This window comes from Streptomyces sp. NPDC054786 (assembly GCF_053611685.1).
On sequence record NZ_JBSHAW010000047.1, the window covers coordinates 1 to 57,671 of the forward strand.

General features: G+C 71.3%; 45 protein-coding genes (1 of these 45 running past the window's edge). 29 read left to right on the forward strand and 16 right to left on the reverse strand.

Translation table 11 applies throughout. The annotated features are described in order from the left end of the window. Positions 1-204: 204 nt before the first annotated feature. Complete coding sequence (locus ACWGI6_RS31680) at positions 205-420, reverse strand: hypothetical protein (protein WP_030990821.1); 216 nt, start codon at positions 418-420, stop codon at positions 205-207. Positions 421-580: 160 nt separating this feature from the next. Here ACWGI6_RS31680 and ACWGI6_RS31685 point away from each other — a divergent pair, with 160 nt between their 5' ends. The 5 genes from ACWGI6_RS31685 to ACWGI6_RS31705 all read left to right on the forward strand — a co-directional run bounded on the left by ACWGI6_RS31685 (position 581) and on the right by ACWGI6_RS31705 (position 6,402). Then, positions 581-1,861: a bifunctional adenosylcobinamide kinase/adenosylcobinamide-phosphate guanylyltransferase gene (locus tag ACWGI6_RS31685; RefSeq protein WP_453270694.1), complete on the forward strand. Its 1,281-nt coding sequence runs from the start codon at positions 581-583 to the stop codon at positions 1,859-1,861. A gap of 140 nt (positions 1,862-2,001) precedes the next feature. Continuing rightward, on the forward strand, positions 2,002-2,679 hold the full coding sequence (locus ACWGI6_RS31690; protein WP_453270695.1) for a class I SAM-dependent methyltransferase: 678 nt from the start codon (positions 2,002-2,004) through the stop codon (positions 2,677-2,679). 16 nt (positions 2,680-2,695) lie between these two features. Beyond that, positions 2,696-3,742 carry a nicotinate-nucleotide--dimethylbenzimidazole phosphoribosyltransferase gene (gene cobT / locus ACWGI6_RS31695; RefSeq protein ID WP_453270696.1) on the forward strand — a complete coding sequence of 349 codons (1,047 nt, stop codon included), beginning with the start codon at positions 2,696-2,698 and terminating at the stop codon, positions 3,740-3,742. A gap of 144 nt (positions 3,743-3,886) precedes the next feature. Continuing rightward, positions 3,887-5,656: a phosphatidylglycerol lysyltransferase domain-containing protein gene (locus ACWGI6_RS31700; RefSeq protein ID WP_453270697.1), complete on the forward strand. Its 1,770-nt coding sequence runs from the start codon at positions 3,887-3,889 to the stop codon at positions 5,654-5,656. Further along, a complete protein-coding gene (locus tag ACWGI6_RS31705) occupies positions 5,653-6,402 on the forward strand; it encodes a hypothetical protein (protein WP_453270698.1) in 750 nt (249 codons plus the stop codon). The genes ACWGI6_RS31700 and ACWGI6_RS31705 overlap by 4 nt, the downstream gene beginning before the upstream one ends. Here the strand turns inward: ACWGI6_RS31705 and ACWGI6_RS31710 are convergent. Continuing rightward, on the reverse strand, positions 6,377-7,114 hold the full coding sequence (locus ACWGI6_RS31710; protein ID WP_393910026.1) for a hypothetical protein: 738 nt from the start codon (positions 7,112-7,114) through the stop codon (positions 6,377-6,379). The genes ACWGI6_RS31705 and ACWGI6_RS31710 overlap by 26 nt on opposite strands. Positions 7,115-7,222: 108 nt before the next feature. Here ACWGI6_RS31710 and ACWGI6_RS31715 point away from each other — a divergent pair, with 108 nt between their 5' ends. From ACWGI6_RS31715 to ACWGI6_RS31745, 7 genes are all read left to right on the forward strand, one after another. Next, positions 7,223-8,017, forward strand: coding sequence for an adenosylcobinamide-GDP ribazoletransferase (locus tag ACWGI6_RS31715; RefSeq protein WP_453270699.1), 795 nt, complete (start codon positions 7,223-7,225; stop codon positions 8,015-8,017). Between the two features lie 199 nt (positions 8,018-8,216). After that, complete coding sequence (locus ACWGI6_RS31720; RefSeq protein WP_453270700.1) at positions 8,217-9,761, forward strand: leucyl aminopeptidase; 1,545 nt, start codon at positions 8,217-8,219, stop codon at positions 9,759-9,761. Positions 9,762-10,085: 324 nt separating this feature from the next. Continuing rightward, complete coding sequence (gene lpdA / locus ACWGI6_RS31725; RefSeq protein WP_453270701.1) at positions 10,086-11,474, forward strand: dihydrolipoyl dehydrogenase; 1,389 nt, start codon at positions 10,086-10,088, stop codon at positions 11,472-11,474. A gap of 56 nt (positions 11,475-11,530) precedes the next feature. Continuing rightward, entirely contained in the window at positions 11,531-13,273 is a 1,743-nt protein-coding gene (gene sucB, locus ACWGI6_RS31730; protein ID WP_453270702.1) for a 2-oxoglutarate dehydrogenase, E2 component, dihydrolipoamide succinyltransferase, read from the forward strand. A 162-nt stretch (positions 13,274-13,435) separates the two neighbouring features. Beyond that, entirely contained in the window at positions 13,436-14,059 is a 624-nt protein-coding gene (locus tag ACWGI6_RS31735; RefSeq protein WP_453270703.1) for a GntR family transcriptional regulator, read from the forward strand. 264 nt (positions 14,060-14,323) lie between these two features. Beyond that, positions 14,324-17,023 carry a pyruvate dehydrogenase (acetyl-transferring), homodimeric type gene (gene aceE / locus ACWGI6_RS31740; RefSeq protein ID WP_453270704.1) on the forward strand — a complete coding sequence of 900 codons (2,700 nt, stop codon included), beginning with the start codon at positions 14,324-14,326 and terminating at the stop codon, positions 17,021-17,023. Between the two features lie 269 nt (positions 17,024-17,292). Then, positions 17,293-18,300 (forward strand): helix-turn-helix transcriptional regulator, encoded by a 1,008-nt coding sequence (locus ACWGI6_RS31745; protein ID WP_453270705.1) that lies wholly within the window; start codon positions 17,293-17,295, stop codon positions 18,298-18,300. Between the two features lie 64 nt (positions 18,301-18,364). Here the strand turns inward: ACWGI6_RS31745 and ACWGI6_RS31750 are convergent, their stop codons facing one another. Together ACWGI6_RS31750 and ACWGI6_RS31755 are read right to left on the reverse strand one after the other, a co-directional pair. Continuing rightward, complete coding sequence (locus tag ACWGI6_RS31750) at positions 18,365-19,285, reverse strand: SDR family oxidoreductase (protein WP_453270706.1); 921 nt, start codon at positions 19,283-19,285, stop codon at positions 18,365-18,367. Positions 19,286-19,399: 114 nt separating this feature from the next. Beyond that, complete coding sequence (locus tag ACWGI6_RS31755) at positions 19,400-21,304, reverse strand: hypothetical protein (protein ID WP_453270707.1); 1,905 nt, start codon at positions 21,302-21,304, stop codon at positions 19,400-19,402. Between the two features lie 241 nt (positions 21,305-21,545). On the opposite strand from ACWGI6_RS31755, the gene ACWGI6_RS31760 reads away from it, so the two are divergent. From ACWGI6_RS31760 to ACWGI6_RS31770, 3 genes are all read left to right on the forward strand, one after another. Beyond that, positions 21,546-22,064, forward strand: a complete 519-nt coding sequence (locus tag ACWGI6_RS31760) for a DUF4240 domain-containing protein (protein WP_393910035.1) — start codon at positions 21,546-21,548, stop codon at positions 22,062-22,064. Between the two features lie 103 nt (positions 22,065-22,167). Then, positions 22,168-23,052, forward strand: coding sequence for a TIGR01777 family oxidoreductase (locus ACWGI6_RS31765; protein ID WP_453270708.1), 885 nt, complete (start codon positions 22,168-22,170; stop codon positions 23,050-23,052). 226 nt (positions 23,053-23,278) lie between these two features. Further along, on the forward strand, positions 23,279-24,679 hold the full coding sequence (locus ACWGI6_RS31770; RefSeq protein ID WP_453270709.1) for an FAD-dependent oxidoreductase: 1,401 nt from the start codon (positions 23,279-23,281) through the stop codon (positions 24,677-24,679). A 21-nt stretch (positions 24,680-24,700) separates the two neighbouring features. Here the strand turns inward: ACWGI6_RS31770 and ACWGI6_RS31775 are convergent, their stop codons facing one another. Continuing rightward, on the reverse strand, positions 24,701-26,155 hold the full coding sequence (locus tag ACWGI6_RS31775) for a regulator (RefSeq protein WP_453270710.1): 1,455 nt from the start codon (positions 26,153-26,155) through the stop codon (positions 24,701-24,703). A 273-nt stretch (positions 26,156-26,428) separates the two neighbouring features. Between ACWGI6_RS31775 and lipB the strand changes: the two genes are divergently transcribed. The 4 genes from lipB (at position 26,429) to ACWGI6_RS31795 (ending at position 29,540) form a co-directional block, all read left to right on the forward strand. Continuing rightward, complete coding sequence (gene lipB, locus ACWGI6_RS31780) at positions 26,429-27,253, forward strand: lipoyl(octanoyl) transferase LipB (protein ID WP_453270711.1); 825 nt, start codon at positions 26,429-26,431, stop codon at positions 27,251-27,253. Positions 27,254-27,439: 186 nt separating this feature from the next. Beyond that, positions 27,440-28,390 carry a lipoyl synthase gene (gene lipA / locus ACWGI6_RS31785; protein ID WP_453270712.1) on the forward strand — a complete coding sequence of 317 codons (951 nt, stop codon included), beginning with the start codon at positions 27,440-27,442 and terminating at the stop codon, positions 28,388-28,390. Between the two features lie 210 nt (positions 28,391-28,600). Further along, entirely contained in the window at positions 28,601-28,819 is a 219-nt protein-coding gene (locus ACWGI6_RS31790) for an SCO2195 family GlnR-regulated protein (protein ID WP_244415229.1), read from the forward strand. 10 nt (positions 28,820-28,829) lie between these two features. Beyond that, complete coding sequence (locus ACWGI6_RS31795; protein ID WP_453270713.1) at positions 28,830-29,540, forward strand: DUF4191 domain-containing protein; 711 nt, start codon at positions 28,830-28,832, stop codon at positions 29,538-29,540. Positions 29,541-29,731: 191 nt separating this feature from the next. Here the strand turns inward: ACWGI6_RS31795 and ACWGI6_RS31800 are convergent, their stop codons facing one another. After that, positions 29,732-30,199, reverse strand: a complete 468-nt coding sequence (locus ACWGI6_RS31800) for an RDD family protein (RefSeq protein ID WP_453270714.1) — start codon at positions 30,197-30,199, stop codon at positions 29,732-29,734. 338 nt (positions 30,200-30,537) lie between these two features. Here ACWGI6_RS31800 and glnA point away from each other — a divergent pair, with 338 nt between their 5' ends. Beyond that, positions 30,538-31,947, forward strand: coding sequence for a type I glutamate--ammonia ligase (glnA, locus tag ACWGI6_RS31805; RefSeq protein ID WP_453270715.1), 1,410 nt, complete (start codon positions 30,538-30,540; stop codon positions 31,945-31,947). A gap of 264 nt (positions 31,948-32,211) precedes the next feature. On the opposite strand, the gene ACWGI6_RS31810 is transcribed toward glnA, so the two are convergent. Further along, on the reverse strand, positions 32,212-32,649 hold the full coding sequence (locus ACWGI6_RS31810) for an NUDIX hydrolase (protein ID WP_453270716.1): 438 nt from the start codon (positions 32,647-32,649) through the stop codon (positions 32,212-32,214). Positions 32,650-32,710: 61 nt separating this feature from the next. Further along, positions 32,711-33,733: a DegT/DnrJ/EryC1/StrS family aminotransferase gene (locus tag ACWGI6_RS31815; protein WP_453270717.1), complete on the reverse strand. Its 1,023-nt coding sequence runs from the start codon at positions 33,731-33,733 to the stop codon at positions 32,711-32,713. A 306-nt stretch (positions 33,734-34,039) separates the two neighbouring features. On the opposite strand from ACWGI6_RS31815, the gene ACWGI6_RS31820 reads away from it, so the two are divergent. Continuing rightward, positions 34,040-34,939, forward strand: a complete 900-nt coding sequence (locus ACWGI6_RS31820; protein WP_453270718.1) for a hypothetical protein — start codon at positions 34,040-34,042, stop codon at positions 34,937-34,939. A gap of 475 nt (positions 34,940-35,414) precedes the next feature. Here the strand turns inward: ACWGI6_RS31820 and ACWGI6_RS31825 are convergent, their stop codons facing one another. The 3 genes from ACWGI6_RS31825 to ACWGI6_RS31835 all read right to left on the reverse strand — a co-directional run bounded on the left by ACWGI6_RS31825 (position 35,415) and on the right by ACWGI6_RS31835 (position 41,816). Beyond that, positions 35,415-36,215, reverse strand: a complete 801-nt coding sequence (locus tag ACWGI6_RS31825) for a hypothetical protein (protein WP_453270719.1) — start codon at positions 36,213-36,215, stop codon at positions 35,415-35,417. Continuing rightward, complete coding sequence (locus ACWGI6_RS31830; protein WP_453270720.1) at positions 36,212-41,002, reverse strand: DUF6531 domain-containing protein; 4,791 nt, start codon at positions 41,000-41,002, stop codon at positions 36,212-36,214. Before ACWGI6_RS31830 ends, ACWGI6_RS31825 begins: the two co-directional genes overlap by 4 nt. A gap of 460 nt (positions 41,003-41,462) precedes the next feature. Then, positions 41,463-41,816: a putative quinol monooxygenase gene (locus ACWGI6_RS31835; protein WP_453270721.1), complete on the reverse strand. Its 354-nt coding sequence runs from the start codon at positions 41,814-41,816 to the stop codon at positions 41,463-41,465. A gap of 145 nt (positions 41,817-41,961) precedes the next feature. Here ACWGI6_RS31835 and ACWGI6_RS31840 point away from each other — a divergent pair, with 145 nt between their 5' ends. Continuing rightward, positions 41,962-42,828 carry an Fpg/Nei family DNA glycosylase gene (locus ACWGI6_RS31840; RefSeq protein WP_393910046.1) on the forward strand — a complete coding sequence of 289 codons (867 nt, stop codon included), beginning with the start codon at positions 41,962-41,964 and terminating at the stop codon, positions 42,826-42,828. A gap of 73 nt (positions 42,829-42,901) precedes the next feature. On the opposite strand, the gene ACWGI6_RS31845 is transcribed toward ACWGI6_RS31840, so the two are convergent. Continuing rightward, positions 42,902-44,716 (reverse strand): choline/carnitine O-acyltransferase, encoded by a 1,815-nt coding sequence (locus ACWGI6_RS31845; protein ID WP_453270722.1) that lies wholly within the window; start codon positions 44,714-44,716, stop codon positions 42,902-42,904. 161 nt (positions 44,717-44,877) lie between these two features. After that, a complete protein-coding gene (locus ACWGI6_RS31850) occupies positions 44,878-45,747 on the reverse strand; it encodes a HalD/BesD family halogenase (protein WP_453270723.1) in 870 nt (289 codons plus the stop codon). Between the two features lie 357 nt (positions 45,748-46,104). On the opposite strand from ACWGI6_RS31850, the gene ACWGI6_RS31855 reads away from it, so the two are divergent. Both ACWGI6_RS31855 and ACWGI6_RS31860 read left to right on the forward strand, forming a co-directional pair. Next, positions 46,105-48,120 (forward strand): FAD-dependent oxidoreductase, encoded by a 2,016-nt coding sequence (locus tag ACWGI6_RS31855; protein ID WP_453270724.1) that lies wholly within the window; start codon positions 46,105-46,107, stop codon positions 48,118-48,120. Positions 48,121-48,148: 28 nt separating this feature from the next. Next, positions 48,149-48,730, forward strand: a complete 582-nt coding sequence (locus tag ACWGI6_RS31860) for a PadR family transcriptional regulator (protein ID WP_453270725.1) — start codon at positions 48,149-48,151, stop codon at positions 48,728-48,730. Positions 48,731-48,809: 79 nt separating this feature from the next. Here the strand turns inward: ACWGI6_RS31860 and ACWGI6_RS31865 are convergent, their stop codons facing one another. The 3 genes from ACWGI6_RS31865 to ACWGI6_RS31875 form a co-directional block, all read right to left on the reverse strand. Then, a complete protein-coding gene (locus ACWGI6_RS31865; RefSeq protein ID WP_453270726.1) occupies positions 48,810-49,082 on the reverse strand; it encodes a hypothetical protein in 273 nt (90 codons plus the stop codon). Positions 49,083-49,208: 126 nt separating this feature from the next. Then, complete coding sequence (locus ACWGI6_RS31870) at positions 49,209-50,771, reverse strand: AMP-binding protein (protein ID WP_453270741.1); 1,563 nt, start codon at positions 50,769-50,771, stop codon at positions 49,209-49,211. Positions 50,772-50,878: 107 nt separating this feature from the next. Continuing rightward, positions 50,879-51,787, reverse strand: coding sequence for a Gfo/Idh/MocA family protein (locus tag ACWGI6_RS31875; RefSeq protein WP_453270727.1), 909 nt, complete (start codon positions 51,785-51,787; stop codon positions 50,879-50,881). 274 nt (positions 51,788-52,061) lie between these two features. On the opposite strand from ACWGI6_RS31875, the gene ACWGI6_RS31880 reads away from it, so the two are divergent. From ACWGI6_RS31880 to ACWGI6_RS31900, 5 genes are all read left to right on the forward strand, one after another. Continuing rightward, the gene (locus tag ACWGI6_RS31880) at positions 52,062-53,573 is read left to right on the forward strand and encodes a hypothetical protein (RefSeq protein WP_453270728.1); all 1,512 of its coding nucleotides are present in this window, start codon (positions 52,062-52,064) and stop codon (positions 53,571-53,573) included. Then, positions 53,570-54,703, forward strand: a complete 1,134-nt coding sequence (locus ACWGI6_RS31885; protein WP_453270729.1) for an ARPP-2 domain-containing protein — start codon at positions 53,570-53,572, stop codon at positions 54,701-54,703. Before ACWGI6_RS31880 ends, ACWGI6_RS31885 begins: the two co-directional genes overlap by 4 nt. Before the next feature lie 204 nt (positions 54,704-54,907). Further along, positions 54,908-55,930, forward strand: coding sequence for a glutamine synthetase (gene glnII, locus ACWGI6_RS31890; protein ID WP_453270730.1), 1,023 nt, complete (start codon positions 54,908-54,910; stop codon positions 55,928-55,930). Positions 55,931-56,050: 120 nt separating this feature from the next. Then, on the forward strand, positions 56,051-56,968 hold the full coding sequence (locus ACWGI6_RS31895; RefSeq protein WP_453270731.1) for a DUF6891 domain-containing protein: 918 nt from the start codon (positions 56,051-56,053) through the stop codon (positions 56,966-56,968). 1 nt (position 56,969) lies between these two features. Further along, on the forward strand, positions 56,970-57,671 hold the 5' portion of the coding sequence (locus ACWGI6_RS31900) for a rhomboid-like protein (RefSeq protein WP_453270732.1). Its footprint extends 93 nt past the window's final position; the window shows 702 of its 795 coding nt (coding positions 1-702); it begins with the start codon at positions 56,970-56,972; its stop codon lies off the right edge, out of view.

The following is a 57,671-nucleotide window of genomic DNA, read 5'->3' on the forward strand; positions in this document are numbered from 1 at the left end:
GGGGGGGGGGGGGGGGGGGGCCCGCGGGCCCCCCGCGGGGGGGGGGCCGCCCGGGCGGGGGGGTTTTTGTTGGCCCGCCGGCCGGGCCGGGGGGGGCCCGGCCGGACGTCGTTCGGCATCGCCGGGCGCCCTTCGGCACCGCCCTGCCTCGTGCGGCACCGGTCCGGGCGTCATGCGGGAGCGCCCGGACCGGTGCCGTCGGGCTCAGGCCTCCGCGTCCGCGTGCAGGCTCATGGGGCCGGTGTAGATTTCGGTGCTGTCCTCGAAGAGCCTGACCTGGTCGACGCCGCCCTCGAGGAGAGCCTTCCACTCCTCGCCGATCCAGGACTCCGCGTCGCCCTGCGTGGTGAACTCCTCCGGTTGCACGGCCGGCGCCGTCTCCGAACCGTCGGCCTTCTCGAACCGCCACGTCCACGCCATGTGCGCCTCCTGGATCCCACCGAGTACGAATCTGTGCCACCGCGGGGCGCGTCCTGCGCACTCCGCCGTGCCGTGCTTCCGTGCTGATCGGCAGCCTAACGGCCGTGTCGAGTCCGCCCCCGCCGCGCCCGCCCGGCGCGGACGCGAGAAACTCTGCGGTGTGGATGTGACTCTCCTCGGCACCGGAGCCCCGCAGGGGCTGCCGCGCCCCGGCTGCCCGTGTGCCGCCTGTGCGACCGCCGTCGGCGACGAGGCGCGGGCGGCGACCGCGCTGCTCGTCGACGGCGCGTTGATGATCGATCTGACGCCGGGCCCGGCCTTTGCTGCCGCCCGTGCCGGGCAGTCGCTGGCGGGCGTGCGGCAGGTGCTGCTCTCGCATCCGCACGACGGTCCGGTGATGGAGGTGCCGGCCGGGCTGCCGCAGCCGGGCCGGGTCGCGGACGGGAGGGAGCTGGCGCTGCTCGACGGGCACCGGGTGCGCGCCGTCGCGGTGGACATCCCGGGTACCGGCTATGAGATCTCCGGCGCCGACGGCGAGCGGCTGCTGTACCTGCCGCCGGGCGCGGCGCCGGCCGGGCTGGGCGACGGGAACGGCCGGTCGGCGGGCGGCGGATACGAGGGCACGGGCGGCACCGGTCCGTACGACCTGGTGCTGCTCGACGTACTGGAGCGGCCCGATGCGCTGGCCAGGCTACGGGCGAGCGGCGCGGTCGACGCGGCGACGGACGTGGTCGCGGTGCACATCGACCACGGCGTGCCGCCGGGGCCCGAACTGCATCGCCGGCTGGCGGCGGTGGGGGCCCGCGCGGTGGCGGACGGCAGCACGCTGATGGTCGGCGAGTTCCACGCGGTGCCGGATCTGCCGCGGCGGACCCTGGTGCTGGGCGGGGCGCGCAGCGGGAAGTCGGTGGAGGCGGAGCGGCGGCTCGCGGCCTTCCCTGGCGTGGTGTACGTGGCCACCGGGGGCACCCGGGACGGCGACCAGGACTGGGCGCAGCGGGTCTCGCTGCACCGCGAGCGGCGGCCCAGCAGCTGGCGCACCGTCGAGACCTGCGATCTGGTGCCGCTGCTGGCGGCGAGCGGGCCCGGCGCGGACCCCGGCACCGGCCGCCCGGCCGAGGCGTCGCCGCTGCTCATCGACTGTCTGGCGCTGTGGCTGACGCATGTCATGGACGAGGTCGGGGCGTGGGACGACGCGACCTGGGAGGCCGGTGGCCGCAAGGCGCTGCGGGAGCGCACCGATGCGCTGGTGGCGGCGGTACGGGAGACGCACCGGCAGGTGGTGGCGGTGAGCAACGAGGTCGGCTCCGGCGTCGTCCCGGCGAGCGCGGCGGGCCGTCGGTTCCGTGACGAACTGGGGCGGCTGAACGCGGCGTTCGGCGCGGAGTGCGAGCAGGTGCTGCTGGTGGTCGCGGGCCAGGCGCTTGCGCTGCGTGGATGACGGACGGCCGGTGGGGCCCGTGTCCGCTTGCCCGGGGGCGCGGCGCCGGGTGCTCTTGACCCGTGACCGAATCCGAGCGGACCGAATCCGAAGCGCCGGCCGGGTGGGGAGCGGGGGCCGCCCGGGAGCCGGGAGGGCGCTTGCGGCGTTTCGACGCGGCCGTACGTGCCTATCTGCAACGGCATCCGGAGGCGACGGTGGTCGCGCTCGGCGAGGGGCTCGGCACCGGGTTCTGGCGGCTGGACAACGGGCGGCTCACCTGGCTGACGGTGGTGCCGCCGGAGACCGCGGCGGTGCGCCGGATGCTGCTTCCGGACGGCGCCCGGCGGCGTACCGTCGCCCGCGCGGTGACCGATCTCGGCTGGCTGGACGCGGTGCGGGAGCCGTGGCGCGGGGTCATCATCACGGCTCCCGGGGTGCTGATGCGGCTGCCGCCGGCCGCGGTGCACGCACTGCTGGCGGCGTGTGCGGAGCGGTTTCCCGGTGGTGTGCTGGTCTTTGACGCGCTGCCACGGCGGGCGGCCGCGCTGGTCCGGCTGGCCTCCGGAGCGGGCGGCCGGTGGCCGGTTCCGGTGCGTTGGGGGCTGGAGCGTGCCCAACTGCCGCGGCTGGCCGGTGCCCACCCGGGCATCGCCGCGGTGCGTGAACTCGGCCCGGTGCCGGCTTCGCCGGAACGTCCGGTGACGGGCGGCCTGCCGGCGCGGCTGGTGTGGCCGGTGCGCCGCGTCCCGGTACTGCGCGCACTGACGCCGCTGGTGTGCGAGGTCCGGTTCGCACCGGCCCGATCCCCCCGGCGCGCCTCGTCAGCGGTGAGTTGACGGTAATCTGCGCCCAATGAGCGCCTTGAACCTCGACGACTTCGCCCATCTGATCGAGCGCCCCGATGGCGGGGTGCGCCGTGACGCCGAGGAGCGGCGGGCACAGCTGGCCGTGCCGCCGGGTGCGCTCGGCCGCCTCGACGAGCTGGGTGAGTGGCTGGCCGCGGCGCAGCAACAGGTGCCGGTGCGGCCCGTCGAGCGGCCGCGCGCGCTGCTGTTCGCGGGCGATCACGGGGTGGCCGAGCTCGGGGTGTCGGCCCGGCCGGCCGGCGGCACCAAGGAACTCGTACGGGCCGTGCTGGACGGGGCGAGCCCGGCCGCGGTGCTGGCCCGTGGCGCCGGGGCGCAGCTGCGTGTGGTGGATCTGTCGGTGGACTGCGACCCGGAGGAGCTGCCCGAGGACGTCACCCGGCACCGGGTGCGGCGCGGTTCCGGGCGCATCGATATCGAGGACGCGCTGACGGCGGAGGAGGCCGAGGCGGCGTTCCGGGCCGGGATGGCCGTCGCGGACGAGGAGGCGGACGCCGGTACCGATCTGGTGGTGCTGGGCGATCTGAGCGTCGGCGGGACGACCGCCGCGAGCACCCTGATCGCCGCGCTGTGCGGCACGGATGCCTCGGTGGTCACCGGACGGGGCGGGGCCCCCATCGACGATCTGGCCTGGATGCGCAAGTGCGCGGCGATCCGCGACGCACTGCGGCGGGCCCGTCCGGTGCTCGGCGACCAGCTGGAGCTGCTGGCCACGGTCGGCGGCGCGGATCTGACCGCGATGACCGGCTTTCTCCTGCAGAGCGCGGTGCGCCGTACGCCGGTGATCCTGGACGGGGTGGTCTCGGCGGCCTGTGCGCTGGTGGCGCAGCGGGTGGCGTTCCGGGCTCCGGACTGGTGGGTGGCCGGTCAGGCGAGCGGGGAGCCGGCGCAGGCGAAGGCGCTGGACCGGATCGCACTCAACCCTCTGCTCGACCACGGCGTCACTGCTGGAGAGGGGACGGGGGCGCTGCTGGCCCTGCCATTGGTGCAGGCGGCCGCGGCCCTGGCGGCAGAACTGCCCGTACGCGACTGACCCGGCACCGGCCTACCCTGGCCGGCCACCGTACGAAGCGATCGGACGAGCGCCCGGCCAGGGCGCTCATCACTTCACGCCCGTACCGGACCACCGGCGGCGCCCCATAAGATCACGGTTTACACGTTTTCTGGGAGACATCGCTTGAGTCCGGACGAAGACCGCCCCCCTCGCGGCACGTGGTCACAGCGTGGTGCCGCATTCGGCATCTGGTATCTGCGCACGGTCACCTTCATCAATTTGCTGAGCGCGGTATGGGTGTCGTTCGGCAATGACATCCGCCGGCACAACATTGCGGAATTCTTCACTCCGTATCTGCTGACGGCGGGGTTCGCCTCCGGCGCCTTCTCGCTCTTCCTGTCGGTGACCCTGCGCCGCCGCAAGCGGGCGGCATGGATTTTGAATCTGGTGCTGTCCGGGCTGCTGGCGCTGCTCTTCGGATTCGGGATGGCGGTGGCCCCGGAGTTCCGCGGACATGTGCAGAACTGGGTGTCACTGGCATTGACCGTGCTGTTCGCCGTCGCGCTGGTGGCCGGGCGCCGCGAGTTCTCCGCGAAGGGCGACCGCGCGAACCCGAAGCTGGCGGCGACGGTCGCGGCCGTCGGTCTGCTGGCCGCCTCGCTGCTCGCGGCGCTGCTGGTGACCGTCACCAACACCGCCGGGGACGGTGCCTCGACGTTTGTGCAGCGCTGGCGCTACGGCCTGATGCGGCTGGTGTCGCTGGCCGCCGACGACCGGGCATTCCCGGAGATCGCCACCCCGAACTGGGTCAATGTCACGATCAATGTGCTCAGCACGCTGCTGCTGGTCGCGGTCCTGTGGGCGGCGTTCCGGTCCGTGCGCAGCACCGACCCGATCACCGAGGACGACGAGGAGCGGCTGCGCGCCCTCCTGGCACGGCACGGCGCCCGTGATTCGCTGGGCTACTTCGCGCTGCGCCGCGACAAGAGCGTGCTGTTCTCCCCCAGCGGCAAGGCGGCGGTCACCTACCGCGTCGTGGGCGGGGTGTCGCTGGCCTCCGGCGATCCGCTGGGTGACCCCGAGGCCTGGCCCGGGGCGATCGAGGTGTGGCTGGCCGAGGCACGGGAGCACGGCTGGGCGCCCGCGGTGATGGGCGCGAGCGAGGAGGGCGGCACGATCTACGCCCGGCACGGTCTGGATGCGCTGGAGCTCGGCGACGAAGCGATCGTGGACACCGCGGAGTTCACGCTCGGCGGCCGCGCGATGCGCACCGTACGGCAGGCCTACCACCGCGTCGAGCGGGCCGGCTACACCGTCCGTATCCGGCGCCACGAGGACATCCCGGCACCGGAGATGGCGCACCTGCTGCGGCTGGCCGACGACTGGCGCGACGGGGAGACCGAGCGCGGTTTCTCGATGGCGCTGGGCCGGCTCGGCGACCCGGGCGACGGGCGCTGCGTGATGCTCGAATGCCGGGACGGCGGCACGGGAGAGGAAGAGGGCGAACTGCGGGCGCTGCTCAGCTTCGTGCCCTGGGGCGAGAAGGGCCTTTCGCTGGACCTGATGCGCCGGGACCGGAACTCCGAGAACGGGCTGATGGAGTTCGTGGTGCTGGAGTTGATCCAGCGGGCGAAAGAGGTGGAGATCACTCAACTCTCGCTCAACTTCGCGATGTTCCGTTCCGTCTTCGAACGTGGATCGCGACTCGGCGCGGGCCCGGTGCTGCGCCTGTGGCGCTCACTGCTCAGCTTCTTCTCCCGGTGGTGGCAGATCGAATCGCTCTATCGCGCCAATGCGAAATACCGGCCGATCTGGGAGCCGCGGTACATGCTCTTCGAAAAGAGCACCGATTTGCTGCGGATCGGAATCGCCGCCGGCCGTGCGGAAGGCTTTTTGGAAGCACCTGGTCTGCCCAAGTGGCTGAACCGCAAGCATCTGGAGAATGCGAGATGAGCGAGGCGGGGGCGAGGGGGGAGGTAGCCGCGCCGGTGCCCCGGCAGGTGCCCGCCCTGCGCCGCGCCGCGCGTGCCGAATGGGGCCCACTGCTGCGGACGGTGCGGTCCTCGCTGGTCACGACGAAGCTGCGGGCGATCCCGGTGACGCTCACCGCGGTGTGTCTGACCCTGGTCCTCCAGTTCGTGCAGAACCAGGCCTGGGGCTACCGGACGGTCCAGAACATCGGCTCCGTACAGGCCTACGAGCATCTGTGGGTGGCCTTGCTGCGCACCCCCCTGTCGCTGTTCATGCCCGCGCTGGACCTTCCGGTGTGGGGGGCGCTGGCGCAGATCCTGGTGGTCTTCGGGATCGCGGAGATCTGTGTGGGCTGGCGGCAGACGCTGCTGGTCGCCTACGTCGCCACGCTCGCCGGGACGATGTACGCGCGGATCGGCATCTGGATCGGCCCGGTGAGCCCCGTCGGGCTGCCCGACTCGGACAAGTACGTCATCGACACCGGGCCGTCGGCGGCCGTGGTGGGGCTGGCGGTGTTCGTGTGCTGGCGCTATCGCGCGTGGTTCACCTGTGGCGTGGTCGCCATGGCGATGGTCGTCGAGGTGGTGTCCATCAAGAACAACCTGGCCGGCAAGGAGCATGTCGCGGCGGTGCTGGCGGTGCTGGCGGTGTGTGCGCTGTGGGAGGTGCGGCGGCCGCGCAAGCCGGGGGACGCACAGCGGGTCAGCGGCTGGGAGCGCCCCCGATGACATGCTCGACCTTGCGGCGCAGCGCCGACCAGCGGAGGTCGTGACGGTAGGCGCGGACCCTGGCACGGGCCCGCGCCTTCGGGCGTCTGCGGTAGAAGCGCCTGGCCCAGGGCGAGTTGGGGCGGGCCAGCCGGATCGCGCCGAAGAGCGCGACGAACGGCACGAAGACCCCGATGACCGCGATCCGGCCCTTCCCCTTGGTGAGCGCGACGAGCGCGAAGAGGAAGTTGACGGCCACGGTCCGGACGACCGTGAAGCGGTCGGTCGACTCCTCCGGACTGAGTTCATTGACGCCGAACGGCAGGAAACCGCCGAGGATCAGGGCGACCAGGGCGACGGTGAGGATGACGATCTCGACGCTCTTGGCCCCCTCCTCGGTCCAGTACACGTCGTCGAGGTGGAGGATCAGCGCGAACTCGTCCAGGACGAGGCCCACGCCCATACCGAAGAGCACCGCCGCGACACCGGCACCGAAGCCGCGCCGGCCGCCCGCAAGGGCGATGAAGCCGCCGATGACCATCAGGATCACTCCGGGCACGACGTGGTGGACGTGCACACCGCCGGGAGTGACATTGCGGAACGGCCCCTTGCCCGCGCGGATGAGCCGGGTGATGGCCCGGGTCACGAGGAAGGTCAGCACGAACGAGGCGAGGGCGAGCAGCAGCGGCAGCTTCCCCGGCTCGACGATGTTGCGGTACCACCAGTGGCCCATCCCACACGCTCCCCATTTGTCGGGTAAGGCACCTCGTCACCATTAGGCCCTGTTTTGCTGGTCAGGACCGGCAGCCAAACGCGGCGGACGCCCGGATAGCCTGCCGCGGTGACCGACACCCCCACTCCTCCGGCTCCCTCCGACGCCCTGCGCTTCGCCTTCGGGACGCTGACCGTGCTGCCGGTACGCGTCACCCGCTGGGACCGGGAGGCGGCGCGCGGCGGCATGCTCTGTGCGCCGCTGGCCGGGCTGGTCGTCGGGCTGTGCGCGGCCGCGCTCGGCGCGGCGCTGCTGCTGCTCGGCGGCGGTCCGCTGCTCGCCGCGGTCGCCACCGCCGCGGTCCCCGCCCAGCTCACCCGCGGACTGCATCTGGACGGGCTCGCCGACACCGCCGACGGTCTGGGCAGCGGCAAGCCCGCCGAGGACGCGCTGCGCATCATGAAGCAGTCCGACATCGGCCCGTTCGGGGTCATCACGCTGTTGTTCGCCCTGCTGGCCCAGGTCGCCGCGCTGGACGCGTTGTACGCGGACGGCTGGGCACGCGGCGCCGTCGCGGCGGCCGTTGCGGCGGTCACCGCACGCTGCGCCCTGACGCTCGCCTCCCGCGCGGGGGTGCCGGCCGCCCGTCCGGAGGGACTCGGCGCGGCGGTCGCGGGCACCGTCCCGGTGCGGGCGGCGCTGCTGTGCACGGGGGTGACGGCCGCCGGATGCGCGGTCGCCGGCGCCGCCTTCGGCCCGTACGGCGCGCTGCACGCCGGGGCGGCGGTGCTGCTCGGCCTCGGGCTGGGCGAGTTGCTGCTGCGGCACTGCCGGCGGCGCTTCGGCGGGGTGACCGGCGATGTGTTCGGGGCACTCGCGGAGAGCGCGGGGCTCACGGCGCTGGTGGCGTTGACGCTCGGATAGCGCCCGGGCGCGCCCTCGGGGTTCGGTCAACTCGCTTACCAGGAAGGTCAGTTCGCCCTGCATTCCGGTAACTGCCGGGGCCCCGTTATGTGGCGGTGTGGTATCGGACGGGCCTTGTGGCGCCGCCGAGCGTAGGCTCGGCCGCAGCAGCGCGCTGCGCGCAGACGGATTCCCCGGACGGAACAGGACCTTCATCACCGTGACTGCACTGACCCTCAGTACTTCTTCCGCCGCAACGGTGCGCGCGGATGCCGTCGTCGTCGGCGTGGCCAAGGGCGCCAAGGGCGTCGTTGTCGCCCCCGGCGCGGAAGCCGTGGACAAGGCCTTCGGCGGCAAGCTCGCCGCCGTGCTGGAGACCCTCGGCGCGAGTGGTGCCGAGGGCGAGGTGACCAAGCTGCCCGCCGCGGACGGCCTCAAGGCACCTGTCGTGGTGGCGGTCGGCCTCGGCGAGGCGCCGGGCAAGGACGACGGCTACGACAACGAGGCGCTCCGGCGCGCCGCGGGCAGCGCCGCCCGCGCGCTGACCGGCACCAAGAAGGCCGGCTTCGCACTGCCCGTCGAGGACGCCGAGGCGGCCGCCGCGGTGAGCGAGGGCGCACTGCTCGGCGCGTACTCCTTCACCGCGTACCGCAGCAACGGCAACGGGCAGAACGCCAAGGGCAGCAAGAAGAACGACGCCAAGTCGGCGCCGCTCGCGGAGGCCGCGATCCTCGGCGGCAAGCCGCGCGACAAGGAGTTCAAGGCCGCCGCCGAGCGCGCCCAGGCCCTGGCCGCGGAGATCAACCGCGCCCGCGACCTGATCAACATGCCGCCCAACGACCTCCACCCGAAGTCCTTCGCCGCCGAGGCGCAGGCCGCGGCCAAGGAGTTCGGCCTCAAGGTCGAGGTGCTCGACGAGAAGGCGCTCAAGAAGGGCGGCTACGGCGGTCTCCTGGGCGTCGGACAGGGTGCGGAAGCCCCGCCGCGGCTGGTGCGGATCGCGCACACGCACGCCAAGGCCACCAAGACCCTGGCGCTGGTCGGCAAGGGCATCACCTACGACTCGGGCGGCATCTCGCTCAAGCCGGCCGGTCACAACGAGACCATGAAGTGCGACATGAGCGGCGCCGCCGCGGTGTTCGCCACGGTCGTGGCCGCCGCCAAACTGGGCCTGGAGGTGAATGTCACCGGCTGGCTGGCGCTCGCCGAGAACATGCCGTCCGGCTCCGCCACCCGTCCCGGTGACGTGCTGACCATGTACAGCGGCAAGACCGTCGAGGTGCTCAACACCGACGCCGAGGGCCGCCTGGTCCTGGCCGACGCGCTGACCCGCGCCTCGGAGGAGTCCCCGGACGCGATCGTGGACGTCGCGACGCTGACCGGTGCGATGGTGCTGGCGCTGGGCCACCGCCACTTCGGGATCATGGCCAACGACGACGCCTTCCGCACCTCGGTCCACGAGATCGCGGAGGAGGTCGGCGAGCAGTCCTGGCCGATGCCGATGCCCGGCCACCTGCGCAAGGGCATGGACTCCCCGGTCGCCGACCTCGCCAACATGGGCGAGCGGATGGGCGGCGGCCTGGTGGCCGGGCTCTTCCTGAAGGAGTTCGTCGGCGAGGGCATCCCGTGGGCGCACCTGGACATCGCGGGCCCGGCCTTCCACGAAGGAGCTCCCTGGGGCTACACCCCCAAGGGCGGCACGGGATCCGCGGTGCGCACCCTGGTGCGGCTGGCGGAGCGTACCGCCGCGGGCGACCTGGGCTGACGGTCAACTCGGGGAGCTTTCTTCCTCTTGCCCGTTATATCCGTACGGCCCCGGGCATACCGCCCGGGGCCGTAGGTGCGTATACGCCCGTGTTCGCCCTCAACGAAATCCGTACGCAAGTACGCGCCAGTAACCCATACGGGGCAGCTGATCGTCCGCCCCGAGCCCGGCCCGCCGTCCCGGCTTCGTGGAACAAGTGCGAAGATGGGTTCTCGGCAGGACAGGGCCCCCCTTACCCAGGGCCGAAGTAAATGCGGCCGAACCACAGCCGCCGCCCGGTCATCGGAGACCGGCTCCGGCGTACCCATGCATGGAGGACGTGACGTGGCGAACGACGCCAGCACCGTTTTCGACCTAGTGATCCTCGGAGGCGGTAGCGGTGGTTACGCCGCTGCCCTGCGCGGGGCGCAGCTGGGCCTGGACGTCGCCCTGATCGAGAAGGGCAAGGTCGGCGGTACCTGCCTGCACAACGGCTGCATCCCCACCAAGGCTCTGCTGCACGCCGGTGAGATCGCCGACCAGGCCCGCGAGAGCGAGCAGTTCGGTGTCAAGGCCACCTTCGAGGGCATCGACATCGAGGCGGTCCACAAGTACAAGGACGAGGTCGTCTCGGGCCTGTACAAGGGCCTGCAGGGCCTGATCGCCTCCCGCAAGGTGACGTACATCGAGGGCGAGGGCCGGCTGTCCTCCCCGACCTCCGTCGATGTGAACGGCCAGCGTGTCCAGGGCCGCCACGTCCTGCTGGCGACCGGCTCGGTGCCGAAGTCGCTGCCGGGCCTGGAGATCGACGGCAACCGCATCATCTCCTCGGACCACGCGCTGACGCTGGACCGCGTGCCGAAGTCCGCGATCGTGCTGGGCGGCGGCGTCATCGGCGTCGAGTTCGCCTCCGCGTGGAAGTCCTTCGGCACCGACGTGACCATCATCGAGGGCCTCAAGCACCTCGTGCCGGTCGAGGACGAGAACAGCTCCAAGCTGCTGGAGCGGGCCTTCCGCAAGCGGGGCATCAAGTTCAACCTCGGCACCTTCTTCGACAAGGCCGAGTACACCGCCGACGGCGTGAAGGTCACCCTCGCCGACGGCAAGACCTTCGAGGCCGAGGTGCTCCTGGTCGCGATCGGCCGCGGGCCGGTCTCGGCGGGCCTGGGCTACGAGGAGCAGGGCGTCGCGATGGACCGCGGCTACGTCCTGGCCGACGAGTACATGCAGACCAACGTGCCGACCATCTCGGCCGTCGGTGACCTCGTTCCCACCCTCCAGCTCGCCCACGTCGGCTTCGCCGAGGGCATGCTGGTGGCGGAGCGGCTGGCCGGTCAGAAGACCGTGCCGATCGACTACGACGGCGTGCCGCGCGTCACGTACTGCCACCCCGAGGTCGCTTCGGTGGGTATCACCGAGGCCAAGGCCAAGGAGCTGTACGGCGCCGACAAGGTCGTCGCTCTCAAGTACAACCTCGCGGGCAACGGCAAGAGCAAGATCCTCAAGACCACGGGCGAGATCAAGCTCGTCCAGGTCAAGGATGGTGCCGTGGTAGGCGTCCACATGGTCGGTGACCGTATGGGCGAGCAGGTCGGTGAGGCCCAGCTGGTCTACAACTGGGAGGCCCTGCCGGCCGAGGTTGCGCAGCTCGTGCACGCGCACCCGACGCAGAATGAGGCCCTCGGCGAGGCCCACCTGGCCCTGGCCGGAAAGCCTCTCCACTCCCACGACTGACCCCAGTCCCGGGCGCGACCACATCCGCACCACACTTGTAAGGAGCAACTGAAACCATGGCGGTTTCCGTAACCCTGCCGGCGCTCGGCGAGAGCGTCACCGAGGGCACCGTCACTCGCTGGCTCAAGGCCGAGGGTGAGCGCGTCGAGGCCGACGAGCCCCTGCTCGAGGTGTCGACCGACAAGGTCGACACCGAGATCCCGGCCCCGGCCGCCGGCATCCTGTCCGCCATCAAGGTGGCCGAGGACGAGACCGTGGAGGTCGGCGCCGAGCTGGCCCTCATCGACGACGGCAGCGGTGCGCCCGCGGCCGAGGCGGCCCCGGCCGCCGCCGAGGCGCCCGCGGCCGAGCCGCAGCCCGAGCCTTCCCCGGCTCCGGCCCCCGAGGCCCCCGCCCCCGCCGCTGCCCCCGCGGGCGGCGCCGAGGGCACTGACGTCGTCCTCCCCGCGCTCGGCGAGAGCGTCACGGAGGGCACCGTCACCCGCTGGCTGAAGGAGGTCGGCGAGGAGGTCCAGGCCGACGAGCCGCTGCTGGAGGTCTCCACCGACAAGGTCGACACCGAGATCCCCGCGCCGGCTTCCGGCACCCTGCTGGAGATCGTCGTCGGTGAGGACGAGACCGCCGAGGTCGGCGCCAAGCTCGCCGTCATCGGTGTGGCCGGTGCCGCCCCGGCCGCCGCCCCGGCTCCGGCCGCTCCGGCCCCGGCCGCCGCTCCGGAGCCCGCCCCGGCTCCTGCTCCGGCCCCCGCTCCGGCGCCGGCCGCCGCTGCCCCGGCGCCCGCCCCGGCTCCGGCCGCTCCGGCTCCGGCCCCGGCCGCTCCGGCCCCCCAGCCGGCCGCCACCCCCGCCCCGGCTCCGGCCGCCGGTGAGGGCGACGGCGCCTACGTGACCCCGCTGGTGCGCAAGCTCGCCGCGGAGAACGGCGTCGACCTGTCCACGGTCAAGGGCACCGGTGTCGGTGGCCGGGTCCGCAAGCAGGACGTCATCGCCGCCGCCGAGGCCGCCAAGGCCGCCGCGCCGGCTCCGGCCGCCGCCCCGGCCGCCGCCTCCAAGGCCCCGGTCATCGAGGCGTCCCCGCTGCGTGGCCAGACCGTCAAGATGCCGCGGATGCGCAAGGTCATCGGCGACAACATGATGAAGGCCCTGCACGGCCAGGCGCAGCTGACCACCGTGGTCGAGGTGGACATCACCGCGATCATGCGGATGCGCAACAAGGCCAAGGACGGGTTCGCGCAGCGTGAGGGCGTCAAGCTCTCCCCGATGCCGTTCTTCGTCAAGGCCGCGGTCCAGGCGCTGAAGGCCCACCCGGTCGTCAACGCCCGGATCAACGAGGACGAGGGCACCATCACCTACTTCGACGCCGAGAACATCGGTATCGCGGTGGACGCGGAGAAGGGCCTGATGACCCCGGTCATCAAGGACGCCGGCGACCTCAACATCGCCGGTATCGCCCGCAAGACGGCGGACCTGGCGGGCAAGGTCCGGGCGAACAAGATCACGCCGGACGAGCTGTCCGGTGCGACCTTCACCATCTCCAACACCGGTTCGCGCGGCGCCCTGTTCGACACCGTCATCGTGCCCCCGAACCAGGTCGGCATCCTGGGCATCGGTGCGACCGTCAAGCGTCCGGTGGTCATCAACCACCCGGACCTCGGCGAGACCATCGCGGTGCGCGACATGACCTACCTGGCGCTCTCCTACGACCACCGTCTGGTGGACGGCGCGGACGCCGCCCGCTACCTGACCACGGTCAAGCAGATCCTGGAGGCCGCCGAGTTCGAGACCGAGATCGGTCTCTGAGTCCGGCCGTCACGCCATAGGTGTGCAGCAGGGGTCGGCCCCGGTTCGTACGAGCCGGGGCCGGCCCCTTTGCGCGTTCCCGATCCCCTGCGCCGCCCCGGGCCCGTCCGCGCGTCCCGGATAATGGCCCTCTCGTCACCACCCGCTCTGAAGGAGCACCTCATGACCCCGCCCGTCGTCCATTCGCTGCGCGAGCAGATCCGCGAGCACATCCTCGAGGGGATCGTCAGCGGCCGCTGGCAGCCGGGCGAGCGGATCGTGGAGCGGCGGATCGCGGTGGAGCTGGAGGTCAGCCAGACGCCCGTACGGGAGGCGTTGCGGGAGCTGGAGTCGCTGCAGCTGATCGAGTCGGCGCCGAACAAGGGCGTACGGGTACGGAATCTGACCGCGGACGACCTCAAGGAGAGCTACCCGGTACGGGCCGGGCTGGAGCAGGTGGCCGCCGAACTGGCCGCCGGGCGACTGGCCGAGGACACCGTGGCGCTGGAGCGCGAGGTGGCGGCGCTGCGCGAGGCGGACCTGGCCGGTGACGGGGAGGCGCAGGTGCGGCACACGGTGGCCTTCCACCGGGAGATCGTGCGGGCCGCCGGGAACGCCGTACTGCTGCACACCTGGGAGTCGCTGGGCATCGAGGTCTGGACGACGCTGTCGATCCGCTGGTTCAGCCCGGAGCCGCGCTCGCACGCCCAGGACCACCAGGAGATCGTGGACGCGTTCCGGCGGCGTGACCCGAAGATCGGCGCCTTGCTCAAGTCACACGTGCTGAGCTGCGCACCTCGGGTCTGACGGGGCGTCCGGGAGGGGGCGACCGACCCCCGAATCGACTGGCACGCCGTGCCCGATATTGCGGCACCCCGTGCCGACCTGCGGTTATTCGTCCGCGGAGCGTTGATCGATCATCGATCAGAGGCGTATCGTCTTCCGTCGGGGCGCGACAACCCTGCCTGCCGAACTCGTAGGGGGTGTCGTCAAGGCCCGCCGTCCACCCTGAGGACGCGGCCGACAGCGACGGCACCCCGAGCTACCCTCCCGTCCGGAAAGGGGCCACCCATGCCCGATCCCGTGCGCCTGCCGTACAGCCAGCTCGACCAGCTCCCGGACCGCGACCCCGAGGAGACCGCCGAGTGGCGCGAGTCGCTTGACGCCGTCACCAAGGCAGCGGGCCCGCATCGCGCCTCGTACCTGATGCGCCGCGCCCTGGAGCACACCGCGCGCACCGAAGGCACCGCCCTGCCGTCCCTCCTGGAGACGGAGTACGTCAACACCATCCCGACCTCCGCCGAGCCCGAATTCCCGGGCGACGAGGCGATGGAGGCCAGGATCACGGCCTGGAACCGCTGGAACGCCGCCGCGATGGTCACCCGCGGCTCCAAGCTGGGACTGGGCGGCCACATCGCCACCTTCGCCTCCGCCGCCTGGCTCTACGAGACCGGCTTCCAGCACTTCTTCCGCGGCAAGGACGGGCTGGGGGCACCCCTGGCGGTAGCTGGGGGAGGCAGCGGCGACCAGCTCTACATCCAGGGCCACGCCTCCCCCGGCATCTACGCCCGCGCCTTCCTCGAAGGCCGCCTCACCGAGGACCACCTCGACCACTTCCGCCAGGAGGCCGGCGGCGAGGGCCTGCCGTCCTACCCGCACCCGCGGCGGCTGCCCTGGCTGTGGGAGTTCCCCACCGTCTCCATGGGCCTGGGCCCGCTCTCCGCGATCTACCAGGCGCGCTTCAACCGCTACCTGGAGCACCGCGGCATCAAGGACACCAGCGAATCCCACGTCTGGGCGTTCCTGGGCGACGGCGAGATGGACGAGCCCGAGTCGACCGCCGCCCTGGCGCTGGCCGGCCGTGAGGGCCTGGACAACCTGACCTTCGTCATCAACTGCAATCTGCAGCGCCTCGACGGCCCGGTCCGCCCCAACTTCAAGATCGTGCAGGAGCTGGAGGCCCAGTTCCGCGCGGCCGGCTGGAACGTCGTCAAGTCGCTGTGGGGCCAGGCCTGGGACGAGATCTTCGCGCTCGACACCGACGGCGCCCTGATCCGCCGCCTCGGCGAGACGCCCGACGCACAGTTCCAGACGTACGCCACCCGCGACGCCGCCTACCTGCGCGAGCACTTCTTCGGCGCGAACGAGTCGCTGCAGGCGCTGGCCAACCGCCTGACCGACGCCAAGCTGCTGGAGCTGTTCCAGACCTCCCGGGCCGGCCACGAGCCGCGCAAGGTGTACGCCGCCTACCGGGCCGCCGTCGAGCACAAGGGCGCGCCGACCGTCATCCTGGCGCAGACCGTCAAGGGCTACACCCTCGGCGCGGGCTTCGAGTCCCGCAACGCCAACCACCAGATGAAGAAGCTCACCATGGCGGAGTTCCGCACCATGCGTGACGTGCTCGAACTCCCCGTCCCGGACAGCGCGCTGGAGGGCGACCAGGTGCCGTACTGGCGCCCTGCCGAGGACTCCCCCGAGATGGTCTACCTGCGCGAGCGGCGCGCCGCCCTCAACGGCCCGGCCCCCGCCCGCAAGGTCGTCGCCAAACCGCTGCCGATGCCCGCCGACAAGGTCTTCGACTCCCTCAAGAAGGGCTCCGGCAGCCAGGAGATCGCCACCACCATGGCGTTCGTCCGGCTGATCAAGGACCTGATGCGGGACAAGGAGACCGGCAAGCGCTGGGTCCCGATCGTCCCCGACGAGGCCCGTACCTTCGGCATGGAGTCGCTCTTCCCGACCGCCGGCCTCTACTCCCCCAAGGGCGCGACGTACGACCCGGTCGACCGCGACCAGCTCCTTTGGTACAAGGAGGCCAAGGACGGCCAGATCCTCAACGAGGGCATCACCGAGGCCGGTTCGCTCGCCGACTTCACCGCCGCCGCGACGTCGTACGCGACGCACGGCGAGCCGATGATCCCCTTCTACATCTTCTACTCGATGTTCGGCTGGCAGCGCACCGCCGACCAGTTCTGGGCGCTGGCCGACCAGTTGGGCCGCGGCTTCGTCATCGGCGCCACCGCCGGCCGGACGACGATGACCGGCGAGGGCCTCCAGCACGCCGACGGCCACTCGCACCTGATCGCCTCCACCAACCCGGCGGCGCTCTCCTACGACCCGGCCTTCGCCTACGAGGTCGCGGTCATCGTCAAGGAGGGCCTGCGCCGCATGTACGGCCCGGACGCCGAGGACGTCTTCTACTACCTCACGGTCTACAACGAGACCAAGGTCCAGCCGGCCATGCCGGAGGGCGTCGAGGAGGGCATCCTCAAGGGCCTGTACCGCTTCAACGAGGGCACCAGGCCCGAGGCCGACAGCCCGCAGCTGCAGCTGCTCGCGTCCGGCACCGCCATCCACTGGGCCCTGGAGGCACAGCAGCTGCTGGCCGCCGACTGGGGCGTGGCGGCGGACGTGTGGTCCGCACCGTCCTGGACGGAGCTGCGGCGGGACGCCCTGGAGTGCGACGCCGCCCGGCTGGAGGGCGAGGACCGGATCCCGTACGTCACCCGTGCGCTGGCCGGGGCACCCGGCCCGGTCGTCGCGGTCAGCGACTGGATGCGGGCGGTGCCGGACCAGATCGCGCCGTGGGTCGAGCAGGACTGGACCTCCATCGGCACCGACGGCTTCGGACTGTCCGACACCCGCGAGGCGGCCCGCCGCCACTTCGGCGTCGACCCGCAGTCGGTGGTCGTCCAGGCGCTTGCCGCCCTCGCCCGCCGCGGCCAGGTCAAGCCGGAGACCGTCAAGGAGGCCAGGGAGCGTTACGGCCTGTGAGTCATGGGCCGCACCGCGGCCCGTGCCTCCTGGGCGGCCCCGGCCCGCACCGGGCGCCGCCCGCCCCTCAGGGGCACCCCAACTCCCGTGCGGAGGCCACCTTCCCGCGCCCGGGGCCTTCGCACGGGATTCCACCACCGGCCCGGCCGGGCCATGCCCTGACTACGGCCGGGCCGGGCTTTCTTCCGCCCCGGGGCGGCGGGTCCCCACCGGCGGCGCACCGCCCCGCCGCCCCGGGCGTTGTCAGTGGCCCGCGGCATGATGGACACATGCGTGCTGCCCGGCTGATCAGGATGGTGCTGCTGCTCCAGGCGCGCCCGTCGATGACGGGCGCCGAGCTGGCGCGCGAGCTGGAGGTTTCCGAGCGTACGGTCGCCCGGGACGTCCTCTCCCTCTCCGAGTCCGGGGTGCCCGTCTACGCGGACCGCGGCCGGGCCGGCGGCTACCGCCTCATAGGCGGTTACCGCACCCGCCTCACCGGCCTCGGCCGCAGCGAGGCGGAGGCGCTCTTCCTGTCCGGGGTGCCGTCCGCGCTGCGCGAGATGGGCCTGGCCGACGCCGCCTCCGCCGCGCGGCTGAAGGTCTCCGCCGCCCTGCTGCCCGAATTGCGGGATGCCGCGACGGGCGCCGCCCAGCGCTTCCACCTCGACGCGCCCGGCTGGTATCAGGAGCCCGGGACGCCCGCCCTGCTGCCGGTGATCGCCGAGGCGGTCTGGGACGACCGCCGGATCGCCGCCCGCTACCTCCGCAAGGACACCGAGGTGGAGCGGGAGTTGGAGCCGTACGGCCTCGTGCTGAAGGCGGGAGTCTGGTATCTGGCGGCGCGTACGGAGGGGGACCACCGCGTCTACCGGGTCGACCGGTTCACCGCCGTGGAGCTCGCCGGGAGCGGCCGGACCTCCGGCGCCGACGACGACGGGGGGCGGTTCACCCGTGACGTTTCCTTCGACCTCCCGGCGTTCTGGGCGGAGCGGGCGGCCCAGTTCGCCCGGTCGATCCTGCGCGAGGAGGTGGTGCTGCGGCTCTCCCCGAGCGGCGTCCGGCAGCTGCCGTACGTCACCGAACGCGCCGCGGCCCGCGAGGCCATCGCACGGGCACGGAGCGCGGACGGTCCCGATGAGCTGGGCCGGCTGACCGTGACACTCGCCGTGGAGTCCGCCGAGGTCGCCTACGCGCAGCTGCTGACGCTCGGCCCGGAGGGCGAGATACTCGCGCCCCCCGGGCTGCGTGAGCGCTTCGCATCGGCCGCCCGCCGGACAGCCGCGCTGTACGCGTAGGCAGGGCGCGGGCCGGCCCGGGGCCGTCCGGCCGTGAACCGCCGGACGCCCCTGAGCGGCCCCCTCAGCGGTAGTCGTCCGCGCTCGCGTCCTTCCCGCCGAAGACGACGTCCTCGAAGTAGCCGAAGCAGTCGGGCCGGGAGCCGTCCGTGTCGGTGAAGCCGTAGTCCTTCGCCAGCTGCCCGCTGGAGAGCGACCGGCCGCTCCAGCGCTCCCTGGCCGGGTCGGCGGCCAGCGCCCGTACGCCGCGGGCGATCAGCGCCGGCGATTCGGCGATGGCGAAGTGCGGCTCCTCGGCCACCGCCTCGCGCCAGGTCTCCTCCGTCACCCCGAAGTGGTCGAGCATCTCCTCGGACCGCAGGAAGCCGGGGGTGAGCGAGACCGCCGTGCCGCCGTGTTCCTTCAGTTCGGCGGCGAGACCGAAGGCGATGCGGTGCGGGGCGTTCTTGGTGAGGTCGAAGCAGAGGTTGCCCCGGTAGGTGCGGTTGAAGGCGGCGGTGCCGTCGGTGATCTCGACCACCAGCCCGCCGGGCCGCCTGATCAGCAGGGGCAGGGCGTAATGGCTGGTGATGATGTGGGTGTCGATGCCGAGGCGGAACATCCGCAGCCCGTTCTCCAGGTCGAGGTCCCACAGCTTGGTGTCGAACTCGATCAGCCGGTCACCGCCCCAGATGCTGTTGACCAGCACATCCAGCCGGCCGTGCTCGCGGTCGATGCGCTCGGTCAGGGCCTTGACCTGCGCCGGGTCCAGATGGTCGGCCGGTACGGCGATGCCGGTGCCGCCCGCCTCGGACACCAGCTCCGCGGTCTGCTCGATCGTCTCCGTGGCCCGGCCGACCTCGCTGACCCGTTCCCGGGTCGTCCGTCCCGTCACATACACCAGGGCGCCGGCCCGCCCCAGCTCGACCGCCATCGCCCGGCCGGCGCCGCGGGTCGCCCCGGCGACCAGCGCCACCCGTCCCGCCAGTTCCTGCTGTCCCGTCACGTACGCCACTCCTCGCTGTCAGGTGCCTCGCATCCGTACACGGCGACCGTGACAGTGAATCCCGACATCTCCTGTCCGGATTCACCGGCCGCCGTACAGCGATCCGCCCGGCGTCTACGGACGGAGCGCGCGCACGCTCCCCCCGCTCCGCAGCCGTCCGACGACCTGTGCCCCGGCGTGCTGCCCGGCCGGCGCGGCGAGCGCGCTCCCGCTGCCGGTGGCCCGTACACCGCCGGTGGCGTCGATACCGGCGACCTCCTGGCTGCCGGCCGCCAGCAGATACCACTTGCCGGACTTCGCCTGCCAGTGGACGTCACCCACCACAGGGGTTCCGAAGCGGCTGCAGGCGGCGGTGTTCGTGGCCCGTCCGGCGATCCGCCCGGGGTCGGCCGGGCGCGCGGCGGGCGGCAGGAACTGCAGTGTCACGCTGCCGGGCCCGCGCCAGGTGTCGGCACGGCTGCACACCCAGGTCGCGCTGCCGCCGCCCTCCGGGAGGCGCTGCCCGGCGAACGCCCAGTTGTTGACGGACCGTACGCCGGCGCCCCGCAGCGACCCGAGCGAGCAGGCCGTGCGGGCCCAGCTCTGCAGGGCCGGGGCGCCGGTCGCCGCATCCGGTCCGCCACCCGGCACGCCGCCGGGCGGCAGCGAGGTCAGGTGGACGGGGACGAGGTCGTCGAGGTCGGTCACCAGGAAGGGAGGGTTCACGCCGGTCCCCCCGATCCGGGTCGAGGGCCGGAACTGGGCCGCCGGCCAGTGCCCGCAGCCGGCGTTCCCCTCGGGCGGTGTCGGGATCCGGTCGGTGACCCCGTCCGGGGCGACATGCAGCCCGTGCACCGGGGCGGCCGGTGCCAGCAGGTCGCGGACGGTCACATCGGAGGCCCACGGCGCGAGCAGATACCGCATCCAGCCGTGGCCGCGCCCGATCACCAGCGCGGCGCCGGTCGTCAGATCCGCGTCGTCGACCCGCGCGAAGTGCAGTGTGGGCGTGGCGTCTTCGGGCTCGGCGTAGCGCACCAGCCGCTCGCCGTCGTGGAGGACCACGACCATCACGTTGTCGATCAGACCCGCGTACAGCAGCTGCGGCGGATGGTCGGGCGGCCGGGTGGAGGTACCCGCCGACGTCATGATCCGGGTGTCGGCGGGCGGCGCCGCCCAGACCTGCAGCGCCCGCGCCAGCAGCTCCTGGTCGCCGGCCTGCCGCCCGCGGGCGGGCCAGGCGGTGAAGTCCACCCGGGACGTGTCCGCCCACTGATCGTTGGGGGTGCGCAGCAGCCGGCCCGGGTCCAGCGCCTGCTCCGCGGTGGTCGGGGTGTGTCCCGCCCGCTCCCCGCCACCGCGCGACACCCCGGCGGCCACCGCGCCGGCCGCCAGTACGGCCGTCAGCGCCACCGCCACCCGGACCCGCTGCCGGCGGCGCAGCAGGTCCGTCGGCCGGGTCTGCACCGTGCACGGGTCGAACTCCCCCGAGTTCAGCAGTGCCGCGGCACCGTCCCCGGTCTCCCGGTCCACCTGCGACGCCGCCCGCTGTGCCGCGTCCGGGTCCTCGACCCCGGCCCGCGCCAGCACGCTGCGCGCGGCGTCCTCGTCCAGGCCCTCCAGCTGCCACAGCCCGAGGGCGGCCCGTGCCGACGCCGGGACGGTGGACAGCGCCTGGTCCAGGGCGAGTTCCTCGGCGCCGCCGGCCCGCGGGAAGAGCCGCAGTCCCCAGACCTGGGGCATGGCGGCCGGTCCCCGGACCGGCCGTCCCTCGTGTGCGAGCGCCAGCCGCAGGGCCCGCAGCCGCACCACGTCGTAGCCCGACTCGGCCGCCGGGCCGCGCTGCGCCGGCAGTCCGCCGTCCGGCCTGCGCAGCCGGGCCCGCGGCAGCGCCCGCTGGACCAGGCCGTGCGCGGCCAGGACCCGGCGGTGGCGGCCGATCGACGGGGGCAGGACGAGGTAGGTGAGGCGGACGAGCCGTGGATAGTGCTCGACGATGGCCGCCTCGGCCCGCTCGACATCGGCCCGGGTGCGTTCGTCCATGGGCATGGCCTGGAACAGCCCTTCGCGAAATGGTGGATATGCCGTCGTTCGGTCGTTGCACGCCGTCCAACGAGTGATTCTTGGGACGGTCACACGACGGCGCAGGGGCCGGGGTGAGCGAACGGATCCGAACACCCCGTCACCTGTTTGAACACCACGTCACCGATCCGGATAACGACCCTGTCGCATCCGGGGTACTCCGCATGCGGCGGGCGCCGGCAGGGCAGATGCTGGAGCGGTGATGGACGAGACGGAGTTCTGGGAACTGATCGACGGTTCCCGTGAGGCCGCTGAGGGCGACCCCGAGGAGCAGGCCGACGCGCTGGTCGAGCGGCTCCTCGGGCTCGACCCGGATGCCGTCGTGGACTTCGCCCGCCACTTCGAGGCCCGCTACAACCGGGCGTACTCCTGGGACCTGTGGGCCGCGGCCTCCGTGATGCTGGGCGGCGCCAGCGACGACGCCTTCGACTACTTCCGCTGCTGGCTGATCGGCCAGGGCCGCGAGGTCTTCGAGGGCGCGCTGCACGACCCGGACCAGCTCGCCGAGCTGGTGGACGACTTCGACGAGGCGGTGGACGGCGACGCCGAGGAGCTGGGCTATGCGGCCGACGAGGCGTACGAGCAGATGACCGGCGGGGTGATGCCGGATCTGGGACTGCCGCCGCCGCCCCGCGAACCGCTCGGCACCTACCTCGACTTCGACGACGACCAGTCCATGGCGGAGCGCTTCCCCACCCTCTGGGACCGTTTCAAGCCGTAAGACAGGCCCCGGCGTCCTGACCCGGTGTCGGTCCGGGCCGGGGAACGCGGCGGGCGGGCCCCCGATGTCACCACCGACCCGTCGCTGCGGGCAGGATGGCCCCATGCGGATCGCGATCACCGGCTCGACCGGACTCATCGGCACGGCGCTCGTACGGTCCCTCCGCTCGGACGGCCATGACGTCGTCCGGCTCGTACGGCGCGCGCCCACGGCCGCCGACGAGGTGCGCTGGGACCCCAAGCAGCAAGAGGTCGACACCGCCGGGCTGGCCGGCTGCGGGGCGGTCGTCCATCTGGCCGGCGCCGGCGTCGGGGACCACCGCTGGACCGCCGCCTACAAGCAGGAGATCCGCGACAGCCGGGTCCTGGGCACCCGGGCCCTCGCCTCGGCCCTCGCCGCCATGGACGACCCGCCGGGAGTCTTTGTCTGCGGCAGCGCGATCGGCTACTACGGCGACACCGGCGACCGGCGGACGGACGAGAGCGCACCGGCCGGCCGCGGATTCCTGCCGGAGCTCTGTGTGGCCTGGGAGGACGCCGCGAAGCCGGCCCAGGACGCGGGGATCCGTACCGCCTTCGCCCGCACCGGTCTGGTCGTGGCACGCTCGGGCGGCGCCTGGGGCCGGCTCTTCCCCGTCTTCCGGCTCGGCCTGGGCGGCCGGCTCGGCGACGGCAGCCAGTACTGGAGCTTCATCTCGCTGGAGGACCACATCGGGGCGCTCCGCCACCTCATCGACACCGAGGGCCTGACCGGGCCGGTCAACCTCACGGCCCCGGAACCGGTCACCAACCGCGAGGTCACCGCCGTGATGGGCCATGTCCTCCACCGCCCCACGCTGTTCTCCGTCCCGGCACCGGTCCTGCGCGCCGCCCTGGGCGAGTTCGCCGGCGATGTGCTGGGCAGTCAGCGGATCATTCCGCAGCGGCTGCTGGACTCCGGGTTCGCGTTCGCCCATCCCCGCATCATCGAGGCGATCCGGGCCGCGTAACCGGCCGGCCGCGGAGTCGTCCGCGTCACACCGCCGTCCGGGCGGCATAGCTGCAGGGCCACACGGGAAGCTTTGGCCAAGGGGCGCGTCGGCGCGCCCCTTGGACGCCCCCCTGCCGAACGGACCGCCGCCTTCCTGCCGTCCTCGCACACCTCACCTCGGTACCCCCGGCGGCACCGGGCACGACTCGGGTGCGCCGCCGTTGGGACCGACCTCGGGAGGGCATGTGCTGCGCACCGCATCGGCCGTGGACGTCGTCATCGTGGGGGCCGGTCCGGCCGGGCTCGCCGCCGCCCGCCATCTCACCGGCGCGGGGGTGTCGGTCACCGTCCTGGAGGCCGCGCCACGGATCGGCGGCCGGTCCGTCACCGACCGCCTCGACGGCTTCCGGCTGGACCGCTGCGGCCGGCCGCTGGCCGTCTCCGCCGCCGAGCTGCGCCGCACCCCGGGCCTCAGCGAATTGACGCTCCGTCCGTTCGCACCCGGTCTGAGCGTCCACAACGGCCAGCGGACGCAGCGCATCAGCGCGCCCCGGAGCACGAAGGGCGCGCTGTCCGCGGCGCGTGCCCTCTCGCGCGCCGACCGCCGTACGGAACGCCGGACGGACCGTCAGGCCGTCCGCCTCACCGACCGGCGGGCCGAACAGCACCCGGACCGCCGCACGGTCCGCCGTATCGACCGTCGTACGGACCGCCGCCCCGACGCCCCCGACGCTCCCCCCGCCGGCGCCACCCACGCCCCGCCCGCGGACCGTCCGATCCGCGATGCCCTGCCGAGCCGCCCCGCCTTCCCGCACCGCGGCCAAGACGCCTTCCTGCGGCCCCTGCTGGCCGCGCTGCTGTGCGATCCCCAGCTGCGCGGCTCCAGCCGGGGCGCGGCGGCGGCGCTGCGCGCCTTTGCGCAGGGCCCGGTGTGGCTGCCGGCCGGCGGCGCCGTAGCCGTCCCCGAGCTGCTCGCCGCCGCGCTGCCGCCCGGCACGGTCCGTACGTCCGTGCAGGTCACCGCCGTCTCCACCACCGGCGTCAGCACCGCGGAGCACGGCCATATCCCCTGTCGGGCGGTGCTGGTGGCCACCGGCGCGCGCGAGGCGGCCGAACTGTTGCCGGGACTGCGGGTGCCGGCCTTCCACCCGATCGCCGTCCTGCACCACACCGCGGCGGCCTGCGGGGGCCGCGGCGCACCGGCCCGCGACACCTCCCTGATCCTGCCGACGGACGGCCCCGTCGCCTTCACCTACGCCGCCGGCGCCATCGACCCGTCCCGTACGCCGCCGGACCGGTCCCTGCTCACCACGACCGTGCTCGGCGCCGCGGCGACGCTGCCGCTGTCGGTGCTGGACAAGACGATCCGCCCCCAGCTCGACCGGATCTACGGTGCGCACACCGACGACTGGCAGCTGCTGACCGCCCATCACGATCCGTACGCCGTACCCGCGATGCCGGCGCCGCACGACCCGGAGCGCCCGGTGCGGGTGCTGGCCGGCCTCTATGTGTGCGGCGATCACCGCGACACCAGCACGCTCCAGGGCGCGCTGAACTCGGGCCGCCGCGCCGCCCGCGCGCTCCTCCAGGACTTCGGTCTGCCGGCCTTCACCACGGAACCGGACACTCTGCCCACGGCGGCCTGAGCCGGGCGGCCGGACCCGCCCTCACCCCAGCGCCGCCACCCGGTCGCGGTATCCCCGCACCGCCGCCGCGTCCCGGTAGGGCTCCAGGCGGCGCTCGAACTCCCTGACGTACTCGTGGGCCCGTACGGACCGCATCTCGGAGGCCTGGAGCGCCGCCTCGGCGCCCAGCGTGCAGGCCTGCTCCAGTTCGCCCAGGCCCAGCCGCGCGGTCGCCAGCACCACCCGGCAGAAGAGCCTGCTGCGGGCGAAGCCGGCCGCGCGCAGCTGGAGGGAGCGTTCGGCGTGCTGGGAGGCCGCGCGGTACTGCTGGAGATCGCGGTGGCAGTGCGCCAGCTCGTCGGCGAGCTGCGCCTCGTCGAAGAAGCGCGCCCAGTACGGGGTGTCGTCACCGGGGCGGACGGTCTCCAGCGCCCGTTCGGCACGGGCCAGCGCCGCCGTGCAGGCCCGGACCTCGCCCAGGACGCCGTGGCCGCGCGCCTCCGCGGAGTGCAGCAGCGCCTGCACGGCGGGCGGCGCGCTGCTGCCGATGCCCTGCTGGGCGACCCGGGCCAGCTGCACGGCTTCCCTGCCGTGCCCCAGGTAGACGGCCTGCCGGCTCATCGTCACCAGGACGTAGGACCCGTACGCCCGGTCCCCGGCGGCCTGGGCCAGCCGCAGCGCCTGGACGAAGTACCGCTGGGCCAGCCCGTGGGCGGCGATGTCGTACGACGTCCAGCCCGCCAGCCGGGTCAGATCGGCGGCGGCCGCGAAGAGCCGGCGGCCGGTGGCCTCCCCGTAGCTGCCGCGGAGCATCGGCTCGGCCTCGTGTTCCAGATAGCGCACCAGGGCCTGCCGGGCGTGGCCGCCGCCGTAGGCGTGGTCCAGCGCCCGGAACAGCTCGCCGACCGAGCGCAGCGCCGCGATGTCGCCAGAGGTGACCTTGGAGCCCTGGGTGCGGTCGACCCGGTCGGTGCGGCGCTGCCGGGGCACCGTGACCCGGTTCTGGGCGGGTACCCGGCCCGCCCCGTCACCATTGGTCTCACCGCGGGCGACGCGTTCGTCGGCGCGTCCGATCAGCCAGTCCCGGCTGGGCACCACGAGCCCGGCCGGGGTGAAGGCGATCTTGCGGAGCTCGGCGTGGCTGCCGGAGTCCTTGCGCCACAGGCCGCTGACGATGTCCACCGCCTCGCTGGGGCTCGCGGCGAATTCCAGTCCGGCGTACACCGGCGCACAGGCGTCCAGGCCCAGGTCCTGGGCGGACAGCCGGCGCCCCAGCCGACGGGTGAACACCTCCGCGATCAGGGCGGGGGTGGTGCCCCTGGGCTGCTGGCCGCGCAGCCAGCGGGTCACCGATGTCTTGTCGTAGCGGAGGTCGAGGCCGTGCTCGATGCCGAGCTGATCAACCCGTCTGGCCAGCCCGGCATTGGAGAATCCCGCCTCGGCGATGAGCGCGGCGAGCTGGCGGTTGGGCGTGTGGTGCGGGGGTCGTTCCGTCATCAGCTTTACCGGTCTCCTGCCTTCCGGGCCGCTGCCGGGTTCGGCGGACCCTGTCCGGCATGCTCATCGCCCTTGTGGAACGGCGTGAATGTAACGGCCTTCGGCGGCATATTCGCCGCCTGCTCCCCGCGTTCATCCGATCGTGTGAGCAGGGACGGAAGGGCGGACACCGGCCGCCTGCGGGGCCCGGAGACGGCGGCCGTACAGTGGCATGGGCGCGAAGTGGCATCAACGTTGCAGCAAAGTGCAACAAAGGTTCGAAGAGGAGCTGCCGTGACTGCGATCTCTCGGGGGGAGACCCCCGTACCCGAGGGGCTGCGCTTTGTGCATCTGGGCTTCGGCGCCGACGCCGTGGAATACGAAACGGCGTGGCAGGAGCAGCGCCGGGTGCACGCCGCCCGGTTCGCCGACGAGCTGCCCGACACCTGTCTGCTGCTGGAGCACCAGGCCGTCTACACCGCGGGACGCCGTACGTCCGACGACGAGCGCCCGCTGGACGGGACCCCGGTCGTCGACGTGGACCGCGGCGGGAAGATCACCTGGCACGGGCCCGGCCAGCTGGTGGGCTACCCCATCCAGAAACTGCCGCGCCCGGTTGACGTCGTGGCGCATGTCCGCCGTCTCGAAGACGCGCTGATCCGAGTCTGCGCCGAGTTCGGCGTGGAGGGCACCCGGGTCGAGGGCCGCAGCGGTGTGTGGGTCCTGGGAGACACCGTCGGCACGGCCGAGGAGCGCGCGGCCCTGGGCGGGCTGAACCTCGACTTCGACCCGCGGGTGACGGACGAGCTGTTCGACCCGCGGCTGAACGGTCCGGAGTACGCGCCGTCCAACGCCGGCCAGCGCCGCGAGGACCGCAAGCTCGCCGCGATCGGCATCCGCGTCGCCAAGGGCGTCACGATGCACGGCTTCGCCCTGAACGTGAACCCGGACAACACCTCGTTCGACAAGATCGTGCCGTGCGGCATCCGTGACGCCGGCGTCGCCTCGCTGGCCAACGAGCTGGGCCGCGAGATCACCATCGCCGAGGTACTGCCCGTCGTCGAGAAGCATCTGCGGGACGTCCTGGAGGGGGCCGAACTGCTCCCCCGCGCGGTCTGACCGGACGGTGGTCGCCGGCCATGCACCCGGGACGGACGGCCGCCCGGCCCGGACATCCCGGTGACCGCCGGGAATGCAACCCCGCCATAGGCGGTTGCCCCGCAGGTAAAGACGTGCGAATCAACGGGCGTACCCTGGTGTACGCCGCAGAAACGAATGCCGCGTAAGCAGAAAGGGGCGCCGGTCGTGTCCGCAGTCGCACCCGACGGACGCAAGATGTTGCGCCTGGAGGTCCGGAACAGCCAGACCCCCATCGAGCGCAAGCCCGAGTGGATCAAGACCCGGGCGAAGATGGGTCCCGAGTACAACCACCTCCAGAGCCTGGTCAAGAGCGAGGGCCTGCACACGGTCTGCCAGGAGGCGGGCTGTCCCAACATCTATGAATGCTGGGAGGACCGCGAGGCGACCTTCCTCATCGGTGGCGACCAGTGCACCCGCCGCTGCGACTTCTGCCAGATCGACACCGGCAAGCCGCAGGAGCTGGACCGCGACGAGCCGCGCCGGGTCGCCGAGTCCGTGCAGACCATGGGCCTGAAGTACGCGACGATCACCGGCGTCGCCCGCGACGACCTGGAGGACGGCGGCGCCTGGCTCTACGCCGAGACCGTCCGGCAGATCCACGCATCGATGCCCGACACCGGCGTCGAGCTGCTCATCCCGGACTTCAACGCGGTCCCCGAGCAGCTGGCCGAGGTCTTCTCCTCCCGCCCCGAGGTCCTCGCGCACAACGTCGAGACCGTCCCGCGGATCTTCAAGCGGATCCGCCCCGGCTTCCGCTACGAGCGCTCGCTCGAGGTGATAACCAAGGCCCGCGAGGCCGGTCTGGTCACCAAGTCCAACCTCATCCTGGGCATGGGCGAGGAGCGCGAGGAGATCAGCCAGGCGCTGCAGGACCTGCACGACGCGGGCTGTGAGCTCATCACGATCACCCAGTACCTGCGCCCCTCCGTGCGCCACCACCCGATCGAGCGCTGGGTCAAGCCCGCCGAGTTCGTGGAGCTCAAGGAGGAGGCCGACGAGATCGGCTACGCCGGCGTGATGTCCGGCCCGCTGGTCCGCTCCTCCTACCGCGCCGGCCGCCTTTACCAGCAGGCCGTCGAGCGGCGCGAGGTCGAGGCGTCCAATCAGGCGGTTTGATTTCCCCGGCGCGCCATCTTGTGAAACGTGGCACATGCTGAGGACGCGGCCCGCACTCCCCCTGACGGGGGGCGTGGGGGCCGCGTCAACGTTTCATCGGTGTTTGACCGGCAGGTCATCCGTTGGTAACACCTTTCCGTGACGATGGATGCACGCACCGCTCCCGCACCTACTCCTGCTTCTCCGAACAGATCAGAGGGAGTCACCACCATGCAGGCCGCGCCGCTCCGCGCCAATCCCGCCCTCCCCATCCCCTCGGTCACCGGTGCACTGCGTGCCGTCGAGGCCGTTCTGATGCGCGGCGGGCAGCGCACCGCCCGCCGTAACGCCTGGACATCGGTCCTGGAGGACCGCCGCCGCGCCAAGGACCGCCACGAGGCCGAGTACGTACTGGAGGCCGCGGCGACCCAGCGCCCGCACGCCACGTAAACTTCGCTGTATGGCGAGGAAGGCAAACTCAGACGGCGCTGCCGGCGCTGAGAACACCGGGCGGCTGAAGCAGATCGCCCAGACCTACAAGATGACCCGTCGGGTCGACTCCAAGGTCGGTCTAGTCGTCGCTGGTGTAGGCATCGTCGTATTCGGCGTTCTCCTTGCCATCGGCTTCGCGATCGGCCACCCCATCTACGCGGGAATCCTGGGCTTCGTCCTGGCCTTCCTCGCGATGGCGATCGTCTTCGGACGGCGCGCCGAGCGCGCTGCCTTCGGGCAGATGGAAGGCCAGCCCGGTGCGGCGGCCGCCGTGCTGGACAACGTCGGCCGCGGCTGGACGGTGACCCCCGCGGTGGCCATGAACCGCAGCCAGGACGTGGTCCACCGCGCCGTCGGCAAGGCCGGCATCGTGCTGGTCGGCGAGGGCAACCCGAACCGTCTCCGCGGTCTGCTGGCCGCCGAGAAGAAGCGGATGGCGCGCACCGTCGCCGACGCCCCGGTCCACGACATCGTCGTGGGCGACGGCGAGGGCCAGGTGCCGCTGAAGAAGCTCCGTACGACGCTGCTGAAGCTGCCGCGGGTGCTGCCCGGCGCGCAGGTGACGGCCGTCAACGACCGGCTCAAGGCGCTGGGCGACCTGATGAGCAACATGCCGGTCCCGAAGGGCCCCATGCCGAAGGGCATGCGGATGCCCAAGGGCGGCGGCAAGACGCGCTGACCGTGCCGTCGGCCGCGCCTGCGCCCGGCCGACGGACCCGACACTCTGACCGAACGGCGACGCCCCGGGGCCTGTGGCTCCGGGGCGTTTTGTATGCCGGGGGCGGGGGCGCGCTCGCGAGGGGAGGGCTGTCGCACCGAGGCCCAGGGAGCGGGAGGCTCAGGTACGGGCCGAAGCCTCGTCGTACGCGCTCAGATGCGGACCTGGACGGCGCGCGAGAGGCGATCGTGCAGCCCCCGCCCGTCCCGGTCCCACACGACGGCCGGGATGACCAGGACGAGCAGCACCGTGCGGAGCACGACCCGCGGCAGCGAAATCCGGCCGCCGCCCTCGGCGACCACCCGCAGGCCCAGCAGCCGCTTGCCCGGCGTGAAGCCGACCGTGCCCACCGTCAGCACGCTGAGCACCGCGAAGACCACCAGCGCCCAGTTGCTCGCCGACTGCGCCTTACCGCCGCTGAGCAGTCCGAACGCGATGAGCATGCACAGCGCCCAGTCGAGGAAGAGCGCGGCGAAGCGTCGCCCGGGGCGCGCGACCGAGCCCGGTCCCGTCTCCGGCAGTCCGAGCTGCTGCCCGCGGTATCCGAACTCGACACCCATGTCCTCGGCTGCCGCGCGGGGCCCGGAGATCCACGATCCGATTGCTTGCCTGTTGTCCACCCGACCACGGTACTGCGACCGCATACGTTCGATTCCCGGAGGGCCGGAAACGGCGGGATCCGAGGCCGTACGAGGCGGGCGCGGGAACCGGGCCTGGAGCGCCGGGACGACTCGGCACACCCCCGCAGAAGACGGCAGCTCCGCAGGTCCGCAACGCCCCTCCGTGGCGCACACTGGGGAGGAAGGGCGGCCGCGCGCCGGTTAACCTCGGCGAAACAAATGGGTCATGCTTGGGAAATCCCGCCTGCCTATGGTCGGGCAACGCGCCACCGCACATGGTCGCGTTCCGAGTAGCAATCCCGCGTCCGCCGACCGGTGACCGGGCTAGGAGGAGTTGGATGTTCCAGAACGCCGACGAGGCCAAGAAGTTCATCGCGGACGAGGACGTGAAGTTCGTCGACGTCAGGTTCTGCGACCTGCCCGGTGTGATGCAGCACTTCACGATCCCGGCAAAGGCGTTCGACCCGGCCGAGGAACTCGCCTTCGACGGCTCCTCGATCCGCGGCTTCCAGGCCATTCACGAGTCCGACATGGCGCTGCGCGCCGACCTGTCGACGGCTCGCGTGGACCCGTTCCGCCGCGACAAGACCGTCAACATCAACTTCTTCATCCACGACCCGATCACCGGTGAGCAGTACAGCCGCGACCCGCGCAACATCGCCAAGAAGGCCGAGGCCTACCTCGCCTCGACCGGCATCGCGGACACCGCGTTCTTCGGCCCCGAGGCCGAGTTCTACGTCTTCGACAGCGTGCGCTTCGAGACCAGCGCGAACCAGTCCTTCTACCACATCGACTCCGAGGCGGGCGCCTGGAACACCGGGTCGGAGGAGAACAACCGCGGCTACAAGGTTCGCTACAAGGGCGGCTACTTCCCGGCCCCGCCGGTCGACCACTTCGCCGACCTGCGCGCCGAGATCTCCCTGGAGCTGGACGCGGCCGGCCTGCAGGTCGAGCGCCAGCACCACGAGGTCGGCACCGCCGGCCAGGCCGAGATCAACTACAAGTTCAACACGCTGCTCGCCGCCGCCGACGACCTGATGCTCTTCAAGTACATCGTGAAGAACGTCGCCTGGCGCAACGGCAAGACCGCGACCTTCATGCCCAAGCCGATCTTCGGTGACAACGGCTCCGGCATGCACGTCCACCAGTCGCTGTGGCAGGGTGGCTCGCCCCTCTTCTACGACGAGCAGGGCTACGCGGGCCTCTCGGACACCGCCCGCTACTACATCGGCGGCATCCTCAAGCACGCCCCGTCGCTGCTGGCCTTCACCAACCCGACGGTGAACTCCTACCACCGCCTGGTCCCCGGCTTCGAGGCCCCGGTCAACCTGGTCTACTCGCAGCGCAACCGCTCCGCGGCCATGCGTATCCCGATCACGGGCTCGAACCCCAAGGCCAAGCGCGTCGAGTTCCGCGCGCCGGACCCGTCCTCGAACCCGTACCTCGCCTTCTCCGCCCTGCTCCTCGCGGGCCTGGACGGCGTCAAGAACAAGATCGAGCCGGCCGAGCCGATCGACAAGGACCTCTACGAGCTCGCCCCCGAGGAGCACGCGGGCGTCCCCCAGGTCCCGACCTCCCTCCCGGCCGTCCTCGACGCCCTCGAGGCCGACAACGAGTACCTCCAGCAGGGCGGCGTCTTCACCTCCGACCTGATCGAGACCTGGATCGACTACAAGCGCACGAGCGAGATCGCCCCGATCCAGCTGCGGCCGCACCCGCACGAGTTCGAGCTGTACTTCGACATCTAAAGATCAGGACTGGGCGACCTGGGCGGGAGCCCTGGAAACAGGTCGTGACCTGCGGAAACACCTCTCGGTAGTTCTCGCTGTTCCCGCTTGATTTCCCCCCTTGTGCACCACGCGCGCACCGGCCGGCCAGTTCACTGACTTGATGTCAGAAACGACACGAGGGCCGCTACCCCATATCCGGGGTAGCGGCCCTCGTTGGCTTGGGCGGCCTCCTGTGGCGACACCCACCGCCTGGCCCTCGTTCGGGCGACACCATCGTGGGTCCTACACGCAGGCCAGAACCTCCCGTACGCCGTCGGTGACGCCCGGCAGGTCGCCGGCGAGGGCGGACCACTGGTGCAGGTCGTGTTCGGTCAGGATGACCGGTCCGGTCTCGGAGACGGTGACGGCGAAGTTGAACTGGCGGGTGGTGGTGCCGCGGCTGTTCTCGTAGTCGAAGTGCCCGAGGTAGCGGTCCACTGAGGCGACGGTCAGGCCGGTCTCCTCCAGCGTCTCGCGGCGGGCCGCGTCCAGGATGCTCTCTCCGGCGTCCACATGACCGGAGGGGATCTCCCACAGGCCGCCCATGAAGTCGTCCGGCTTGCGGCGGACCAGGAGGATGCGGTCGGCGTCGGTGACGACGGCCGCGGCCACGAAAGTGGTGATGCCTTCGGCCTCGGCCTCCTCTGCCAAGGTCCGGGCGAGGTCGGAGGTCACGGTCACAGGAGCTCCTTATGGTGTTCGCTGGCCTTCCGGGCCGCGCTGACGTACTGCTCGGCCAGTTTCAGATCCTGTTCACGGTGCCAGACGGGCAGCTTGATGTGTGCGTGTGCGCCTTCTCAGCGACGGGGAAGTCACCCTCCCGGTATCGGCTGCGGGTGTTCGTATAGCCGGGGAAGAGAGGGGACGGGTGCTGGTACAGCGGGAGCTGGTTCAGGGGGCGGGTGGAGCCGGGCCGGCCGAACTCGGTCGCGCCCTCCGCGACGAGGGCCGCGTGGAAGCGGTCGACGGGCAGGCCGCCGAGCTGGTCGGGCCGGTAGGTGGCCGTCAACGCGTACCAGGATGATTGCACCCCCTCGGGCATCGAGCTCACCTCCAGCCCGGGTATCTGCCCGAGCTCTCGGATCAGGTAGGCAGCGATCTCCTCGCGGCCGGCGAGGTAGGCATCCAAGCGGGAGAGCTGGTCGTGGGCGAGGGCGGCGGCCAGGGGGTGGATACGGAGCTTGAGCCCGGCCCCGGTGACCACGTATCTCGCGAGCGGATGGCCTTCCGGGATCTCGTTCCTGGCCCGCTTGTTGTAGTGCGCAAACGTGAGAACGCGGTAGTAGGTGTCGTCGTCGTTGGTGAGGACGAAGCCGCCCTCACCCCCGGACAGGGGCTTGGGACCGTTGAGGGAGAAGACACCGGCCAGGCCGAACGTGCCGACCTTCTGGCCGCCGCGGCTGGCCCCGTGCGCGTGTGAGCCGTCTTCCAGCAGGTCCAGGTCGCGGTCCCTGGCCAGCGTGGTGAGGTCGGTCATCTCGGCGGGCTTGCCCCACAGGTGCGTGACCATGATCGCGCGGGTGCGAGGGGTGATCAGCTCGGCCACCCGGCCGGGGTCGATGTTGCCGTCCGGGCGCGTCTCACAGAGGACCGGGACCGCGCCGAGCTGGAACAGGGGTGAGGCAGTGGCGTGGAAGGTCCAGGCGGGGACGATCACCTCGTTGCCGGGCCGGATGCGGGCGGCCCAGTAGACGGCGTGCAGGGCGGCGGTGCCGGATCCAAATCGCGGTTCGCTTCTGCCTCCTGGGGCCGGCGAGCAGGTCATGACCGTAGGTTGCCCGGTGAGGGGCTACGGCTGGACCACCCAGATCAGACGCCGTCGCATCCCGGTGACAGGGCACAGGGGCAGATCTGTCCGGCACTCACACCGTCCATTTGTTGACTCAAGCGCAAGACGTTGGCGTAGCGTGTACGCGGCGCTGCTGCGGCAGCGTGTCTCGCTACATCCGGTCCCGGCGCCGGAGCGAGCAATGGGCTCTTGAGAGTCACCCGCAGTTGGCAGTCAGTACGCATCAGGACATCCGACCTGTCTCTCCTGTCGTCGCCGGGCGGCAAGTGGAAGGGGCAAGGTATGTCCAAGTCGCGCAATGCCAACAGTCTGGCGAAGAAAATCGTTCGCCAGACGTCGCTCAAACAGTCGACTGCTTCAAGACTGGCGAAGCAGGTCCATGTCTATCTCGGGGCCTCGGTCGTAGATTCCCCCGACACACGTCAGCGCCGTCTGGAAGCACACATGGCTCACGTGTTGGCCAGCGGCTTCAAGGATCGTCAGCTCAATGGCGCTCTTCTTGGTGTGCGAAAAGCAGAGCCGGAGGGTCAGAGCGTGAGGCTGACCCTGGAGTCCGACATGGCGGACGAGGTTCTCCGTGAACTCCTCCCGCGTTTCGATCACTTCTACGGTGGCGTCCGGGGAGTCCCCAGCCTGCGCGTTCGGGGCGACGAAACGCGGTTGATTCTCCATGACGCAGTCAGCTCGGCTCACGTCACCGTAACGCGTGCCGACGGTGCCCCCATCCGTCTGCCGTCCGCGCGCGACGGCGAGGTGCTTCTGTGGAAACGGGTTCCCGGTGGCCTCTCTCGCGACGAAAGGCAGGAGGCTGAGGAGTGGACAGACTCAAGGGCGATCGAGGACCTACGGGTGCGCGATTTGCTGTTGAGTCGCATTCTGCGTCGCCCAGGGTTGGTCAACAGAGCTGCGGAGCCACACGGATTCGCCAACTGCTACACGCATCACGCCGGTGATCTGGTGATCGAGTGGTGCTGCGGCGACACCGTTGAAGCGCTCTGTGCGGTCCTCTTGGCCCACGGCTTCGCTGACGACGTGCCCCGGGCGAAGGCGATCGAGTTGATGTCACGGCACTCTGCTCATCTCGGCGATCGCACTGTGATCTTGAATCGCCACGGGTCGTGTCTGTACGGCCGCAGCGCTGAGGATGTCGTGGAGTCCATCAAGGAGGGTTACAAGTCATGACCCTGTCCGGGATGGCGCTCGTAGTACCGGCGTGCATGGTCCTGGGAGTCGTCGCACGCTACGTACGGGATCTGGCGGTGCTTCGCCGCCTTGAACGACTTCTAGCGGGCTGTGACCAAGGGCAACGAGTTGAGGTCTGCCGGATCCTCGCTGCCTCATTACACACGGCTGGGAGAGCGGAGCCGCGGGACGAGCTGTCGCCCAGCGAGCCAGCGGCGCGGTGAGGTTCCGGGATGCGGAGGAGTCCGCCGTGTGCACCCATTGTGCACCGGTGATCACTCGATCCTAGAAAGCTTGCAGGTCAGGACGGTTCCCCACCTCTACTTCGACATCTGGAAAGTAAAGCTCGAACTCGGCAGCCGAAGGAATGCTCAGAGCGGTTGCCTCCACTGGGGTGGAGGCAACCGCTCGTCGTCTGTCGCGACCCCGCTGTTGATTACGGAGCCGAACCTGGACCGTCAACGCGACACGGACGCTATCCCGCGTCGCGGGCCGGCTCGGCCTCGAACGCCATGAGCGTCAGTCCTGTGACGTGGATGACGGCGTTCCACTCTTCCTGGGTCAAGTCCGGGAATTCCTCCAGTACACAGCTGGGGACAGGACAGCCACCAGCGCTCAGCACCACCTTCGCGAAGGCCAAGCCCGAGCGGCTGAGGCACAAGCGCGGCCCTTGCTGGGGCTCCCCGGTGTACAGCACCGCGATGCGCTGAGCGGCGTCCTTGTTGTCGGGTGTCTCCGACGCGAAGTTCAGGAGCGCGGTCCGCAATTGCGCAGTGAGTTCGTCCTGGTGCAGGTCAGCGCGTTCCGAAATGGCAGCCAGCGCCTGGCAGAACTGCTCTCTCGCTACCGACCGGGGCGGCCTCGGGGTGACCTGCGGAGGTTGACCGGCAACGTCGTTTACAGGCTCGGGCTCCGATTGAAGCCCCATGAAGATGAGCTTGGAGACCAGCAGTACAGCTTCCCACTCCTCCTGGTTCAGAGTCGGGAAACTCTCCTGCACCTGGGGCGGAAGGTCGCTCTGGTCTGCGTACAAGAGCACGTCCGGCAGCTCTACGTCGTAGTCCGCAAGCCGAAGACCGAGGCTTCGTCCCCAGGGGTGGTCCTCAGCCCCAACAGTGACCAGTTCGACGCGCGATCGCTCGCCCAGCGTCTCCGAAGCCAGTTCGCGCAGCGCTGTGGTGACTGCCGCACTGAGGCCGGCCTCGTTTACGTCACCCCTTTCGCCGACACTCAGCAGGGCATCGCGCAGGCGTCCGCGCGGCGATGACGGATTCATCGTCTCCTCCTACGGCCGCCGCCTGAGTCGAGCGGCTGGACGGTCGTCTTCTCCACGTAATTGTTGAACTCATCGATCTTGTCCGCCGGTACCGCATAGCGACCTGGCTCGTTGGTCGGCTTGATCTCGTACTGTTTCAGCCAGGCCAACACCTCTGGCTTGCAGTGGAACTCCATCTTGTGGGTGTAATTCTTGCTCTTGCCCAGCGTGCCGGGGGTGACCTTGCCGGTCTGGGCGATCCACTTTGGCTGCCGTTCGTGGCCGGGCCTCGGGACAAGGCCCCCGTTCGGCTTCACTGCGGCGCTCGCCTTCGCTTCCGCCTCGCTGCCGTAGCGTTCGATGATGACCGGGCACTTCTTCTTCGCCAGGCCAAGGGGGTCGATCTCGGCGAAGGGATTGTCGACATAGCCGTGTGGGTCGGGGGCGGGCCCGAGACCGAGCGGATCGGGGCTGAGATATCGGGCGGTGAGTGAGTCGTAATAGCGGAACAGGTTGTAGTGCAGGCCGCTCTCACGGTCGTGGTACTGACCTGGGAAGCCGAGACTGCACTCCACCACAACCTCGCGGGGATCAGCGGGACGCGGTGTTCCCCACAGCGTGGACCTGGAATGCCAGGCAATCGCGCCGTCTTCATCAACAAGTTCCGTGGGTGTGCCGACCAGGTCAGTGACGATGGAGTAGAACCGCTCGTCGAATTCCTCTTGCGCCGGCTCAGACCCGCCGGCGGTTCGGTCCACCTGGGTCAGGACGCGGTAGCCGACCGGATCCCATTCCCAGCTGGTGACCTGGACACCAGCCGACCCTGAACCACTGCGCAGCTCCTCGGCAAGAACAGTGCCGTCCCAGGTGAACGTGGTCTGCTCCACCACGGTGGCGGTGTCTCCGCTCAGCCACTGCTTGGCGATGCGACGCCCGAGGGGATCGTAGTGATAGCGCCAGATGGTGCCGTCCGGGAGGGTGACCGTGGTGAGGCGGTCGTCTGCGTCCCAAGAATAGTGCCAGCTGCGGGTGCCGCCGGAGAGCAGTCTGCGGCTTTGCTTGATGACCCGTCCCTGGCCGTCGTACTCATAGCTGGTGCGGCCGGCCTGACGGAGCAGAGTACCGTCGTACGACCTCGTCCCCGCGGTGTCGTTCAGGCTCGTCTGCCCGGCGGTCTGGCCTCCCGTGTAGGCCAGGTTGCCCGCAGCGTCATAGGCATAGGTCTCGGACCAGTTGTGTCCCAATACGCTGGTGACCCGCCCCACCGGATCCAGATCGAAGGCTCGCGTCCCCAGCATGGTGTCCGTGATACCGAGCAGCTGATCGTCCGGGCGGTAGGCGAAGGTGCGGTGTCGTAGCGCAGTCTCAGGTATGTCGGCACCAGGCGGTTCCGACATACCTGAGAGGGTCTGGGCCGTCATACGGTTGGCCGGATCCCAGGTGTGGGAGAGGACCGCCGCACCGAGATTGCGGCGGATCTCCCGACCGGCGAGGTCGTGGCCGAACCTGACCTCTCGCCCAGCGCTGACCAGCGTTGCCGGCCGACCGGCCGCATCGTAGGTCCACCGGCTCTCCACACCGCTGGGGGTACGACGCAGGGTGCGCCGGCCCAGGTCGTCGTAGCCGAACTCGACGACCGCCGAGCCCTGTTGCTCCGTCAGCAAATGGCCCGCTGGGTCGTACGTGAAAGCCAGGTCCGTGACGCCGTTCGCCGCGTACAGCAGACTGCCTTCGGCGTCGTAGTGGAATCGCGCTCCGCCGGCCTGCGTGGCTTCTCGAACAACACGGTCGAGCAGATCGCGGGTGTAGCGCACGGTCTGGCCCGCACCGTTGGTCCGCGACGTCAGCCGGCCGGCCACATCGTGGATGTAGCTGATGTGCCGTCCGTTGAAGTCGGTCTCCTGCACGACCCGGCCCAGCGAGTCGTAGGTGTAGCGCCACAGTTTTCCCTGAGGGTTGGTGACGGCGATGAGTCGCAGTTCAGCGTCGTAGGCGAAGGTGAACCTGGCACCGTCAGGGCCCGTACGGACGGAGGCTCGGTCAAAAAATGTGTATTCGAAGGACGTGGTTCCGCCAGCCGCATCGACGTGCTGGATCAGGTTCTCCTCGGCGTCGTAGGACCACCGCTCGGTGTGACCGTCGGGCCGCATGCACCAGGCCGGCTGTCCTTCCACCGTCCAGCCGAACGCCGTCACCGCGCCCATCGGATCGGTCACCAGTCGGGGTCGGCCGAAGGCGTCCCGCTCGCAACTGCTCACGGCTCCCAGAGGGTCGGTGACGGATACCGGCAATCCGGCAGCGTTGGTGGTGAGCCGGGTTGTCTGACCGATGGCGTCGGTGACGGCTGTGAGATGACCGAATGAGCCGTACTCATAGCTGGTGATGGCTCCGATGGGATCGGTGATCTGCAGCAGGTTTCCGCAGTCGTCGTAGGCGTACTGCCAGCCCGCGCCGTCCGCACCGACCATGAGCAAGGGTTGGTGATGCTCGTTGTAGACAGCGGTCATCCGCGAGCCATCGGGGCGGGTGACCGCGACGGCGTTGCCCGCCGCGTCGTACTCCATCGTGACCGTACGGCCCAGCGGGTCCGTACGCCGCAGCAGTCGGCGGTACCGGTCCCATTCGAAGGTGGTGACCGCGCCCGAGGGATCGGTCTCCCTTGTCGTCTGACCATGCTTGTTGAGCTGGTAGACAGTGACCTGGCCCAGTGCATCGGTCACCCGGGTGCAGCGCGCCTCGTCGTCGTAAACGAAGACGGCATCGAGGAAGCCACCCTCGCCGCGGGTCTCGACACAGCGCCCAGCCGCGTCGTAGAGGTAGTCGTACCGATGCCGATTGCGGTCGGTCCAGGAGGTGATCCGGCCGTCCTGGTCATACGTGAAGCGCATCGGTACACCGGACGAGTTGGTGATCTCGGTGAGATTCCCGTTGCCGTCATAGGCGAATGCCGTCAGCAGCAGTCCCACCGCGGAGTCGCCCTCGGCCTCCGCACTACCGGTTGGCTGGGCGGCCAGTGCCACCGCGTCCGAACTCCTCGCACCCAGCAGGCGCAGCCCGGTTATCCGTAGCCCTGCGGTCTCGACTCGGATCCGGTATCCGCCGCTGTGCCAGACCTCGCTGGGGGTACCGTCGTCGGAATAGTCGATGTCGATCTGATTCCCGTGCCGGTCGGTGACGGCCGTCAGCGGGAGCTGTGAGGCGCTCACCCCTCTCAGATCACCCGTAACGTTGGCCGGCTTGGCAAAGTGCCAGGAGCGTCCCTCCTGCGGGTCGCTGATGCGGAATCCACCGGGCGTTTCCGGATCCCAGCCAAGCGGCCATCGGGGGCCCTCGACGGGGAGGACCGGCTCATCATGCCCGGGCATCGGGTAGACCAAGATCATGCCGTCCTCAGCAGCGAAGACAACACCTTCGTCGTCGAGTTCGAGGCGCTGGTCGAGGGTCGAGGACCACGACGGGCCGAACCATCCACCGCAGCGGTACGAGGACACATGGGTTCGCGCGAGCAGTAGCGGCAGAACAGCCGGCAGGCTGACGTCCTCCTGAGCCAGGACCATCTCACCCGAGGCGATGTCGATCGGGTCACTTCGACAGTTGCGGTCGTCCGCTGGGGTGCTGGTCTTGTGCGGTTCTGATGCCCCGTTCCGCAGGGGCGAATTCGGTGCGCCCCTTCCCGGATTCTTGCCGCCGGCGCGGCTCCCCGTCCCGTCGATGCCACTCCCCGGCGCCTTGGGGTCCTTCTTGTCGCCCTTGCCGATGCCTGTGAAGTGGTCGGCCAACTTACGGTCGTTGTCCTGATGGTTCTTGGCCATCTGCTTCACACCACGGGTCATGTTGTCGTCGAGGTGCTTGGCGGTCTTCTTGACCCCGTCCTCGATGCCGTCGATGACCTTGTCCAACATCGCGTTGGCCGCGTCAGCGATGGCGTCCTTGCCACGGGTACGCCCGTGGTGACTTCTGGCCCGGCCGATCTTGCCGCCGGCCTTGTTGCGGAAGGTGCCACCTGCGCTCTGCAGGCCCGTCACGACGCGGTCGTGCTCATCCGGATCGAAACTGAACCCTCCACCGGCGCCTCCGCCGCCTCCGCCCCCACTGCCGCCGCCGGCACTGAGAAGTTCCATCGGGTTGGCCGCGGCCGATTTCGCGGAGTCCTTGGCGTCCTGCACGCCCTGATGGAAGCCGTCCTTGCCGGCCTTGGCGGTCTGCCCCAGGTCCACTCCGTCCTTGGCTCCAAGGGCATTGGCGCCGATCTGGACGACCAGGTCGCCGACCATTGCGCCCAGGGCCTCCTCGACGGGGGTCAGGGCGATGCTGATGACCTGTTCAGCGACCTGCTGGCACACCTCCTTGAAGAGGCGCTTGACGATTACGCGGGTCGCCTGGGTCGCGGCCAGCGCACCGACTTCGGAAAGCCCCAGTGTGAACGGTGCCGCCGCCTGCGCGGCGATCACTTCCGCGGCGAGGATACCCAGCTGGACAATCGCGCCGATCTTCGCGCCCTCGATGAGGACCGCCACTCCATCCATGGCAGTGGCCGCCATGCGGCCGCACTCCCCCAGATTCTTGAGGTGAGTGCCATTGATCTTGCTCCAGTGAGCGTTGAGCGCCTCGACAGCCAACGAGCCACCCGCTGACCCCACCAATCCCTGGATGGCCGTGTGAGCTTCGTTGGCACCGTGGTCGATGTCATCGGCGAATTCCCGCATGGCATCGGCCATGTCCCGGTAGTCGTCCTCGTCGACGTTCGGCCATGAGACACCAATGATGTCGAGTACTTCGTCCGCCCAGCCAGGCAGTACTACGCCCACGTAAAAAACACTCCCCCGTTGACCATCTCTCAGATGAGAAATACTTCCAGCTGCGCCAACGGCTGTTCAAGCGCCCTATGAGCCCTCGCCTGGCGGGTTTCCCGCGAACGTCATCGCCTAGTCGTGCGTATGCCGGTGATGGTCGGACGCGCACCAGGCGCTCCGCCTCGCCCACGATGTGCACCAGTCGTGCACCCACCCAACCTGCAGACGATGTCCATGCAGGTCAGAGCACTTCTCGTGTTGTTCTTCGACATCTAAGAACGCCGCAGGTCGAAGCGGGTTCCCGCTCGCCTGGGACATCTTTGGGCCGTCGGCCGTGTCCTTCCCTTCGGAAGGTGCGGCCGACGGCCTTTTCGTGGTGGCGGTGTTTCTGTCAGAGGGGGGTCATGATCTCCCTCCGGAACGCTGCGGGCGGCGTGAGCGGCCGGGCGGCGTGGGGAGGGCGGCGGATCGTGTCTCAGTCTTCGACGCCGTGATCGGGGAAGTCCGCAAAAGTAGTGGCCTGGGGATGGGACCGGACCCATTCACGGAGACCGGGCCCGATGGGTCCATAGATCTCTGCGGAGACCATCTCCGCGCACCGGCCCACACGTGCCAGCAATTCTGCCCCACGTTCGTTGTGTTCCAGGGCCGCAGTTTCGTCGGTGTACTCCTCCAGCACCAGGTAGCTGCCGGCACCGGCCGAGAACCACCGGTAGTTGTGGGTGCCGGGTTCCTCGCTCGCCTGCTTGCGCAGGGCGAGCGCCAACTCCTCGAATTCGGCCTGTCGTTGGTCATGGACGTCGAATCGCGCGCGCACAAAGATCGTCATGCCCGCAGTAGAGCAGATCGGTGCCCACGGCCGGGGGGACTTCGTCGCCCGTCGCGCACCCCTCATGAGGTGCCGACGTGACCGACCGCTCCCCCGCTGTCTCGCCCAGCACTCCGATCCCCCCGTTCCGAGGCAGACTGGTGGTATGCCTGAATTGCCGGAGGTCGAGTCCCTGTCGCGGTTTTTGGCCGAGCGGCTGGTCGGTCGTTGCGTGGGGCGGGTGTATCCGGTGGCCGTGCATGCGCTCAAGACCTATGACCCGCCCCTTACCGCGCTGGAGGGCCGGACGTTCGATGAGGTGACCCGGCACGGGAAGTTTCTCGATTTCCGGGTCGGGGAGCTGCATCTGGTCATCCACCTGGCCAGGGCGGGGTGGGTGCGGTGGAGCGAGAAGCTGCCGGTGGCGCCGCCGCGGCCCGGGAAGGGACCATTGGCGCTTCGGGTGCGGCTGGTCGAGCCGGAGGGGGCCGGGTTCGATGTGACCGAGGCCGGCAGCCAGAAGCACCTTGCGGTCCATGTCGTACGGGATCCGGGCGAGGTGCCCGGTGTCGCGCGGCTCGGGCCCGATCCGCTCGCCGAGGGGTTCAGCCCGGCGGCCTTCGCCGGGCTGCTGGCAGGGGAAAGCCGGCAGATCAAGGGGGTGCTGCGGGACCAGAGCGTGCTTGCCGGGATCGGGAACGCCTACTCGGACGAGATTCTGCATGCGGCGCGGATGTCGCCGTTCAAGCTCGCCGCCAAGCTCTCCGAGGAGGAGGTGGGCCGGATCTACGAGGCGATCGGTACGACGCTCGGCGAGGCGGTCGAACGGGCCCGTGGGATCGACCTGCGGAACCTCAAGGCGGAGAAGAAGAGCGGGCTGCGGGTCCACGGGCGGAAGGGGGAGCCCTGTCCGGTGTGCGGGGACACGATCCGGGAGGTGTCCTTCAGCGATTCGTCGATGCAGTACTGCCCGACCTGTCAGACCGGGGGCAGGATTCTTGCGGATCGGCGGATGTCCCGGCTGCTGAAGTAGACGGCACCGAAGAGCCGCCACCCGGTGCGGGATGGCGGCCCTTCGGCTCGGTGCCGGGTGGGATGCGTCGCGGTCAGGCCCCGGACTGCCCCGGCGCCAGCAGCTCCCGCAGTTCGGCCACCGCCTCCCGGAGCCGGTCGGCGAAGGTGTGCATCTGAGCGGCCACGGACTGCGGGGTGCTCAGGTAGAGGTGGAAGCGGTCGGGCAGCAGGACGTAGGCGACGCCGATACAGCGGCTGCTGGTGGAGCCGAAGCCGAAGTACTGGATGTTGGCGGACGGCGCGGAGCTGGTGCTCAGGTAGTCGTCGCGCATCGTCAGCCAGCCGGGCGTCCGGTAGAGGGCGGGCTGCTCGGTCACCCCGAGCTCCGTTCCGCGGCGGCGCTGGATCAGTTCCAGCTCCCACAGGTGCTGCTCGGGCGCGTCGCCGGCCTGGCACTCCTTTGCGCGTGCCACATGCTTCCCGGCGGCGGCCCGGAACGCGGCCCGGCGGGTGTCCGCGTCGGCCGCCGGGTCCTCCATCGCGGCGACGAACTCCTGGATCTCCGGGGTGACCACACGCATCGCCTCGGTGCGGCCGAGCCGCCACTGACGGGTGGCGATCGACTCGTAGGTGGCGCCCAGGCGCCCCTTGGCGCGCTGGTGGGCGAGCTGGTAGGCGAGCTGGACGAAGGCGTCCGGCGAGGAGCCCAGTGCCTTGGCGGTGTTACTGCCGAAGTCGTCGAAGGAGACGGTCCGGGTCGCGGTGTTCTCCCCGTACGCCGCGAACGCCTCGGCGGCGGAGCGCACCCGGTCCCGGAGGGCGTCGTCCAGCTCGAAGACGACAGGTTCCAGGGACGGGAGGCCCTGGGAGCGGGCTCCGGAGCGGCGGGAGTGTTCCTCGGCGGTGGCGCTGAGCAGGGCGTCGGTGAAGCTGAGGATGGTGGTGCCGTCGAGCTCGCAGTGCTCCACATTGATGCCCGCCCGGCCGTCCGCGAAGACGATCAGGGACACGGCCTTGTCGAACCAGCGGTTGCCGCGGTCGCCATGGAGCAGCTGGTCGCAGGCCTGCTGGATGTCCGCGGGGGCGAAGTCCTCCAGGCAGACGCAGAACAGTGCGGTCTCGATGTCGTCCAGGGCGTCCGCGTTGCGGGGATGGCAGGCGCGCAGGGTCTCGCGGGCGGCGGCCCACTCCGCGCGCGCCATGGTGGTGAGGTGGCCCACCGAGGTGTCCGCGGGAGCCGGTTCGGCGCCGGCCTTCTGGACGGCGCGCAGCCCCGCTTCGAGGTCGTCCAGGCTGTGCGGGACACCGTCCGCGCCGAGCACATCGAGCCGGAACATGCTGCCGCGGAAGAACACCACGATGTGCCGTGCCCGGGACGGGCCCGGCCAGGCGTCGGTGTAAGGGCTGCGGACGGTGTCCTGCTCCGCCCCGGGGATCCGGGTGGCGGAGAAGAGGAACTTGTTCTGCACCATGGACTGGGGCGCGCCGCGCTGCACCACCGGCGGGATGAGCTCCTGATCGAGCTGCCTCTTGTAGTCGACGGCCCCGGCGATGAGCCCGGCGGCCCGCTCCACCTGCGACTGCGGCTGCTGCGGCGGGGCGTCCTGGAACAGGAAGAAGAAGTTGGCGTTGAGCGCGATCCGGTCGCGGCGGCCCAGATAGCGGTACGGCCAGAAGGTGTCCAGCCAGCTGTGGACTCCTTCGGTGGCGTCGTACTCCTCCAGCGCCGCGTGCAGCGCCCGGCCGGGGCCGCCGGGGCGGAGGAAGGCGGTCACCTCCGCCTCGGTCGCCGCCAGCTCGTCGGCGGTCAGCAGCGGCGCGCACCAGGCGAGGAACCGCTCACAGCTCGCCTCCAGCGTGGGCAGCGGCACCCGCGGGAGGCTGTCCTCCTGGGAGAAGGTCGTCATGACTGCTGCCCTTTCCTGACGGGTATTCAATTCTGCTCTCTCGATTCCGGTCGTGGGGACCTGTGATGTCACTCGTCCATGGTCGCTCCGTCACCCACCGTGCCCGTGCCTGTGAGGAACGCGGCGCGGGCGGCGGCGCACGGCGCCGGCGTGTCCGGCTGCTAGTCCAGCAGCCGGTCGCCCCGTACGGCCCGGCCCTCGGCCGCCACATGCTCGGGCAGTACCCGGCCGAAGAGCTGCCGGGTCCGCGCCACGCTCCCGATGACACCGGGGCGCTCGCTGTAGGCGAAGATCGCGGAGTGGCGCGCGAGTTCGCCGCGCACCGGGCTCACCCGGTGGAGCGAGTAGCGGCCCTTGAACAGCTGCAGATCACCGGGGTGCAGGGGGAGGCGCCGGGTCAGCCGCTCACCCCGGCCGTCCAGGACGTCGCGTACGTCGTCGAAGTTCTCGTCCTGCGCGGACCTGATGTTCGGGCAGTACTCGAAGACGCCGCCGTCCTGTGCCTGGCGGGTGAGCAGGCTCACCGTGAACTCGTTGGTGTCGAAGTGCCAGGGGTGCTCCATGCCCGGCGCGACGACGTTGAGGACCAGCCCGGAGAGCGGATCCGCCAGCTCGTGCAGCTGCGGCAGTCCGAAACAGCGGGCGATGAAGTCCTGGAACGCCGGGTGGGCGTAGAGCCGGCTGATCAGGGAGCCGGCGGGCACGCGGTCCCGTGCGACGAACGCGTTGCCCCGCTGGAAGGTCCGCCGCCCTGGGTGGTCCGCCGGCAGCTCGGAGTCCACCGCGATGTTGTAGACGTTGACGGTCTCGACGTCGAAGTGCGCCTGGGGGGCGAGGGCGGCGCACTCCTGTTCCAGCACCTCGCGGAGCGACGGACGGATGAAGTCCGGCAGCACGGTGCAGCCGAGTGCCGAGAGTTCGCGCCGGGCGCGGGACATCACAGCCCGCCCCTCGGCACTGTCGAGCTGCGACAGGGGATACCGGGCGGTGTCGACCACCTGGTCGAGCGTGACGGCTTGCAAAGTGCTCATTCGACCCTCTCCACGTACGGGCAGACCGTCCCGAGCCGGATGCCCGCCGCCGGCCCGCGGCCTCGCCCCGGCCGCCCCCACCAGGCGACCCGTGCGGTCCGCGTGCCGTCCGGCCCGCACCTTCGGCTCTTCGGCAACTCCATTGAGGAGTAGCACAGTTGAAGTTCCCACAGCGCCCCCGCGTTGTCTGTGATACGTCACACTGCGCCGACCGGCAGATGCGCGCGGTGAGGGGTACGGCGGGGAGAGCGCGCCCGGGGCGCCGGGGTCGCCTGCATCACGTTTTATGCAACTTGTTGCATAAGGCTCTTCGGCTGGTCTACAACTGCTGTGACGACCACCGCGCCAGGAGGCCCCATGAGCCAGTACCCGCACCTGATGAGCCCGCTCGACCTCGGGTTCACGACCCTTCCCAACCGGGTGCTGATGGGGTCGATGCACATCGGCCTGGAGGAGGCCGAGAACGGCTTCGAGCGGATGGCCGCCTTCTACGCCGCCCGTGCGCGCGGCGGCGTCGGCCTGATGGTGACCGGCGGAATCGCGCCCAACGAGGCGGGACGGCCGTACGACGGCGGGGCCAAGCTCACCACCGAGGCGGAGGCGGCGCAGCACCGGACCGTGACCGGTGCGGTGCATGCCGCGGGCGGCCGGATCGCGATGCAGATCCTGCACTTCGGGCGGTACGCGTACCACGCCGACCTGGTCGCGCCGAGTGCGATCCAGGCGCCCATCAGCCCCTTTCCGCCGCATGCGCTCACCGACGACGAGGTCGAGCAGACCATCGAGGACTATGTGCGGGCGGCGGAGCTCGCCCAGTCCGCCGGGTACGACGGCGTCGAGATCATGGGCTCCGAGGGCTACTTGATCAACGAGTTCATCGTCGGCGCGACCAATCAGCGCACGGACCGGTGGGGCGGCTCGTACGAGAACCGGGTGCGCTTCCCGCTGGAGATCGTCCGCCGTACCCGCGAGCGCGTCGGCACGGACTTCATCCTGATCTACCGGCTGTCGATGCTGGACCTCGTTCCGGGCGGTTCGACCCTGGAGGAGGTGGTGACGCTCGCCAAGGAGATCGAGGCGGCCGGCGCCACGATCATCAACACCGGTGTCGGGTGGCACGAGGCCCGCATCCCCACCATCGTGACCTCGGTGCCGCGCGGCGCCTACACCTGGGTGACCAAGCGGCTGATGGGCTCGGTCACCATCCCCCTGGTGACCAGCAATCGCATCAACACCCCTGAGGTGGCCGAGGAGTTGCTCGCCGACGGGCGCGCCGACATGGTGTCGCTGGCGCGGCCCTTCCTCGCCGACCCGGACTTCGTCGCCAAGGCGGCGGACGGCCGGGCCGAGGAGATCAACACCTGCATCGGCTGCAACCAGGCCTGCCTCGACCACACCTTCAGCGGGAAGATCACGTCCTGTCTGGTCAATCCGCGGGCGTGCCACGAGACCGAGCTGATCCTCTCCCCCACCCGGCGGCGCAAGCAGCTCGCGGTGGTCGGCGCCGGGCCCGCCGGGCTCGCCTGTGCCGTGTCCGCCGCCGAGCGTGGCCATGACGTCACGCTGTTCGACGCCGCGGACGAGATCGGCGGACAGCTGAACCTCGCCAAGCGGGTCCCGGGCAAGGAGGAGTTCGAGGAGACGCTGCGCTACTACCGTACGCAGCTCGCGCGGCAGGGCGTGGAGGTCCGGCTGAACACCCCCGTGACGGCCGCGGACCTCGGTGCGTTCGACGAGATCGTGGTCGCCACCGGCGTCACACCGCGCACCCCGGAGATCGACGGCATCGACCACCCGAGCGTCGTCAGCTACCTCGATGTGCTGCGCGACGGTGCGCCGGTCGGCGAGCGGGTGGCGGTCATCGGGGCGGGCGGCATCGGCTTCGACATCGCGGAGTTCCTGACCGATGCCGGCGACGCGGCGAGCCAGGATCCGGAGACCTACTTCCGCTCCTGGGGCGTCGACACCGCGTACGGCGAGCGCGGCGGACTGCGGGCGCCCGAGCGCCCCAAGACCCCGCGGCAGGTGCATCTGCTGCAGCGCAAGGCGTCGAAGGTCGGCGCCGGCCTCGGCAAGACCACCGGCTGGATCCACCGGGCGGAGCTGCGGCACCGGGGCGTGACGATGGTCGCCGGGGCGACGTACGAGCGGATCGACGACGAGGGCCTGCATGTCACCGTCGACGGTGCGGCCGGCACGCTGCCCGTGGACACCGTCGTGCTGTGCACCGGGCAGGAGCCGCGCCGGGACCTGTACGAGGAGCTGCGGGCCGAGGGGCGCGCCGTGCACCTCATCGGCGGTGCGGACGTCGCCGCCGAGCTGGACGCCAAGCGCGCCATCCAGCAGGGGACGGAGCTGGCGGCGGCCCTGTGACCTGCCGCCGGCTGCCTAGGATTCCCCTATGTCACTCCCGCATGCGATCCTCACCGCCCTGCTAGAGAAGCCGTCGTCGGGGCTGGCGCTGACCCGCAGGTTCGACCGGTCGATCGGCTACTTCTGGTCGTCCACCCATCAGCAGATCTATCGCGAGCTGGGGAAGCTGGAGCAGTCCGGGTTCATCCGGGCGCTGCCGAGCGAGCAGCCGTCCCGCGGGCAGAAGAAGGAGTTCGAGGTGCTGCCGGCGGGGCGGAGCGAGCTGACCCGCTGGGCCTCCGCCGAGCAGGAGTCCAAGCCCATCCGGGACGCGCTGCTGCTGCGGATGCGGGCGTCGGCGGTGGTGGGGCGGGTCGGGCTCGACGAGGAGCTGCGGCGGCATCTGACGCTGCACCGGCGGCAGCTGGCGGAGTACCAGGAGATCGAGGGCCGCGATTTCGGGGCCGCGGCGGATCCGGAGGACCGGCTGCGACGGCTCGTGCTGCGGGCCGGGATCGGTCTGGAGACGTTCTGGGTGGAGTGGCTGGAGGAGGCGCTGGCGGAGGTGGCGGACATGGATGCCGCCGCGGAGGAACGGCGGGAGGGACCGGGGGACGGCCCGGGTGAGTGAGCCCGCCCCGGCACGGCGTGGGGCGGCCGGCGCCGGGGAAGTCCCGGGGCCGGCCGCCCTGTTGGTGTGCCGGGAGCCGTCAGCAGTGGTCGTAGATGAGGGCGCGCACCAGGCGGCAGGTCGTGTCGGACGGGGCGTGGACCCCTATGTCGGCCGCGGTGCTGCGGATTTTGCGGTTGTGGGCCTGCTCGGGGCGGTAGACGCCGGTGTCGAGCAGGGCTATGGCCAGCCGCATGGCCTTCAGGCGGCGGTTGTGCGATTCGTACCGTTCGCGCGGCCATCCGGCGGGCAGCGGCTTCTTGGGCAGCGGGTGGGCCGGGAGAGGCTTCGTGATGAGTGTGGCAGCGGCCATCGGCGACCTCCTGGAGCGTGGATGAACCCTCACTGACTGGTTCCCATTCTACTGCCGACCACTGACAAAAGCCCCTGGCCAGAGGGGATTTGGCGCCCGGAGAAGGGCCTTGGGGAGGGCTCCGGGTCAGGCCGTCGCGGCCCTGGCGCGCAGCAGGGATTTGTCCGGCTTGCCCACGGGGGTGAGGGGGATGGCGTCGAGCACGTGGACGGCGGCCGGGGCGTACAGGGCGCCCGCGCGCTCGGTGACGAAGGCGCGGAGGGCGGCGGTGTCCACACGGTGGCCCGGAGCGGGAACGACCGCGGCATGCACCTCCTCGGCCTCGTCCGCCCCGCGCACCCCGTAGACGGCGCAGTGGGCGACCGCCGGATGGGTGTGCAGCAGGTCCTCGACGTCCGCCGGGTGGACATGCCCGCCCACGACGATGATCAGGTCCTTGACCCGGTCGACGAGGTAGAGCCGGCCCTCGTCGTCCAGCACACCGACGTCGCCGGTGCGCAGCCAGCCGTCGTCGTCCAGCACCTGCGCGGTCAGCTCGGGCCGCTTCCAGTAGCCGGTCATCACGCCGGCGGAGCGCACATGGATCTCGCCCGGCTCCCCCACCGGCAGATCGCGCCCGTCCGCGTCACGGACGGCGAGCGTCACACCGGGCAGTGCGCGGCCGACGGTGATCCGTCCGCCGGGGCCGGTGGGGAGGTGGTCCGCCGGCCGGGCCTGGGTGATCGACATGGCCTCGGCCTGGCCGTACAGCCCGAACAGGACCGGGCCGAAGACCTCGGCGGCCCGCGCCAGTCGCGAGGGGGAGGCCGCACAGCCGCCGTAGGAGATACGGGTGAGGGAGCTGAGGTCGGTGGTGGGGAGGGTGGGGTCGTCGAGGAGCCGGTAGAGGAGCGGGGGCAGCAGCCAGAGGTGGGTGATGCGGTCGCGGGCGACGGCGGCGAGTACGGCGGCGGGGTCGAAGGCGCGGTGCAGGACGACGGTGCCGCCGGCCGCGAGCGTGACATCGGCCAGCACGCCCGCGAGGTGGGCGAGCGGGGTGCAGGCCAGGAAGCGGGGCGGATCGCCGGCGGCTTCCATGCGCTGGTGGATCACCATCCCGGCGTACGGGGCGTGTGCCATCCGGACGCCCTTGGGGATGCCGGTCGTGCCACCGGTGTGCCGGAGGCACCAGTCGTCCTCGGGGCGGGCGGCGCTCGGCACCTCAGGGGTGACGGGGAGTGCGGCACAGGCGGCGAGCAGGTCGGCGCCCAGATCGGCGGCCGCAGCCCCGCCCCCCAGGGTCATCACCTCGGGGGCCGGGCCCCTGGTGTGGTGGAGCAGCGCCCGTGCGGTGTCGTGGAGGGCCGGGTCGACCAGGAGCAGGGCGGCCTCCGCGCTCGTGGCGATCCGGGCCAGGGTCTCGGCGGCCATGCCGTCGTAGAGGAAGACCACGCGGGCGCCGAGGAGGCCCGCTGCGTAGCGGGCGGCGAGCACCTCGGGGCGGTTTCCGCTGAGGAGGCAGACGGTGCGGCCGCGGCCGATGCCGTGGCCGGCGAGCACCGCCGCCATGCGGTGGACGGTGGCGTGCAGGGCACCGGCGGTGATCTCCTCGCCGCCCTCCCCCACGGTCACCACGGTGCGGGACGGGTCACGGGCGAGGGCGGCGAGGAGGGCGTCGGCATAGCTGGTGAAGCCGGTGGCGGGCGTCATGGCGGTGGGGTCCCTTGGTCCGGTGACAGGGCGGGTGACCACGCGGGTCACGGCCATGACGCTACGGACGTTCGCTCATGCCCTCCACGACCAATATCGCCATGTGGTCATGACCCGTGAGGCATGAGAGGGGGGAGCGATTCCTCCGCCGCCGCCAGGATTTCGGTGACCCGGAGGCCGAAGTGGACGTCGCAGGCGTTGGGCAGACCGGTCCCGGCGGCGGCAAGGAGGGCGTCGACGGCGCGGCGGTAGGCCACTTCGGGGCCGTCCTGGCGACGGGGCAGGGAGGTGACGCCCGCCGTGCCGCGGAGGGTGACCTCGACGCCGGACGCCGCGGCGGGCGCGGTCAGGCCGAGCGTCGCCGAGCCGGCCGCTCCACTGCTGTGACGGATCGTCAGCAGCACGGCATCGGCCGGGCCCCGGACCGCGGTGACCGCTTCCGCATCGCCGAGGACCGGCAGGAGCACCGACAGCGCATGCGGGCCGACGTCCCACAGGCCGCCCTTCTCGCGGCGCCAGGGCGAATCGGCGTACGGGCTGGAGCTGTCCTCGGCGAAGACCGAGCCGAGCCAGTCGGCATGGGCGGTGAACCAGCCGCCGACCGCGGCCTGGGCGGCGATCCACTCCCCTTCCTGCTCCCCGAAGCGCGCCGTGAAGAACACCACCGAGGCGATGCCCGCCCGGTCGGCGGCCGCGGCGACGGCGCGGGCCTCGGGCACGGAGGTGGCCACCGGCTTGTCCAGGAGGAGATGGCAGCCGGCCTCGGCGGCGCGGACCGCCAACGGGGCCTGGACGGACGGCGGCAGGGCGATCGCGACGGCGTCGCAGGCCTCGAACAGCTCGTCGGGGGACTCGTACGGGCGGGTGCGGTGAGCCTGGGCCAGCGCGGCGGCGGCCTCCGCTCTGCGCCCCCAGATGCCGGTGAACTCGACGCCGGGGTGGGCGGCGAGGGCGGGGGCGTGGACGCGCCGCGCCCAGGGTCCGGTGCCGAGGAGTCCGATGCGCGGGGTCGTCATGGGGCCAGTGTCTCGCGCAGCGCGGACCGGAGCGCGGATTGGGCTCCGCCGGCGCCGCGAGCCGAGGGGACGGTGGCCCGTCGCCCCTCGGCCGGGGAGCCGGCGCCGAGCCCGCCCCACGCCGTAATCCGTATGCCCCGCCCGCCCGGCCGGTGTTACGTTGCACCGGCCGGCCGCGGGACTCCGGTGCGACTTCCGGACCTGCTCTGCAAAGCAACGATTCGCTGCTCGTGCCCCCACTCCCCGGCCGGCATCCGACTACGGGGGAGAGGGCGTGGACAGCTCCGCGGACCGGGTGGCGGCCGAGGACGTGCTGCTGTTCGTCAATGCCGCGATCACCTCCACCGGGCAGCACGAGTTCCACTCCGGCGCCTATGAGCAGCGGATGTCGCTGGACTTCCTGCACGACTATGTGCGGGTCAACTACCGCCCGCTCTATGCCGCTTCGCTCGCCCTGGACATCAACGACCACAATGCGGCGCTGATCGTGCGCCGGCTCCTGGAGACGGCCCGGGAGGCGACGACGGACGAGCGCCATGTCGAGGGGCGGCTGATCGCGGCCCGGCTTGCGCGACTGCCGGCGCCGCGCGTCTACCGCCTGTTCCGTGCGCTGCGCGCCGCCAAGGTCAACAACCGCCGTACCCGCGCCGTCATGCGCGACTGGCTCGCCGCACGCCCGGATCCTGCGCTCGACGCGGTGAAGTACCGGAGCGGCCTCAAGTGCGCGCTGCGGCATGCGCATCTGCCGGCGCCCGGCGGGCGCGGAGGCGACGGCGAGCTGAGCGACTTCCTGTTCGCGCCGGGCCGGCGCAAGCAGTACACCACCGCGCTGCTGGACTCCTGGCGGCGGGCGCACTACCAGCAGAAGGCCCTGTACGAGCTGCCGTTCACCGTCGCCGAGGGGTTCGCCGCTGCGCACCGCATCGACCGCCGCGTCTTCCTGGAGCGGATCGCGCCGCGGATGACGCGGCTGGAGCGGCTGCGGGTGCAGGCGGCGGCCCGCAGCCGCGGTGCCGACGTGGCCGCCGACCTGTCCCGGATGCCGCTGACCCGGCTCGCCGCGTACGTCCTGGGGCTGCCGCTCGACGACCGCATCGCGCGCCGTGCCGAGCTGACCGGCGCGCTGCGGACCGCGGCGCGGCGTACGGCGGGCGCACAGGCCGGGACCTGGGGCCGGGTGGCCGCCGTACTGGACGACAGCTTCTCCACGACCGGTTCGCGGCAGAAGCGGCGTCGTCCGCTGGTGACCGCGCTGGCCTGCCACTTCCTGCTGGAGGCGCTCGGCGGGTCGTACCTTCCGCTGTGGACGTCGGGGCGGCAGGACGCGCTGCTCGCCTACCCCTACGGGGCGACGCCGCTGGGCATGCGGCTGCTGGACGCGCTGGAGTACGCACCGGAGCAGCTGGTGATCGTCTCGGACGGCTTCGACAACGCGCCGCCCGGCCTGGCCGGGGAGGTGCTCCGGGTGTGGCGGACGAGGCTCGATCCGCAGGGCCGCACCTCCGTCGTGCACCTCAACCCGGTCTACGACGCCGAGGACTTCGACGTCCGCAGGCTGGCCGCCCCGGTGCCGACCGCGGGGGTGCGCAACGCCGAGGATCTGCCGGCGCTGGTGCAGCTCGCACGGTTCGCGGAGGGGCGGACGGGCCCGGCCGAACTGCGGGCCCATCTGGACGACAGGGTGCAGCGGTTCCTGACCGCGGAAGCGGCGCCGGACGCACCGGATGCGCCGGATGCGCCGGACGCGCCGGACGCGCCGGACGACGGGGAAGGAGGTGCGGGGTGACCAGGCTGGATCTGGACGGGCTCAGCGCCCGTCCGCCGCAGCGATGGGGTGCGGTGCGGCTGGTGCCGCTGGTGCGCGCGGAGCCGATCTGCGAGCTGCGGCTGCACCGTGAGCTCTACCGGGACGGGCCGTGGACGGTACGGGCCGGCCGGCGGACGTCCTACACCTCGTACATTCCGCATGGATATGTGGCGAACTGGAACAGCGACGGCACACCGGCGGCCTCGTACGGCTCGCAATTGGGCGCGGAGCACGGACCGGTGGTCTGTGCGCCGCTGCACTTTCCGCGCAAGCTCGTACAGCAGCGCGGCCGGCGCTCCCGGCCGGCCGGCGGCGCCTCGGGCGGGCTGCGGTTCCTGCCGCTCCACCTGGCGCTCGACGGCTATCTGGCGCTGCACTTCGGGGGGCCGCCGATCGTGTGGGAGGAGTGGACCCGGCGGGCGGTGCGCGACGGCCTCTCGCCGCGCGCGGAGCGGGCGTACCAGGGCGAGTCGGTGCCCGGCCTGGAGGATGCGCTGCGGGTCTTCGAGATCCATCCGGGACAGTGCGGGGTGATGGTGTACCTCGCCGACGCCCTCGCCGCCGCCTTCGTGGTGCCGCACCCGGACGACTACCGGGCGCTGCACGCCTCGCTGCTGCAGGACATGTACGGCGAGCTGATGTACCAGTACGGGCTCTACGGCGAACCGGTGGCGGAGTTCCCGGTCCGGCTCGCCGCGGAGTACCTCACCTCGCTCGCGGAGCTGCGCGCCGCCGCCGGGCGGCGGCAGCGGGAGTGGGAGGCACAGCATTCCGGTCTGATGGCGGCCGAGCTGCTCGACGAGTCCTACGACGTGCGGGAGGTGCACCGGATGGGACAGTTCCGGCTGTCCCGCTTCCTGCCGCCGTTCGCACTGCACCGCGTCCAGCACATCGGCGAGACGATCACGGACGGGAAGGGGCGGGTCGCCTACCTCAAGTCGTTCCGGCTCACGGACAAGCAGGTCCGCCGCGGCCATGTGCTGCACCGGCTCGCGTCGCACGACTGGCACCCCGGGCGCACCGCGGAGGCGATGGGGATCACCGCCGAGGAGCTGACGCACCGGATGGAGCACCTGGGGTTCGAGGGGCTGTTGAAGCGGCGTTCCTGAGGTCTGCGTCACACCGGAAAGGCAGGAAGAGGACACATTCGACGCAGGAATCCAAGGCCTGCAATTGAGGCACCCTTGGGAACGGCAGGGTGTCCGGCTACGTAACCTGTGGTTCACAAACGGGCAACGGACGAGAAATGGCGCGTTGCGAGAGTGCGGCGGTACGCCCGCACCCGTACCTGCCCCGAGCTCGAAGAGGACCCCGTGACCATCAAGGCCGAGTACATCTGGATCGACGGCACCCAGCCGACCGCCAAGCTCCGCTCCAAGACCAGGATTCTGACCGATGGCAGCACGCTGCCGCGGTGGGGCTTCGACGGTTCCAGCACCAGCCAGGCCGAAGGTCACTCCTCGGACCTCGTGCTGGAGCCGGTGTTCAGCTGCCCGGACCCGATCCGCGGCGGTGACCACCTGCTGGTGCTGTGCGAGGTGCTCCACACCGACTTCACCCCGCACCCCTCCAACACGCGTGCGCTGCTGCGCCCGGTGGCGGAGCGGTTCGCCGGCCAGGAGCCGATCTTCGGCATCGAGCAGGAGTACACCTTCCTCAAGGGCGAGCGTCCGCTCGGCTTCCCCGAGGGCGGCGGCTTCCCGGCCCCGCAGGGCGGCTACTACTGCGGCGTGGGCGCGGGCGAGATCTTCGGCCGGGAGATCGTCGAGAAGCACCTCGACCTGTGCCTGGCGGCCGGTCTCGGTCTGTCCGGCATCAACGCCGAGGTCATGCCCGGCCAGTGGGAGTTCCAGGTGGGCGCGCTGCCCGCGCTGGAGGTCTCGGACCACATGTGGGTGGCGCGCTGGCTGCTGCACCGGGTGGCGGAGGACTTCGGCGTCACCGCGTCGCTGGACGCCAAGCCGGCACAGGGCGACTGGAACGGCGCGGGCGCGCACACCAACTTCTCCACCCGCGCGATGCGGGAGGGTTACGACGCGATCATCACCGCCTGCGAGGCGCTGGGCCAGGGCGACAAGCCGCTGGAGCACGTCCGCCAGTACGGCACCGGCATCGAGGACCGGCTGACCGGCGCGCACGAGACCGCCCCCTGGGACGCCTACTCCTACGGCGCCTCCGACCGCGGCGCCTCGGTGCGTATCCCCTGGCAGGTCGAGGTCGAGAAGAAGGGCTACATCGAGGACCGGCGCCCGAACGCCAACGTCGACCCGTATGTGGTCACCCGGCTGATGGTGGACACCTGCTGCACGGAGCTGGCGCGGCGCGAGCAGATCTGACGTCTCCGCGACCGTGTGCGAGGGGCCGGGGCCGGTGCGCTCCGGCCCCTTCGCCTGCCCCGCGTCGTCCGCCGGGCAGGTCAGGGTCCGCTTGTCAGTGGCGGCCGGCACGCTGGGGGCATGCTTGAGATCAGCGTCAAGACCGAGTCCGGGCCGGACCGTTCACGCCCGACCGAGGCCGAACTCGCCGGGCTGCTGCGGCGGATCGGCGCGGACGACGACCATTTCGTGGTCGTCGAGCGGTTCCCCGAAGCGGACCAGGTGTTCGTGCAGACCTGGCGGGACGGCGACGGGCCGTTCACGGTCGAGTACCGCGACGGCGGGCCGGAGCGGCACTTCCGCGCGGAGAGCGGTGATGCGGAGCGGGTCGTGGCGGTCTTCCTGGACTGGGCGCGCGGCGGGGAGGCCTGGCGTACGGCGCTCGACTGGCAGGGGGCGGATCTGTACTCGACGCCCGGCCTGGCTCCGGACACCCGCGCGGCCGCCGAGGAGCAGGCTCGCAAGGACATACGCGCCGGCTTCCGGGACTTCCATGAGGTCGCGCAGGGCGTCTGTGACTCCTTCGGCCCCGAGGACCCCCCGGTCTCGCTGGACGAGGCGCGGCGGATCGTCGGGGGCCTGTGGGAGGAGCGGCTCGCCGAGCAGGCCGAGTGGCCCGAGGTGACCGACGCCGACCGGGTGGCGCAGGCCTTCGACACGCTGAATGCCCAGGGGCTGACCGCCCGGATGAACTTCAGCTGTTGCAGCAACTGCGCGCTGGCCGAGATAGGAGCCGAACGCGCCGACGGGGACCGGGGCTTCGTCTTCTTCCACTACCAGGACACCGAGTCGGCCGCGGAAGGCCATGGGCTGTCGGTCCGCTACGGCGCCTATGCGGATACCGGCGAGGCCTCCGCGGAGGACCGCGCCGGGGTCGGGCGGGTGGTGGTGGCGGCGTTCGCCGGGGCGGGGCTGCCGGTGCGGTGGGACGGCGACCCGGACCGGGTCATCGAGGTCGCGGCGCCGGACTGGCGCAAGCGGCTGCCGAGGACGGCCTGAGGTGCCGGGCGTCGCGTCGCGGATGATGCCCGGCGCTCTCGCGTCGCGTGCCGTACCGCGCGTCCCGGCAACTGCCGCACCGCGTGGCCTGACGGGCGCCGTCCCCTGGGTAGCGCCGCTGTATGTCGGCGCCGTACAACTCGGTGCGTACGCCACCGCGCGGCTGCCCGGCCACCGGCGCAGGGAACTGCTGCGTACGCACTCCACCAACGTCCGGAATCTGCGGGCCGGCAGGTGGCAGACCCTGGTCACCAGCGCGGTATTCGTCGAGGAGCCACTGCCGGTGCCGTACGGCGCCGCGCTGCTCGCCGCCCTCGGCACGGCCGAGGCGCGATGGGGCGCACGGCGTGCGGCAGGGGTGTTCGCGGCCGGTCACGTGGGGGCCAGTCTGCTGGTCTACGCGGCCTTGCGCGCGCGAATACCGGGAGGCACTCCCCCGGCCACCGCCGGAGTCTCCCCCGTCCACCTCCCTGAGACCACGGGAGAGGATCCGCTCGCTGAGACCACGGGAGAGGATCCGCCGGACGACGCGACCGCACGGGCCATCGACGTCGGAGCCAGCTATGGCTTCCACGCGACGGTGGGCGCCCTCGCCGCGACCGTCCCGCACCGCGGCGCGCGGGCCGCGGCAACGGCCGGCCTGCTGGCACTGGGGCTACGGCCGGTGCTGCGCCGCGGCCGGACGTTCACCGACGCCGGGCAT

Bases quoted from the DNA above. Each gene is read 5' to 3' on its own strand.
- ACWGI6_RS31680 (WP_030990821.1), bottom strand. From the start codon at position 420: ATGGCGTGGACGTGGCGGTTCGAGAAGGCCGACGGTTCGGAGACGGCG.
- cobT (WP_453270696.1), top strand. From the start codon at position 2,696: ATGAGCGCCTTGAACCTCGACGACTTCGCCCATCTGATCGAGCGCCCC.
- ACWGI6_RS31705 (WP_453270698.1), top strand. From the start codon at position 5,653: ATGAGCGAGGCGGGGGCGAGGGGGGAGGTAGCCGCGCCGGTGCCCCGG.
- ACWGI6_RS31710 (WP_393910026.1), bottom strand. From the start codon at position 7,114: ATGGGCCACTGGTGGTACCGCAACATCGTCGAGCCGGGGAAGCTGCCG.
- sucB (WP_453270702.1), top strand. From the start codon at position 11,531: ATGGCGGTTTCCGTAACCCTGCCGGCGCTCGGCGAGAGCGTCACCGAG.
- ACWGI6_RS31735 (WP_453270703.1), top strand. From the start codon at position 13,436: ATGACCCCGCCCGTCGTCCATTCGCTGCGCGAGCAGATCCGCGAGCAC.
- aceE (WP_453270704.1), top strand. From the start codon at position 14,324: ATGCCCGATCCCGTGCGCCTGCCGTACAGCCAGCTCGACCAGCTCCCG.
- ACWGI6_RS31745 (WP_453270705.1), top strand. From the start codon at position 17,293: ATGCGTGCTGCCCGGCTGATCAGGATGGTGCTGCTGCTCCAGGCGCGC.
- ACWGI6_RS31755 (WP_453270707.1), bottom strand. From the start codon at position 21,304: ATGGACGAACGCACCCGGGCCGATGTCGAGCGGGCCGAGGCGGCCATC.
- ACWGI6_RS31760 (WP_393910035.1), top strand. From the start codon at position 21,546: ATGGACGAGACGGAGTTCTGGGAACTGATCGACGGTTCCCGTGAGGCC.
- ACWGI6_RS31765 (WP_453270708.1), top strand. From the start codon at position 22,168: ATGCGGATCGCGATCACCGGCTCGACCGGACTCATCGGCACGGCGCTC.
- ACWGI6_RS31775 (WP_453270710.1), bottom strand. From the start codon at position 26,155: ATGACGGAACGACCCCCGCACCACACGCCCAACCGCCAGCTCGCCGCG.
- ACWGI6_RS31790 (WP_244415229.1), top strand. From the start codon at position 28,601: ATGCAGGCCGCGCCGCTCCGCGCCAATCCCGCCCTCCCCATCCCCTCG.
- ACWGI6_RS31795 (WP_453270713.1), top strand. From the start codon at position 28,830: ATGGCGAGGAAGGCAAACTCAGACGGCGCTGCCGGCGCTGAGAACACC.
- glnA (WP_453270715.1), top strand. From the start codon at position 30,538: ATGTTCCAGAACGCCGACGAGGCCAAGAAGTTCATCGCGGACGAGGAC.
- ACWGI6_RS31815 (WP_453270717.1), bottom strand. From the start codon at position 33,733: ATGACCTGCTCGCCGGCCCCAGGAGGCAGAAGCGAACCGCGATTTGGA.
- ACWGI6_RS31820 (WP_453270718.1), top strand. From the start codon at position 34,040: ATGTCCAAGTCGCGCAATGCCAACAGTCTGGCGAAGAAAATCGTTCGC.
- ACWGI6_RS31825 (WP_453270719.1), bottom strand. From the start codon at position 36,215: ATGAATCCGTCATCGCCGCGCGGACGCCTGCGCGATGCCCTGCTGAGT.
- ACWGI6_RS31835 (WP_453270721.1), bottom strand. From the start codon at position 41,816: ATGACGATCTTTGTGCGCGCGCGATTCGACGTCCATGACCAACGACAG.
- ACWGI6_RS31840 (WP_393910046.1), top strand. From the start codon at position 41,962: ATGCCTGAATTGCCGGAGGTCGAGTCCCTGTCGCGGTTTTTGGCCGAG.
- ACWGI6_RS31845 (WP_453270722.1), bottom strand. From the start codon at position 44,716: ATGACGACCTTCTCCCAGGAGGACAGCCTCCCGCGGGTGCCGCTGCCC.
- ACWGI6_RS31850 (WP_453270723.1), bottom strand. From the start codon at position 45,747: ATGAGCACTTTGCAAGCCGTCACGCTCGACCAGGTGGTCGACACCGCC.
- ACWGI6_RS31855 (WP_453270724.1), top strand. From the start codon at position 46,105: ATGAGCCAGTACCCGCACCTGATGAGCCCGCTCGACCTCGGGTTCACG.
- ACWGI6_RS31860 (WP_453270725.1), top strand. From the start codon at position 48,149: ATGTCACTCCCGCATGCGATCCTCACCGCCCTGCTAGAGAAGCCGTCG.
- ACWGI6_RS31865 (WP_453270726.1), bottom strand. From the start codon at position 49,082: ATGGCCGCTGCCACACTCATCACGAAGCCTCTCCCGGCCCACCCGCTG.
- ACWGI6_RS31870 (WP_453270741.1), bottom strand. From the start codon at position 50,771: ATGACGCCCGCCACCGGCTTCACCAGCTATGCCGACGCCCTCCTCGCC.
- ACWGI6_RS31875 (WP_453270727.1), bottom strand. From the start codon at position 51,787: ATGACGACCCCGCGCATCGGACTCCTCGGCACCGGACCCTGGGCGCGG.
- ACWGI6_RS31895 (WP_453270731.1), top strand. From the start codon at position 56,051: ATGCTTGAGATCAGCGTCAAGACCGAGTCCGGGCCGGACCGTTCACGC.